The organism is Streptomyces yamdrokensis (assembly GCF_053890455.1).
This window is the reverse complement of the sequence record NZ_CM132679.1, coordinates 2,744,320-2,800,068: the sequence shown is the minus strand read 5'-3', so window position 1 is coordinate 2,800,068 and position 55,749 is coordinate 2,744,320. Positions and strand designations below refer to the sequence as shown.

General features: G+C 72.2%; 49 protein-coding genes, 2 tRNA genes and 1 pseudogene (2 of these 52 cut by a window edge). 15 read left to right on the top strand and 37 right to left on the bottom strand.

The window, feature by feature from the left end; genetic code table 11:
* The 4 genes from ehuA to ehuB form a co-directional block, all read right to left on the bottom strand.
* A protein-coding gene (gene ehuA, locus ACWZEH_RS12015; protein ID WP_456199555.1) for an ectoine/hydroxyectoine ABC transporter ATP-binding protein EhuA crosses the window boundary here: on the bottom strand, nt 1-688 show its 5' portion. Its footprint begins 41 nt before the window's first position; 688 of the gene's 729 nt are visible here — the first part of the coding sequence; its start codon is at nt 686-688; its stop codon lies off the left edge, out of view.
* Between the two features lie 94 nt (nt 689-782).
* The gene (ehuD, locus tag ACWZEH_RS12010) at nt 783-1,433 is read right to left on the bottom strand and encodes an ectoine/hydroxyectoine ABC transporter permease subunit EhuD (RefSeq protein ID WP_456198066.1); all 651 of its coding nucleotides are present in this window, start codon (nt 1,431-1,433) and stop codon (nt 783-785) included.
* The gene (gene ehuC / locus ACWZEH_RS12005; protein ID WP_456198065.1) at nt 1,433-2,143 is read right to left on the bottom strand and encodes an ectoine/hydroxyectoine ABC transporter permease subunit EhuC; all 711 of its coding nucleotides are present in this window, start codon (nt 2,141-2,143) and stop codon (nt 1,433-1,435) included. Before ehuC ends, ehuD begins: the two co-directional genes overlap by 1 nt.
* A complete protein-coding gene (ehuB, locus tag ACWZEH_RS12000; protein ID WP_456198064.1) occupies nt 2,140-3,066 on the bottom strand; it encodes an ectoine/hydroxyectoine ABC transporter substrate-binding protein EhuB in 927 nt (308 codons plus the stop codon). Before ehuB ends, ehuC begins: the two co-directional genes overlap by 4 nt.
* Nucleotides 3,067-3,163: 97 nt before the next feature.
* On the opposite strand from ehuB, the gene ACWZEH_RS11995 reads away from it, so the two are divergent.
* Complete coding sequence (locus ACWZEH_RS11995) at nt 3,164-3,658, top strand: DUF3830 family protein (protein WP_456198063.1); 495 nt, start codon at nt 3,164-3,166, stop codon at nt 3,656-3,658.
* Here the strand turns inward: ACWZEH_RS11995 and ACWZEH_RS11990 are convergent.
* On the bottom strand, nt 3,639-5,066 hold the full coding sequence (locus tag ACWZEH_RS11990) for an amidase (protein ID WP_456198062.1): 1,428 nt from the start codon (nt 5,064-5,066) through the stop codon (nt 3,639-3,641). The two genes, ACWZEH_RS11995 and ACWZEH_RS11990, sit on opposite strands and share 20 nt — an antisense overlap.
* A 44-nt stretch (nt 5,067-5,110) precedes the next feature.
* Nucleotides 5,111-6,175, bottom strand: a complete 1,065-nt coding sequence (locus ACWZEH_RS11985; RefSeq protein ID WP_456198061.1) for a D-2-hydroxyacid dehydrogenase — start codon at nt 6,173-6,175, stop codon at nt 5,111-5,113.
* Nucleotides 6,176-6,313: 138 nt separating this feature from the next.
* Here ACWZEH_RS11985 and ACWZEH_RS11980 point away from each other — a divergent pair, with 138 nt between their 5' ends.
* From ACWZEH_RS11980 to ACWZEH_RS11970, 3 genes are all read left to right on the top strand, one after another.
* Complete coding sequence (locus tag ACWZEH_RS11980) at nt 6,314-7,309, top strand: maleate cis-trans isomerase family protein (RefSeq protein ID WP_456198060.1); 996 nt, start codon at nt 6,314-6,316, stop codon at nt 7,307-7,309.
* Entirely contained in the window at nt 7,306-8,037 is a 732-nt protein-coding gene (locus tag ACWZEH_RS11975) for a maleate cis-trans isomerase family protein (protein WP_456198059.1), read from the top strand. Before ACWZEH_RS11980 ends, ACWZEH_RS11975 begins: the two co-directional genes overlap by 4 nt.
* A gap of 116 nt (nt 8,038-8,153) precedes the next feature.
* Entirely contained in the window at nt 8,154-9,308 is a 1,155-nt protein-coding gene (locus ACWZEH_RS11970) for an LLM class flavin-dependent oxidoreductase (RefSeq protein WP_456198058.1), read from the top strand.
* On the opposite strand, the gene ACWZEH_RS11965 is transcribed toward ACWZEH_RS11970, so the two are convergent.
* A complete protein-coding gene (locus tag ACWZEH_RS11965) occupies nt 9,236-11,203 on the bottom strand; it encodes a putative bifunctional diguanylate cyclase/phosphodiesterase (protein WP_456198057.1) in 1,968 nt (655 codons plus the stop codon). The genes ACWZEH_RS11970 and ACWZEH_RS11965 overlap by 73 nt on opposite strands.
* 305 nt (nt 11,204-11,508) lie before the next feature.
* Here ACWZEH_RS11965 and ACWZEH_RS11960 point away from each other — a divergent pair.
* Nucleotides 11,509-13,009, top strand: a pseudogene (locus ACWZEH_RS11960) (M6 family metalloprotease domain-containing protein).
* 37 nt (nt 13,010-13,046) lie between these two features.
* Here ACWZEH_RS11960 and ACWZEH_RS11955 read toward each other — a convergent pair.
* From ACWZEH_RS11955 to ACWZEH_RS11925, 7 genes are all read right to left on the bottom strand, one after another.
* Nucleotides 13,047-13,120: transfer RNA gene (locus tag ACWZEH_RS11955), tRNA-Lys, on the bottom strand.
* On the bottom strand, nt 13,111-13,737 hold the full coding sequence (locus ACWZEH_RS11950) for a bifunctional DNA primase/polymerase (protein WP_456198056.1): 627 nt from the start codon (nt 13,735-13,737) through the stop codon (nt 13,111-13,113). Before ACWZEH_RS11950 ends, ACWZEH_RS11955 begins: the two co-directional genes overlap by 10 nt.
* A 160-nt stretch (nt 13,738-13,897) precedes the next feature.
* Entirely contained in the window at nt 13,898-14,263 is a 366-nt protein-coding gene (locus ACWZEH_RS11945) for a hypothetical protein (protein WP_456198055.1), read from the bottom strand.
* Nucleotides 14,264-14,376: 113 nt separating this feature from the next.
* On the bottom strand, nt 14,377-15,726 hold the full coding sequence (locus tag ACWZEH_RS11940) for an AAA family ATPase (RefSeq protein WP_456198054.1): 1,350 nt from the start codon (nt 15,724-15,726) through the stop codon (nt 14,377-14,379).
* Nucleotides 15,723-17,321, bottom strand: a complete 1,599-nt coding sequence (locus ACWZEH_RS11935; RefSeq protein WP_456198053.1) for a hypothetical protein — start codon at nt 17,319-17,321, stop codon at nt 15,723-15,725. The genes ACWZEH_RS11940 and ACWZEH_RS11935 overlap by 4 nt, the downstream gene beginning before the upstream one ends.
* Nucleotides 17,312-18,472 (bottom strand): hypothetical protein, encoded by a 1,161-nt coding sequence (locus tag ACWZEH_RS11930; protein WP_456199553.1) that lies wholly within the window; start codon nt 18,470-18,472, stop codon nt 17,312-17,314. Before ACWZEH_RS11930 ends, ACWZEH_RS11935 begins: the two co-directional genes overlap by 10 nt.
* Nucleotides 18,453-19,451 carry a phosphatase PAP2 family protein gene (locus ACWZEH_RS11925; RefSeq protein ID WP_456198052.1) on the bottom strand — a complete coding sequence of 333 codons (999 nt, stop codon included), beginning with the start codon at nt 19,449-19,451 and terminating at the stop codon, nt 18,453-18,455. Before ACWZEH_RS11925 ends, ACWZEH_RS11930 begins: the two co-directional genes overlap by 20 nt.
* Before the next feature lie 185 nt (nt 19,452-19,636).
* Here ACWZEH_RS11925 and ACWZEH_RS11920 point away from each other — a divergent pair, with 185 nt between their 5' ends.
* A complete protein-coding gene (locus ACWZEH_RS11920) occupies nt 19,637-20,233 on the top strand; it encodes a histidine phosphatase family protein (protein ID WP_456198051.1) in 597 nt (198 codons plus the stop codon).
* A 30-nt stretch (nt 20,234-20,263) separates the two neighbouring features.
* Here the strand turns inward: ACWZEH_RS11920 and ACWZEH_RS11915 are convergent, their stop codons facing one another.
* Nucleotides 20,264-21,706, bottom strand: a complete 1,443-nt coding sequence (locus tag ACWZEH_RS11915; RefSeq protein ID WP_456198050.1) for an NsdA family TPR-like regulatory protein — start codon at nt 21,704-21,706, stop codon at nt 20,264-20,266.
* 304 nt (nt 21,707-22,010) lie between these two features.
* Here ACWZEH_RS11915 and ACWZEH_RS11910 point away from each other — a divergent pair, with 304 nt between their 5' ends.
* Both ACWZEH_RS11910 and ACWZEH_RS11905 read left to right on the top strand, forming a co-directional pair.
* Nucleotides 22,011-22,427 carry a hypothetical protein gene (locus ACWZEH_RS11910; RefSeq protein WP_456198049.1) on the top strand — a complete coding sequence of 139 codons (417 nt, stop codon included), beginning with the start codon at nt 22,011-22,013 and terminating at the stop codon, nt 22,425-22,427.
* A 61-nt stretch (nt 22,428-22,488) separates the two neighbouring features.
* Complete coding sequence (locus tag ACWZEH_RS11905) at nt 22,489-23,355, top strand: spermidine synthase (protein WP_456198048.1); 867 nt, start codon at nt 22,489-22,491, stop codon at nt 23,353-23,355.
* Nucleotides 23,356-23,371: 16 nt separating this feature from the next.
* On the opposite strand, the gene ACWZEH_RS11900 is transcribed toward ACWZEH_RS11905, so the two are convergent.
* Nucleotides 23,372-23,998, bottom strand: a complete 627-nt coding sequence (locus tag ACWZEH_RS11900) for a hypothetical protein (RefSeq protein WP_456198047.1) — start codon at nt 23,996-23,998, stop codon at nt 23,372-23,374.
* Between the two features lie 107 nt (nt 23,999-24,105).
* Between ACWZEH_RS11900 and ACWZEH_RS11895 the strand changes: the two genes are divergently transcribed.
* The gene (locus ACWZEH_RS11895) at nt 24,106-24,825 is read left to right on the top strand and encodes a response regulator transcription factor (RefSeq protein ID WP_456198046.1); all 720 of its coding nucleotides are present in this window, start codon (nt 24,106-24,108) and stop codon (nt 24,823-24,825) included.
* Nucleotides 24,822-26,228, top strand: coding sequence for a sensor histidine kinase (locus tag ACWZEH_RS11890; RefSeq protein WP_456198045.1), 1,407 nt, complete (start codon nt 24,822-24,824; stop codon nt 26,226-26,228). The genes ACWZEH_RS11895 and ACWZEH_RS11890 overlap by 4 nt, the downstream gene beginning before the upstream one ends.
* A gap of 230 nt (nt 26,229-26,458) precedes the next feature.
* Here the strand turns inward: ACWZEH_RS11890 and ACWZEH_RS11885 are convergent, their stop codons facing one another.
* From ACWZEH_RS11885 to ACWZEH_RS11870, 4 genes are all read right to left on the bottom strand, one after another.
* A complete protein-coding gene (locus tag ACWZEH_RS11885; RefSeq protein ID WP_456198044.1) occupies nt 26,459-27,898 on the bottom strand; it encodes a GH1 family beta-glucosidase in 1,440 nt (479 codons plus the stop codon).
* Between the two features lie 140 nt (nt 27,899-28,038).
* Nucleotides 28,039-28,950, bottom strand: coding sequence for a carbohydrate ABC transporter permease (locus ACWZEH_RS11880; protein ID WP_456198043.1), 912 nt, complete (start codon nt 28,948-28,950; stop codon nt 28,039-28,041).
* A 12-nt stretch (nt 28,951-28,962) separates the two neighbouring features.
* Nucleotides 28,963-29,976: a carbohydrate ABC transporter permease gene (locus ACWZEH_RS11875; RefSeq protein ID WP_456199551.1), complete on the bottom strand. Its 1,014-nt coding sequence runs from the start codon at nt 29,974-29,976 to the stop codon at nt 28,963-28,965.
* Between the two features lie 5 nt (nt 29,977-29,981).
* Nucleotides 29,982-31,340 carry an ABC transporter substrate-binding protein gene (locus tag ACWZEH_RS11870; RefSeq protein WP_456198042.1) on the bottom strand — a complete coding sequence of 453 codons (1,359 nt, stop codon included), beginning with the start codon at nt 31,338-31,340 and terminating at the stop codon, nt 29,982-29,984.
* 344 nt (nt 31,341-31,684) lie between these two features.
* Between ACWZEH_RS11870 and ACWZEH_RS11865 the strand changes: the two genes are divergently transcribed.
* Nucleotides 31,685-32,740: a LacI family DNA-binding transcriptional regulator gene (locus tag ACWZEH_RS11865; RefSeq protein WP_456198041.1), complete on the top strand. Its 1,056-nt coding sequence runs from the start codon at nt 31,685-31,687 to the stop codon at nt 32,738-32,740.
* Between the two features lie 125 nt (nt 32,741-32,865).
* On the opposite strand, the gene ACWZEH_RS11860 is transcribed toward ACWZEH_RS11865, so the two are convergent.
* Nucleotides 32,866-33,798, bottom strand: coding sequence for a DMT family transporter (locus tag ACWZEH_RS11860; RefSeq protein ID WP_456198040.1), 933 nt, complete (start codon nt 33,796-33,798; stop codon nt 32,866-32,868).
* 71 nt (nt 33,799-33,869) lie between these two features.
* Between ACWZEH_RS11860 and ACWZEH_RS11855 the strand changes: the two genes are divergently transcribed.
* Complete coding sequence (locus ACWZEH_RS11855) at nt 33,870-34,484, top strand: TetR/AcrR family transcriptional regulator (RefSeq protein ID WP_456198039.1); 615 nt, start codon at nt 33,870-33,872, stop codon at nt 34,482-34,484.
* Between the two features lie 84 nt (nt 34,485-34,568).
* On the opposite strand, the gene ACWZEH_RS11850 is transcribed toward ACWZEH_RS11855, so the two are convergent.
* From ACWZEH_RS11850 to ACWZEH_RS11840, 3 genes are all read right to left on the bottom strand, one after another.
* Nucleotides 34,569-34,641, bottom strand: a tRNA-His gene (locus tag ACWZEH_RS11850).
* A gap of 140 nt (nt 34,642-34,781) precedes the next feature.
* On the bottom strand, nt 34,782-35,384 hold the full coding sequence (gene orn / locus ACWZEH_RS11845; RefSeq protein WP_456198038.1) for an oligoribonuclease: 603 nt from the start codon (nt 35,382-35,384) through the stop codon (nt 34,782-34,784).
* Nucleotides 35,385-35,474: 90 nt separating this feature from the next.
* The gene (locus ACWZEH_RS11840; protein ID WP_456198037.1) at nt 35,475-36,788 is read right to left on the bottom strand and encodes a helix-turn-helix domain-containing protein; all 1,314 of its coding nucleotides are present in this window, start codon (nt 36,786-36,788) and stop codon (nt 35,475-35,477) included.
* An 843-nt stretch (nt 36,789-37,631) separates the two neighbouring features.
* On the opposite strand from ACWZEH_RS11840, the gene ACWZEH_RS11835 reads away from it, so the two are divergent.
* Complete coding sequence (locus ACWZEH_RS11835; protein ID WP_456198036.1) at nt 37,632-38,174, top strand: universal stress protein; 543 nt, start codon at nt 37,632-37,634, stop codon at nt 38,172-38,174.
* A gap of 110 nt (nt 38,175-38,284) precedes the next feature.
* Here ACWZEH_RS11835 and glmS read toward each other — a convergent pair whose 3' ends face one another.
* From glmS to ACWZEH_RS11770, 13 genes are all read right to left on the bottom strand, one after another.
* Nucleotides 38,285-40,102 (bottom strand): glutamine--fructose-6-phosphate transaminase (isomerizing), encoded by a 1,818-nt coding sequence (gene glmS, locus ACWZEH_RS11830; RefSeq protein ID WP_266076344.1) that lies wholly within the window; start codon nt 40,100-40,102, stop codon nt 38,285-38,287.
* A 13-nt stretch (nt 40,103-40,115) separates the two neighbouring features.
* On the bottom strand, nt 40,116-40,373 hold the full coding sequence (locus tag ACWZEH_RS11825) for a hypothetical protein (RefSeq protein ID WP_456198035.1): 258 nt from the start codon (nt 40,371-40,373) through the stop codon (nt 40,116-40,118).
* Nucleotides 40,374-40,507: 134 nt separating this feature from the next.
* The gene (locus tag ACWZEH_RS11820; RefSeq protein ID WP_456198034.1) at nt 40,508-41,398 is read right to left on the bottom strand and encodes a DUF4429 domain-containing protein; all 891 of its coding nucleotides are present in this window, start codon (nt 41,396-41,398) and stop codon (nt 40,508-40,510) included.
* Nucleotides 41,399-41,530: 132 nt separating this feature from the next.
* Complete coding sequence (locus ACWZEH_RS11815; RefSeq protein ID WP_456198033.1) at nt 41,531-43,333, bottom strand: IucA/IucC family protein; 1,803 nt, start codon at nt 43,331-43,333, stop codon at nt 41,531-41,533.
* Complete coding sequence (locus ACWZEH_RS11810; protein WP_456198032.1) at nt 43,330-43,896, bottom strand: GNAT family N-acetyltransferase; 567 nt, start codon at nt 43,894-43,896, stop codon at nt 43,330-43,332. Before ACWZEH_RS11810 ends, ACWZEH_RS11815 begins: the two co-directional genes overlap by 4 nt.
* Entirely contained in the window at nt 43,893-45,188 is a 1,296-nt protein-coding gene (locus ACWZEH_RS11805) for a lysine N(6)-hydroxylase/L-ornithine N(5)-oxygenase family protein (RefSeq protein ID WP_456198031.1), read from the bottom strand. Before ACWZEH_RS11805 ends, ACWZEH_RS11810 begins: the two co-directional genes overlap by 4 nt.
* Complete coding sequence (desA, locus tag ACWZEH_RS11800) at nt 45,169-46,614, bottom strand: lysine decarboxylase DesA (RefSeq protein WP_456198030.1); 1,446 nt, start codon at nt 46,612-46,614, stop codon at nt 45,169-45,171. Before desA ends, ACWZEH_RS11805 begins: the two co-directional genes overlap by 20 nt.
* A gap of 171 nt (nt 46,615-46,785) precedes the next feature.
* Nucleotides 46,786-47,688 (bottom strand): siderophore-interacting protein, encoded by a 903-nt coding sequence (locus ACWZEH_RS11795; protein ID WP_456198029.1) that lies wholly within the window; start codon nt 47,686-47,688, stop codon nt 46,786-46,788.
* A 45-nt stretch (nt 47,689-47,733) separates the two neighbouring features.
* Nucleotides 47,734-48,783 carry an ABC transporter substrate-binding protein gene (locus tag ACWZEH_RS11790; protein WP_456198028.1) on the bottom strand — a complete coding sequence of 350 codons (1,050 nt, stop codon included), beginning with the start codon at nt 48,781-48,783 and terminating at the stop codon, nt 47,734-47,736.
* 234 nt (nt 48,784-49,017) lie between these two features.
* The gene (locus tag ACWZEH_RS11785; protein ID WP_456198027.1) at nt 49,018-50,181 is read right to left on the bottom strand and encodes an acyl-CoA dehydrogenase family protein; all 1,164 of its coding nucleotides are present in this window, start codon (nt 50,179-50,181) and stop codon (nt 49,018-49,020) included.
* 6 nt (nt 50,182-50,187) lie between these two features.
* Complete coding sequence (locus tag ACWZEH_RS11780) at nt 50,188-51,135, bottom strand: hydroxymethylglutaryl-CoA lyase (RefSeq protein WP_456198026.1); 948 nt, start codon at nt 51,133-51,135, stop codon at nt 50,188-50,190.
* Nucleotides 51,132-53,075, bottom strand: coding sequence for an acetyl/propionyl/methylcrotonyl-CoA carboxylase subunit alpha (locus ACWZEH_RS11775; protein ID WP_456198025.1), 1,944 nt, complete (start codon nt 53,073-53,075; stop codon nt 51,132-51,134). Before ACWZEH_RS11775 ends, ACWZEH_RS11780 begins: the two co-directional genes overlap by 4 nt.
* Before the next feature lie 28 nt (nt 53,076-53,103).
* Nucleotides 53,104-54,720, bottom strand: coding sequence for a carboxyl transferase domain-containing protein (locus ACWZEH_RS11770; protein ID WP_456198024.1), 1,617 nt, complete (start codon nt 54,718-54,720; stop codon nt 53,104-53,106).
* 84 nt (nt 54,721-54,804) lie between these two features.
* Here ACWZEH_RS11770 and ACWZEH_RS11765 point away from each other — a divergent pair, with 84 nt between their 5' ends.
* On the top strand, nt 54,805-55,401 hold the full coding sequence (locus tag ACWZEH_RS11765; RefSeq protein ID WP_456198023.1) for an SACE_7040 family transcriptional regulator: 597 nt from the start codon (nt 54,805-54,807) through the stop codon (nt 55,399-55,401).
* Between the two features lie 187 nt (nt 55,402-55,588).
* Nucleotides 55,589-55,749 carry the beginning of an acyl-CoA dehydrogenase family protein gene (locus tag ACWZEH_RS11760; protein WP_456198022.1) on the top strand. Its footprint extends 997 nt past the window's final position, so 161 of the gene's 1,158 nt are visible here — the first part of the coding sequence; it begins with the start codon at nt 55,589-55,591; the stop codon falls past the right edge of the window.

Below are 55,749 nucleotides of genomic sequence, written 5' to 3'. Positions count from 1 at the left end.
CGGGCTCGCTGAAGAGCTTCTCCGGCGGGGCCGACTCGATGATCCGGCCCTGGTCGAACATCAGGACGCGGTCGGAGATGTCCCGGGCGAAGTTCATCTCGTGGGTGACGCAGAGCATCGTGATGTCGGTGGAGCGGGCGATGTCCCGCAGCACGTCCAGGACGCCCGCGACCAGCTCCGGGTCGAGCGCCGAGGTCACCTCGTCGAGGAGCAGCACCTGCGGCCGCATCGCCAGCGCCCGCGCGATCGCCACCCGCTGCTGCTGGCCGCCGGACAGCTGCGAGGGGTGCTTGTCGACGTGCTCGGTCAGTCCGACCATCTCGAGCAGCTCCCGGGCCCGCTCCTCGGCCTCGTCCTTGGACATGCCGAGCACGGTGACCGGTGCCTCGGTGATGTTGCGCAGCACGGTCATGTTCGGGAACAGGTTGAAGTGCTGGAAGACCATGCCGATCTTCTTGCGGATCTCACGGACCTGCTTCTCCGGCGCGGGGAACAGCTGCTCCCCGTCGACGGTGATCGTGCCCTCCTCGGGCTTCAGCAGCGTCATCAGCAGCCGCAGGATCGTCGTCTTGCCCGATCCGGACGGTCCGATCAGGGTGACGTGCTTGCCGGCGTCCACGGAGAAGTCGAGGTTGTCGAGGACCGTGTTGTGCCCGAACCGCTTGGTGACCTTCTCCAGCCGGATCAGCTCACTGCCGGCGCCCGCCGCGGCGCGCGTGGTGCCGGCGTCCGGCTCGGGGGTCCTCTCGGGCTCGACGGGGTGGGGGCCGGGCTGGGTGCTGTCAGTGGACAAGGCGTCGCTCCAGGGCTCGGAGGGCAAGGGAGGCCAGGTAGGAGATGACGATGAAGGCGAAGCCGATCACCGTCAGGGGCTCGGTGAACTGGAAGTGCTGCTGGGAGAACAGGCGGGCCTCACCGAGCATCTCCAGCACGGTGATCGCCATCAGCAGGGGCGTGTCCTTCAGCATCGAGATGACGTAGTTGCCGAGCGCGGGGACCACCCTGCGCACGGCCTGCGGCAGGATCACCGCGGTCCACGTCCGGCGCAGCGGCAGGTTCAGTGCCGTCGCCGCCTCCCACTGGCCCACCGGCACGGCCTCGATGCCCGCGCGGTAGACCTGCATCGTGTACGTCGAGTAGTGCAGACCGATGGCGACGACACCCGTGGTCAGCGCCGAGAAGGTCACCCCCCACTCGGGCAGCACGTAGAACAGGAAGAACAGCTGCACCAGCAGCGGGGTGTTGCGGATGAACTCCGTCACGCCGCCGACCGGCCAGGTCACCCAGCGGGACGGCACCCGCATCAGCAGGGCCCACACCAGGCCGAGGACGAACGAGATCAGTGAGCCGAGGACCAGGATCTGCAGGGTGACCAGCAGGCCGTCCCAGAAGTACGGCATGAATGCGGAGACGGCGCTCCAGTCCCACTTCATCAGACACCCCCCACGTTGGTCGTCTCGGCCCGCTTGAGGTCGGTCCTGGGATCGGGCACGGGCTTCTTCCCGACGCCGGCCTTCAGCTTCTTCTCCAGACCGCGCATGATCCGGGTGAGCAGGAAGGCGATCACGAAGTAGATGACCAGGATGTACGTGTAGATCTCGGCGCTCTCCTGCAGTGCCAGGCGCACCAGGTTGCCGCTGAACGCCAGATCGCCCATGCCCATGATCGACACCAGGGCGGTGCCCTTGAGCAGCTCGATCAGCAGGTTGGAGAACGGCGGGATCATCTCCGGCACCGCCTGCGGCAGCATGACCAGCCGCATCCGCTGCGCGGGCGTGAAGCTGAGCGCGATCCCGCCCTCGACCTGGGCCGGGTCGACGGCGGCCAGCGCACCGCGCACGATCTCCGCGCCGTAGGCGCCGTAGGTCAGGCCGAGCGCCAGCGTGCCCGCCCACAGCGGCACCAGCTGCCAGCCGAAGGCAGGGGGCAGCACGAAGAACACCCAGAAGATCATCACCAGTGCCGAGGTGCCGCGGAACACCTCGGTGTAGAGGCCCGCGAGGAAGCGGACGAACTTCGAGTGGTGGGTGCGCGCGATGCCGACCACGAAGGAGACCGCGGTCGCGAGCAGCGTGCTGAGCACCAGCAGCTGGATCGTGACCCAGACGCCCTTGAGTACGAGTTCCCAGAGTCCGGAGGTCATCCGCCGCACAGCTCCTTCGCGGTCAGATCCGTCATCTCGTCCTCCGTGAAGCCGAACGGCCGCAGGATCCGCAGCAGTTCGCCGCTCTCCTTGAGCTTGGCCAGCTCGGCGTTGAAGGCGTCCCGCAGGTTCGTCTCGGTGGGACGGAACGCGAAACCGCCGCCGTCGGTGTGCGGCTCACCGTCGACGATCGGCTGGAACGGCTCGGTGACCTCGGCCCTGGCGGACTTCTTCACCACCTCGCGGGTGGTGAGCGCCGTACCGGCGAAGACGTCGACCCGGCCGGCCTCCACGGCGTTCAGCCCGGCGACCTGGTCGGGGACGATGAGTATGTCGCCCTCCGGGTACCCGGCCTCCACGGCGTACGCGATCTCCGCGTACCCGGTGCCGGTGGCGAACTTCGCCTTCTTCTCGACGACGTCCTTGTAGCTGGTCAGCCCCTTCGGGTTGCCCTTGCGCACGATGAACGAATCGAGCATCTGGTAGTCGGGGTCGGAGAATATGACCTGTTCGCAGCGTGCGGGATTGATGTACATCCCGGCGGCCACGACGTCGAACTGCTGCGAGTTCAGCCCCGGGATCAGCGAGCCGAACTCGGTGGGGACGGGCTGGACCCGGTCCACGCCGAGCCGTTTGAAGATGACCTTCGCGAGTTCCGGCGCCTCGCCGGTCAGGTTGCCGTCCTTGTCGATGTAACCGAAGGGGATCTCGCCGGCGATACCCAGGCGGACCACCCCTGCCGCCTTGAGCCGTTCGAGCTGGTCACCGCCGTCCGTGCTCGCTTCGGTGGGCACGCGCGAACAGCCCGCGGCGCCGAGCGCGCCGAGCGCCGCCACCCCCGCGAGCAGCGACCGGCGGGAGGGCCCGGCGGACGCGGACGCTTCCCCGCGTCGTCTCAGTGGTTTTCCCAGTGGTGGAGCCATGGCGGCGCGGCTACCCGAAGTGATGCCGAGTATTCCCGCCGGTTTCGGCCCTCTTCGGTGGTCGGGCGGTCTTGACCGGTGCGGGACGATGGGTCTCATGATTGACCGATATGTCGAGGTCTCGCTGGTCAAACGCGCAATCACCTGTACGGCCCGACTGCTCGACGACCGGGCACCGGTCACCTGCGCGGCCGTCTGGGACTCCCTGCCTCTGTCCGGCGACGTCTACCACGCCAAATACGCCCGCAACGAGATCTACGCGCTCTTCCCCCCGTTCGCCCCCTCGGAGCCACCGCTGGAGAATCCGACGGTCACACCCGTCCCGGGAGACCTCTGCTACTTCTCCTTCGCGGGCGCGGAACTGGGAACCAAGGCCTACGGCTACGACCGCGAGGTCGGCCCCGGCGCCACGGTCGTGGACCTGGCCCTGTTCTACGAACGCAACAACCTGCTGCTGAACGGCGACGTGGGCTGGGTGCCCGGCATCGTCTGGGGTCAGGTCGTCGAGGGCCTCGCGGAGATGGCCGAGGGGTGCAACGACCTGTGGCGCACCGGAGCGGCGGGGGAGACCCTCAGCTTCCGGAGGGCGTGACCCCGAACCCGTACAGCGCGTGGGCCGCCCGCAGCACCAGCGCGTCGGCGTGACGGGCGGCCACGAGCTGGACGCCGATCGGCAGCCCGGCCGCGTCGGTGCCCACGGGGACGCTCGCCGCGGGCTGCTGCGTCAGGTTGAACGGGTAGGTGAACGGGGTCCAGCCCGTCCACCGCCGGTGAGCCGACCCCTTCGGCACCTCCGCGCCCGCCTCGAACGCGGTGCGGGGCACGGTCGGGGTGACCAGCAGGTCGTAGGTGTCGTGGAAGCGGCCCATGCGCCGGCCCAGGCCCATCCGGACGTCGACCGCCGCCAGGTAGTCCAGCGCCGACCGGCGCGCCCCGGCCGCGCAGATCTCCCGCAGCCCGGGATCCAGCAGACTCCGTTGTTCCAGGGTGAGGTGCTGCACCACCCGCGCCGCCCCGGAGAACCACAGGGTGTGGAAGGCGTCCGCCGGGTCGGAGAAGTCCGGGTCGGTCTCCTCCACGTACGCGCCGAGCGCGGCGAGGCGCTCCACCGCCCGCCGTACCGCGGCCGCCACCTCCGGGGCCACCGCCACCTGGCCGCCCAGTGACGGCGAGTACGCCACCCGCAGCCCCCGCACCCCGCCGTCCAGCCCTTCCCGGAAGGAGCCGGGGGCCGGTGCCAGCGCCGACCAGTCGCGCGAGTCCGGCCCGCTGATCACGTCCATCAGCAGCGCCGCGTCCGCCGCGTCCCGCGTCATCGGGCCGACGTGCGCCAGCGTGCCGAACGCGCTCGCCGGATACAGCGGCACCCTCCCGTACGTCGGCTTCAGCGCGAAGATCCCGCAGAACGCCGCCGGGATGCGGACGCTGCCGCCGCCGTCCGTCCCCAGCGCCAGCGGCCCCGCGCCCAGCGCCACGGCCGCCGCCGCGCCCCCGCTGGACCCGCCCGCGGTGCGCGCCGGGTCGTACGGGTTGCCGGTGACACCGCTGAGCGGGGAGTCCGTCACGCCCTTCCAGCCGAACTCGGGGGTCGTCGTCTTGCCCAGGAGGACGGCGCCGTGCTCCCGCAGCCGCGCCACCGACGGCGCGTCCTCCTCCCACGGGCCCGCCGGGTCGACGGCACGCGAGCCGCGCAGGGTCGGGGCGCCGCGCAGCAGCAGGATGTCCTTCACCGTGACCGGCACCCCGTCGAGCAGCCCGCGCGGCTCGCCGCGCCGCCACCGCTCCTCGGACGCGGCGGCCTGCTCCAGCGCCTGCCCGGACAGCAGCCGGACGAACGCGTTCACCCGCGGCTGGATCGCCTCCGCCCGCTCCAGCGCCGCGCGGGTCACCTCCACGGGACCGAACGCGCCGGTGCGGTAGCCGTCGAGGAGCTGCACGGCAGTGAGGGACGTGAGGGCAGTGGGGTCGGTGAGGTCGCTGGGGCCGGTGCCTTGGGTCATTCACGCTCCCGGGAGGTCAGGGGTGCCGGGGGTCGGCGGGTGGGTCAGTGTCCGGGTACATACCCGCGCTGCTTGTCGACCACGTTCGGCAGCGGGTCGCCCGCGGCCCACAACTCGTACAACTCCACGAACTGGGCAGCGAGTTCGTCCCGCCATCCGAGGGTGTCCCCGCTCATGTGCGGTGACACGAGCAGTCCCGGCACCTCCCACAGGGGGCTGTCCGGGGTGAGCGGCTCGGACGTGAAGACGTCCAGGGCGGCGCCCGCGATCCGGTGGCTGCGGAGCGCCTCGGCGAGCGCGTCCTCGACGACCAGCGGGCCGCGGCCGATGTTGACGAAGTGGGCGGACGGCTGCATCAGGGCGAAGCGGCGGGCGTCGAACATGCCCCGGGTCAGCTCGGTCAGGGGCGCGGCGGCGATCACCCAGTCCGCGCCGGCGATCAGCCGGTCCAGATCCTCGGGGCCGTGCACGGCAGCGGCAGGCACGCCGACGCCGTCACCGCGCGAGGCGGCGCGCGCGCTGCGGCCGACCAGCGCGGTGGTGACCCCGAGCGCCTCGAGCGTGCCGGTGATCGCCCGGCCGATCGGCCCCGACCCGACGACGCAGGCACGGGTCCCGGCGACCCTGCGCGACTCGCGGTGGCGCCAGGTCCGCTCCCGCTGGAACTCCAGCGTCCGCGGCAGGTCCTTGGCCATCGCGAGGACGAGCGCGGCGACGTACTCGGCGATCGGCCGGTCGAAGACCCCGCGCGCGTTGGTGACCACCGTGTCGGAGGCGGCGAGTTCCGGACACATCAGATGGTCCACGCCCGCGCTCGCCGTGTGCACCCAGCGAGGCCTCGGCCCCCCGCCCGGCCAGGCGGCGCGCACCGCGTGCGAGGTGAAGTCCCAGACCAGCAGCACGTCGGCGGACGGCAGCCGCCCGGCGAGCGTGGAGGCGTCCGCGTACTCGATCCGGACCCTGCCGGTCAGCCGGCCCAGCCGGGGCGGCGGACCGGCGTCCAGGACGAGCAGCGTGGGAGGAGCGCCGGGGCCGGTGCCGGGGCTGGTCACGGCGGTCGCGGGGCCGGCCGCGGGGGGCGTCGGGGGGATTTTCCGGGAGGAGGTCATGGCCGCCTTTTCCCCGGGAGGACCGGAAGTCTGAGATGTGCTGATTGACCACGCTGGCACCCCGAACCTACCGTCGTCAACACGGGCGTTTGAACGAACCGTTGCGTGCTCGTCCCTCACCGTGAGGCCGGTGCTGACATGGACGTCTCCTTTATCGGCGGACCAGGCCCGCAGCGCGGTGTCGGTGTGGTCGCTCCCTTCGACTTCGCGCTGGACCGCGAGCTGTGGCGGTGGACGCCCGACGACGTGTCCCTGCACGTCACCCGGACGCCGTACGTACCGGTCGAGGTGAGCCTGGACCTCGCCCGCGTGATCAGCGAGCACGAGACCCTCCAGAACGCCGTGAGCACCCTCACCGAGGTCACCCCCGAGGCCGTCGCGTACGCCTGCACGTCGGGCAGCTTCGTCGGCGGGGTCATGGGCGAGCGCGCCATGTGCGAGGCGATGAGCAGGGCCGGTTCGGTCCCCTCGCTCACCACCTCGGGCGCGCTGTTGGAGGCACTGGTGGAACTGGACGTACGGCGGCTGGCACTGGTGACGCCGTACACCGTGTCGGTGACCCGGGCGCTGGAGGAGTACGTGGCGCAGGCCGGGGTCGCGGTCACCGGCTGCGCCTACATGGGCCTGACCCGGCAGATCTGGAAGGTCACCTACCGCGAGGTGGTCGACATGGCCCGGCGGGCGGCGGTGCGCGGCCGGCTCGGCACGGCGGACGCGCTGTTCCTGTCCTGCACCAACCTGCCCACCTACGACGTGATCCCGCAGCTGGAGGCGGAACTGCGCATACCGGTGATCTCGGCCAACCAGGTGACCATGTGGGCAGCGTTGCGCCGACTGGGTACCCGGGCGGTGGGACCGTATCAGGCGCTGATCGACACGTCGGCGCGCACCGGGACCGGGGCCGGGAGCACACTGCCGGGCCCGGCGGCCGGTTCGGTGCTGCCGGCCGCCGGGCCGGTGGTGCCGACCGGCTCCGTACCGACGGGTTCCGTGCCGACCGGCTCCGTACTGCCGGAAGGCCAGGAGCCGTCGGACGTGCGGGGCGTGCACGGCGTGCCGGACGCGCAGGGTGTGCCGGGTGCGCAGGGCGTCCCCGGTGCACCGGACGAGAAGCAGCAGGAAGGCTGGACATGACCGCACTGGGATTCCTCTACCCCGGACACTCCGCCGAGGACGACTATCCGCGCATCGAGCAACTGCTGGGCAGCGACGTCCGGGTGGACCTGGCGCACACCGACATCGGTGAGGACGCGCACCGGGCCGACGCCCTGCTGGAGATGGGCGCGCCGGACCGGCTCGCGGCCGGGGTCCGGGAACTGCGGCTCACCGGAGCCGACGCCGTGGTGTGGGCCTGCACCAGCGGCAGCTTCGTGCGCGGCTGGGACGGGGCCCACGAGCAGGTGCGCGCCCTCGCCCGTACGGCGGGCACGCCCGCGTCCTCCACGTCCTTCGCCTTCGTGCACGCGGCGCGGGAGATCGGGGCGCGGCGGGTCGCCGTCGGCGCGACCTACCCGGACGACGTGGCCGCGCTCTTCGTGGAGTTCCTGGCGGCCGACGGGGTGGAGGTGACCGGGGTGACCAGCGCCGGGATCATCACGGCGGCGGAGGTCGGCACCTGGGGCGAGGCCGAGCTGTTCGCCCTCGCCCGCGCGGCCGACCGCCCGGACGCCCAGGCCCTCCTGCTGCCCGACACGGCCCTGCACACGGCCGCCCACATCCCGGCCCTCGAGAAGGAGCTCGGCAAGCCGGTCCTCACCGCCAACCAGGTCACCGTCTGGGAGGCCCTGCGTCTCGCGGACCGCCGGGTGAACGCCCCGAGCCTGGGCGCCCTGTTCACGCGGGAGCCGATCGTGCAGGCGTGAGCGGGGCGGGCGGGCGGACGTGAGAGGGGCGGGGGCGCGTTCCGCCCGGGAATAAGCGGGGACGGCCTCCTGTTACGGGTGCGGCGAACGTCACTCGAAACAGGAGGCACCCCACCGTGGCCGCAGACGACACCGCAGGCGCCGAGATCCGAGGCGTGACGCACGGTTCGGCGCCCGTTCCGCTGTCCGTGCTGGACCTGGTCACGGTCGGCGCCGGGCACACCGCCTTTGACGCGCTGCGCACCAGCGTGGATCTCGCCCGGCTCGCCGAGGCGCGCGGCTTCCACCGCTACTGGGTCGCCGAGCACCACTCCATGCCGGGTGTGGCGTCCTCGTCCCCGGCCGTGATCCTGGCCCACCTCGCCGCGTACACCGAGCGGATCCGGCTCGGTTCGGGCGGAGTGATGCTGCCCAACCACGCCCCGCTCGTCATCGCCGAGCAGTTCGGCACGCTGGAGGCCATGGCTCCCGGCCGGATCGACCTCGGCCTCGGCCGCGCCCCCGGCACCGACGGCGCCACCGCCGCCGCCCTGCGCCGCACCGAGCGGCTGAACGAGGGCGCCGACGACTTCCCCCAGCAACTCGCCGAACTGACCCGCTTCCTGGACGACGACTTCCCCGACGGCCACCCCTACCGCCGGATCCACGCCGTCCCCGGTCCGGTCCAGGCGACCTCGCCCGGCGGGGTGCAGTCGCCGCACCGCCCGCCCGTCTGGCTGCTCGGCTCCTCCGGGTTCAGCGCCCGGCTGGCCGGCATGCTCGGCCTGCCCTTCGCCTTCGCCCACCACTTCTCGGCGCAGAACACGATCCCCGCGCTGGACCTCTACCGCGAGTCGTTCCGCCCGGGCGACGTCCTCGACGAGCCCTACGCCCTGATCGGTGTCTCCGCGCTCGCGGCCGAGGACGAACAGGACGCCCGGCGCCAGGTCCTGGCCGCCGCGCTCAACATGGTCCGGCTGCGCACCGGCCGCCCCGGTCTGGTCCCCACCCCGCAGGAGGCCGAGGCGCACCCGTTCTCGCAGACGGAGCGGGAGTTCGTCGACTCGTGGAACGCCAACGTCGTCCACGGCACCCCGGACGAGGTCCGCGCCGGCCTGGACGACCTGCACAAGCGCACCGGCGCCGACGAGCTGATGATCACCGCCAACGCGCACAGCGGTGACGTACGCCTGCGGTCCTACGAACTCATCGCGGACGCCTACGGGTTGCCGACGACCGGGTTGCCGACGACCGGATCGCCGACGACCGGATCGCCGACGACGTCCGCCTGAACCTCCGGGGCGCCCAGCAGTTCGGAGATGCGGTCCGGCGGGACCGGACGGGAGTACAGCCAGCCCTGACCGGTGTCGCACCCGATCCGGCGCAGCCGGGTGGCCTGCGCCGAGGTCTCCACGCACTCCGCGGTGACCGTCAGCCCCAGCCGGTGGGCGAGCTGCACCATCGCCTCGACGATGGCCTCGTCCGCCGGGCTGGGCGCCGCCGCCCGGTCCTCGTACTGGAAGCCGCGGACGAAGGCGCCGTCCAGTTTCAGCACCGACACCGGGAGCCGGCTGAGGTAGGCCAGGTTCGAGTAGCCGGTGCCGAAGTCGTCGATGGCGATGCGTACACCCATGTCGCTGAGGGCCGTCAGCGCCTGGAGCGGCCGGCCCGAGGAGCCCATCACCGCGGACTCGGTCAGTTCCAGCTGGAGCAGCTGCGGCGCCAGGCCCGTCTCCTTGAGGGTCTCGGCGACGTCCGCCACCAGGTCGGAGTCCCAGACCTGACGGACCGCCACGTTCACGCTGACGAAGATCGGCGGCTCGTCGGGATGCTCGGTCTGCCAGCTGCGGGCCTGCCGGCAGGCGGTGCGCAGCACCCAGCGGCCGAGCTTGACGATCGAGCCGTCCTCCTCGGCGATGGAGATGAACCGATTCGGCGTCAGCGTGCCGAACTGCGGATGGTTCCAGCGGACCAGGGCCTCCACCCCGTGCACCCGGTCGTCCTCCATGCCGACCAGCGGCTGGTACTCCAGCGCGAACTCACCCCGGTCGACGGCGGGACGCAGCGTGGAGGCGAGGGCCTGACGGGTCATGCGGTGCGCGTTGCGCTCCGGGTCGAACAGCGTCCAGCGGGACTTGCCGTCGGCCTTCGCCCAGTACAGGGTCGTGTCGGCGGCCTGCATCAGCGCGGTGGGCGTGGTCCCGGCCGCGTGCCGTTCGACCACGCCGATGGACGCCGACACCGACAGCCGATGGCCGGCCACGTCGAACGGGTCCTGGATCGCGCCGAGCACCGACTCGGCGAGCTCGGCGAGCTGTTCGGTGCCCGTGGAGTCCTCGACCAGCAGCGCGAACTCGTCCCCGCCGAGCCGGGCCACCAGCGGGGTGCAGCCCCTGGACCGGCCCGCCTCCTCGGCGCACAGCGTCAGCCGCTCGGCGACGGCGGCCAGCAGCCGGTCGCCGACGCGGTGGCCCAGGGCGTCGTTGATGGCCTTGAAACCGTCGAGGTCCAGGGAGCACAGCCCGATCCGGCCCGTGCCGCTCTCCTCGTAGGACTCCGCCTCCAGGGCGGCCGTCAGCCGTTCGAAGAACAGGGTGCGGTTGGGCAGCCGGGTCACCGGGTCGTGCATCTGCAAGTGCCTGAGCCGGGCCTGGAGTTCGTGGCGGGCGCTGACGTCGGCGACCGACAGCAGCACGCCGGGGGCGTCGTGCGTGTCGTATGCGCCGTGCTCGCCGTGCTCGCCGTGTTCGCCGCGTTCACGGGGGGCGGCCCCCTCGTCCGGGGGGAGCGGGGCGACCGACACCTGCACCCACAGCGAGTGCCCCTCGGGGTGCTTGAGCCGGCGGGTGCAGCGCAGCCGGCCCTGCCCGCCGCTCAGCAGGTCGCGGTAGGCGTGCCAGGCGCGGGCGTCGGAGGAGAGGTCCACCAGGTCGGCGGCGACCGCACCGGTCAGGGTGCCCGGGGCGCGGCCCAGCAGGGCGGCGAGCGTGCCGTTGGCGCCGATGACCCGGCCGTCACGGCCCACCACGGCCATGGCGAGCGGAGCGGCCGCGAAGACGGAGCGGTACGACGGGGGCGGGGGGAGGTCGGCGCATCCGGTACGGGGTGGGGCGGCGATCTCACTCTCCGTGACGATCGGCCGGTTGGGATCTGCTGTGGGCGTCGGCCCGTCGGACGTTCCGCTCACCGCTCGCTCCCGCCGTGCACTCGATCGCTGTCCGTGCCGGAAAGCCTCAGGAATGTCTCAGGAAAGTGTGCCGATCATAGAGGTCTCCCTGAAGCCCTTCCAGTCACTCTCCAGTGTCCAGGACGGTCCCGCATCTCTGCCAGATCGTTTCTGCTCGGAGGTGGGTGACTTCTTCAGGCCTCCGACCAGTTGTGACGTTCCGTGAGTGGTTCGAGGTGTCGTCCGTGAACGGATTCCGGCTCTCCTCACCCGTCCGGTGCAGATAAACAGGGCATATGACTGCAAACTCCCACAGGCTGGGTGCGGTGTCCCGTGAACCGTCTCCCGGAGGTCTTTGTGCCGCGTCAGTTCCCCCTGAGAGGACTCGGTCGTGAGGCTCTGAGGGGGTTGGGCCGTCCGGGGGGCCGTCCGGGAGTGACGGAGCGGCTGAGGGCGGGGCCGCAGGGGCCGGACCGGCTGGGGTCCAGGCCGCGGTTCCGGCCGGGGCCGTGGTCCGGCGGGCCGCCGGCGGGCCCCCGGCTGCGCGGCACGGCGGCCGTGTGCACCACCATGTCGGCGCTCGCCGCGACCTCCATGATGAGCGCCCCCTCCGACGCCGAGCCGTTCTCCGCGGCGCCGTGCGCCCTGATCCGCACCGACGCGCACCACTCGGAGGGCCTCGACACCTGGAACGCCGCCTACCCCCGCCCGGCCGGCCGGATGGACGCGGTCATGGTCTTCCTGTCCTTCCCGGACTCGCATCCCCTGACCACCCCCGAGGAGCTGGCCGCCGACCACTTCCCCGCCACCGGCGACTTCTTCCACCGGGCCTCCTACGGCGGTTTCTCCCTGCGCCCGCACGCCCTGCGCGACTGGATCCGCATGCCCCGCCCGTCCACCGCGTACGCCATACAGCGCGACTGGACCACGCGGCACCGGTCCGCCTATCTGCGCGACGCGCTCGCCGCGGCCGACCCGCGGGTCGACTTCTCGCGGTACGACGTCGTCTACTTCGTCGCCGACCCGGACGCCCCCGGTGTGGACTCCGACGCCACGAAGGTCGTCAACCTGGACACCCCGCTGCGGGCGGACGGCACCGACATCCGCCGGGTCGTCACCGTGTTCGAGGAGCACCCCCCGGACCGGCTGGTCCTCGCCCACGAGACCGGCCATGTCTTCGACCTCCCCGACCTCTACCACCGGCCCGTGGACGGCAAGGGCGACTGGGACACCCACGTCGGCGACTGGGACCTGATGGGCAGCCAGTTCGCCCTCGCACCCGACCTGTTCGGCTGGCACAAGTGGAAGCTGGGCTGGCTGGAGCCCCGGCAGGTGCGGTGCGTGCAGGGCGCGGGACCGGTGCGGCTGACGCTGGAACCGCTGGCGGCGGGGCCGGGGGTGCCGGTGACGGGTGCCGCCGGGGCGCCGGCCTTCGGGCTGGGCCGGGGCACCAAGCTCGCGGTGGTGCGCACCGGTCCGGACACCGTGCTCGCCTTCGAGGTGCGGGCGCCCGTCGGCGACGACGCGGACGCCTGCCGGTCGGGGGTGCTGGTGTACCGGGTGCGTGGCACGACCCGGTCCGGTGAGGGCCCGATCCAGGTGATCGACGCCCACCCGCACACGGAGGCCTGCCGGGGGGACTCGGTCTACCCGGCCCTCGCGGACGCCCCGGTCGCCCTCGGCGAGAGCTTCACGGTGCCGGGGGACGACGTACGGGTGGAGGTGGAGGGGCGTACGGCCTCGGGGGCCTGGACGGTGCAGATCGGCCTGGACCGGGACGGGGGCGGCGACGGAGGGGCCGGCAGGGGTGGGGGTGCGGACGCGTAAAAGGCCCCTTGCTGTGGCAAGAGGCCTTTTCGTGTCGTGCGCCGCCAGGGACTCGAACCCCGGACCCGCTGATTAAGAGTCAGCTGCTCTAACCAACTGAGCTAGCGGCGCCTGCTGACGTCGTAGACATTAGCACCCTGGTCGGCGGGAGGAAAAATCGATATCCGCACGGCCGCGCGGGCCGCCCGTACGGCCGCCCAGAGCAGCACCTCCGGGCCCGGCAGCCAGGGGTGACGTGTGTCCGGGGCCACCAGCCAGCGCGAGCCGGAGCCGGCCGTCCCGGCGCCGGGAACCGGGGCCGGAACGGTCACCGCGTCACCGGTGCCGTGGCACAGCAGCGGCGGGACCTCGCCCGTACGGCCGGCCTCCCCGGGGCCCCTGCCGCGGGCGTCCCACTCCTCCCACTCCAGCAGCGCGGGGAGCCGCTGGGCGGTGCCGGGCGCCGCGAACAGCAGCATGCGGCCGCGGAACCCGGCCACCGGTCCGGAGCCCGGCCCCTCGTCCCACATCCGGTCCAGCATCCGGCGCCCGAAGGTCGAGGGCGTGCTCACCACGTCGAAGACGGAGCCGCAGGGCAGCACGACCGGCACGTCCGGCCGCCCCTCCCAGAGGGAGAGGGTGCTGCGCGGATACGTTCCTGCGGAGGCGAGCCAGGCGACGCCGTCCGGGGTGACACCCGTGGCACCCGTGACGCCGCTGAGGTCGGGGGCATTGCGTGTACTGCTCATGCCGCCTGTCTACCCGCGGTGAGGGAACGGCTCCCCAGGGTTGCGGAAACCGGGGACAGGGAGGCGGCGAGGGGGTATCCTGCCCGCCTGGCATATGCCATGTCTGTTCGACCGGGCGAATCCGGGGCCCGGTGGGGTGGTCACAGCGGGCGTGGCGCCCTCACGCGGGGTCGACGTGGTCCCGGCCCTCGCCCCCGCGCAGCAGGTCCCGGCCGAACTCGACCATCTTCTTCGCGTAGTCCTCGGTCCACTCGGCCCGCTCGGCGATGTCGGCGGTCGTCAGCCGGTCGAAGCGCCGGGGGTCGGCCAGCTGGGCCGCCGCCACCGCCTGGAACTCCATGGCCCGGTCCGCCGCCGCACGGAACGCGAGCGTCAGCTCCGTCGCCCGCTCCAGCAGCACGCGCGGATCGTCGATCGACTCCAGGTCGAAGAAGTGCTCCGGGTCGGCGGCCGCTGCCGTGGGCTCGAACAGCAGGGGCGCGGGGCGTAGCCGCGGTTCGTCCCGACGCGGCGTGGGCTCCGCCATGTCTTCTCCTTCGTTCTTGTGCGTACGTGCGTGGTGGCGCTTCTACCCGCCGGGAGGAGCGGGCCACCTTCCATTCTCGCGCGCCCCGCAAGAGGGCCTCGGGGCCGGTGAGGTCAGGGCTGCCAGGTGACCCGGTGCTGTGCGAGGTGGGCCAGGACGGCGTGGTTGGCCTCCCAGCCGTCCGGGAACTTCACGAGGGTGCCCAGCTGGACCGGTTCCGTCGACGGGTAGGCGTCCAGCAGCTCGCCGACGCCTGCCCGGCACACCATGATGCAGGCGTGCCGGTGCCGGGAGGCCAGCACGCACAGCCGGCCCGTCTCCAGGTGGAAGGCCGTGGCGTCGGGGCGGCCGGACAGCGGGTGCAGCACCACCGTGACGTCGAACTCACGCCCCTGGAGCCGGTTCGCCGTGTCGACGGTGACGTCCGCCGCCCCCAGCCCGGCCAGAGCCGCCCGTACCGCCGCCGCCTGGTCGCGGTGCGCGGTGCCGACGGCGATCCGGTCGGCGGTGAGCGGCACCGCGTCATCGGACCGCTCCGAGACCGACGCGCCCTCCCGGTCCAGCAGCCGGCGGACCACCAGCGCCACCGCCCGCACCGCCTCCGGATCCGTGCGCGGGGTGTGCCGGGCGGGCAGCTCCAGCAGCCCCCAGCCCGACTCGGCGGCCTCGTCGATCACCCGGTCGGGTCCCGAACCGTCCGACGGCACCCCGAGCGCGAGCCGCCGGTCGCCGTGGCCGGTACCGCTGCGGAAGGGCGTGTACGGGTAGAACGCGTCCGACACCAGGGGCGCCGCCGAGGCGGGCAGCCGCCACGACACCGGCAGCCGGTGCTGCGGCAGCTCGGGATTGTGCGCGAGCAGCGTGGTCACGGCGGACGCGGACGGGTCGTACGACAGCCCCGCCCACTGCTCGCTGCCCACGATCGAGAACGGGTCCAGCTGCCCCGGATCGCCCACGAACAGGGCCCGCTCGAACAGTCCGGCCACGGCGAGCAGCGCGTCCGAGCGCATCTGGTACGCCTCGTCGACGATCGCGTGCGCCCACGGCTCGACGCCCTTGACGTGCGCCCACTTGGCGGCCGTCGAGATGACCACGTCGAGCCCCGCGAGGTCGGACGCCTTCGCCGACTTGCGGACGTTGTCCAGCCCGTCCAGTGCCTTGTCGTACGGGTCGGTGTCACTGCTGTGCAGCCGGCCGACCGGCAGCCCGGGGTTCTTCTCCGCGAGCCGCAGCACCAGGTCGTCCACCTGGGCGTTGGTCTGCGCCACCACCATCAGCGGGCGGCCCGCGTCCGCCAGTTCCAGCGCCGCGCGGACCACGAGCGTGGACTTGCCGGCGCCGGGCGGGGAGTCGACGACCACGCCGCGCGCGGTGCCGTGCAGGGTGTCGCGCAGGATCGCGTCGGTGGCCCGGGTGGCCGCCGCGCCGGCGTCGAACACGGTCTCGACGGGCGAGTGCGTCACAGAACGTCCTCCTCGGTCACCGGGTCGGCGGGCTCCTGCACGCCGGCCTGTGCACCGGGCGGGCCGCCGTGCGTCCACGGCGTCTCCTCGGGGTCGGGCAGCTTCGCCCCGCCGCGGGGTTCGTGCTCGAACAGCGTGAAGAGGACGTGGTCGCCCTTCTCCGGCACCGAGCCCTCCTCCGGCTCCCTGCCGCGGCCCATCTTGTCCATGATCCGCAGAATGAGCAGGGACCCGTCCTCCTCCGCGGCGACGAACTCGGCCGTCTGCGGCTTTCCGCCCAGGGAGCGGTACACGCGGGCCCGCTCGCCCAGGTGCGGGCGGTCGTCCGTGCGGACGGTGACCAGCGGGCGGGGGCTCGGCCGCTTGCTCTCGCTGTACGCCATGACGACATCGGTGACCTCGCCCGCGAACGCCTCCCCGGACAACCGCCGGCCCGCCATCACCAGCGGATCGTCGAGGGCCTCCTGCGCTTCCAGCCGGGCCTGCTCCCGCTCGCGCGTGGCGAGCTTGTTGGCCGCGGTCACCGCGTCGTCGCGGCGCGGCTGGGGCGGCTCGCCGGCCAGCACCCGGTCCCGGTGGCCGGTGAACGACCAGCGGTCGCGCGTCCACCGCTCCTCGACCCGCGCGCCCCGGGGCAGCGCCCGCAGCAGGTCCAGGCCCCGCCACACCGCGTCCCAGGTGGGCCGCGTACGGCTCCGGACCAGCTCGCGGATCTCCCGCTCCGCCGCCGTCAGCGCGCCGAGCCGCTCGTCGGCCTCCAGGCCGTCCTGAGCGGCGGCGAACGCCGTACGGGCCCGGTCGTACCGCTCGATCGCCGGGGCGAGCAGCTTGTTGTCGAACGCCGGGTCGGTCGCCGGGCCCGCGGGCGGGCACCGCAACTGCCCGTCGGCGTCCCGCGCCAGTTCCGCCTCCTGCGCGGCCTCGGCACCCGAGCGTCCCGCGGGCGGGTCGATCCACGCGAGCAGCGCCCCCAGGTGCTGGTCCTCCAGAGTGGACTGCCCGGTCGCCCAGTGCCGGCCCAGCAGGTCGGTCATGGCCGGCAGCAGCGACGACCCGGGCACCCGGGCCCGCTCCCCGAAGTGCGTCAGCCACCGCCCGAGCAACGGCACCCGGGGCGGCGCCGGGAAGGGCGCCTCCGGGTCCTGCTCCGCCGTGCGCCGAAACCGGGTGGAACGGCCGAGGAGCCGTACGAGGTCGACACCCGCCCGGCTCGGCACGATCAACTGTGGTGCGTCCGCGCACAGTTCGACCTCGACCTTGACCCGCTTGCCGGTCTGGGGGTCGGTCTCGCTGCGCTCCGCGGCCTCGACGGCCTCGGCGCAGCTGTCGATGTAGGGCAGGACCACGTCGGCCAGTTCGGCCAGGAACGCGAACCTGAGGTCGCGGTCGCGCGGCTGCGGTACGGCCAGCAGCCGGGGCGCGTCCCGGTCGGTGCCCACCAGCGCGCCGAGCGGGGCGCCCGCCTCACCGGCGGTGGTCAGCGGCACGAACACCAGGGGCCGTTCGGACAGATGCCGGTGCCGGACGGTGGCGGCGGGCCGGGCTCGGCCGGTGCTGACGGCCTCGAGGCGGGCGAGGGTGGCGATCAGCGACAAGGGGCCACCTCCGTACGGACGGGCGGGGGGACGGGTCCCGCCGCGCCGGCGAGGGCCTCCGCGCGCAGGGCCGCCGCCCGGCGCAGGGCGGCGACCGTCGGATCGTCGGGATCCCCGAGCTCGCCGCGGGACGCCGCCAGGACGTCCTCGACCGTCGTCAGACCGCCCAGCTCGGCGCGGACCGGGCGGCCCAGGGCGGTCACCGCGTCCTGCGCGCGGGAGCGGTCCCGGCAGTGGAAGGCCAGCTCGCACGCGGACAGGCACTCCGGCGCGTAACTCGCCGGAACGGACTCCACCGACGCCGCCAGCCGGTCGCGGGGCAGCTCGGGGGCGAAGCAGATGTCCTCGGGGAGCGCGTCCGCGATGTTCTCGATCCGGGTGAGCCGGGTGAGCTGACGGGCGGTCACCGCGCGCTGCTTGCGCACGTCCACGGCGGACGCGGTCGGCAGGTTGGAGAAGTCCTTGGGGCACACCAGCAGAATCCGGTGCCGCACGCGGGGCGCGGCCGTGTCCGGGGCGGTGTCCGGGGCGGCGGCGAGGCGGGCGGCGACCTCCTCCAGCGCGAGCACGTACACCGCGGCCTGCCGGGCCGCCGCGCCGACCTTCGCCGGGTCGGCCGAACCGTCGAGGAGGGGGAAGGACTTGATCTCCACGACCGTCCAACTGCCGTCCGGGTGCACCACCACGGCGTCCGGCTCCAGGAACGCCGGGGAGCCCGCGACGTCCAGCGCGAGCAGCGGGTGGTCGAGCAGCGTCCACTCGCCCGGCGCCCGGACGGCCTCGCCCAGCGCCAGCTCCGTACGCGCCCGGCGTCCCTCGTGGCCCGCCGCGGACAGGTCCGGGACCCGCGCGGCGGCGGGCGGTTCGGCGGAGCGGTCCAGCTTCTCGTGGACCAGCCGCAGCAACTCCGTGCCGCCGTCCGCCTTGACCCTGGCCTCGAAGGCGTTGCCCCGGACGAACGCGAACTGGGACTGGCCGAAGACCGACGGGGAGCCCAGCGCGTCCGCGAGCGTGGCCTTGTCCACCCCCGCGCCGTCCAGGATCGCGCGCCGCTCGCAGCCCGGGTTGGCGGCCAGGGCGGCCAGGGCGCGCGCGTCCAGCGCCTTGGCCCGTACGCCGGGGCCGCGCAGCTCAGCGAGCCGGTGCCGCAGCTGTCCGGTCGTCCTCTTCCCGGGCTGGAGGGGAGACGTCCGGCTCGGTTCCGGAGGCGGACCGTGGCTCGAGCTGCCGCTGCCGCTGCCGTGGAAATTGCTCACCCGCGGAAGTCTGGCATCCGGCACTGACAATTGGGGAACCCGGGACGGACGAGGCCGCTTCGACCGGTGCGAACCGCGGTGCGAACCGCGGTGCGAGACGCGGCAGTACGCCGGCCCTCGCCCGGTCCGCGTTCCGCAGCACGACCGGCGTGAGCAGCAGTCCGGCGCCCATCACCGCGGCGCCCGCGACCGCGTCGAGGAAGTAGTGGTTGGCGGTGCCCATCACCACAACGAGCGTCACCAGTGGGTAGAGCACACCGGCCGTCTTCGCCAACCGCGTGCCGCCGTGCCGCCACAGGACCACGCCGCACCACAGGGCCCAGCCCACGTGCAGGCTCGGCATCGCCGCGTACTGGTTGGTCAGGCCGCCCAGGCCCCTGGGGGCGCTGGCCTCGCCGGCCCACCAGCCGTACGAGCTGTACTGGGCCATCGTGTCGACGAAGCCGTGGCTCGCGTCGAGCAGCCGGGGCGGGCAGGTGGGCAGCAGGGTGAAGCCGATCAGCCCGATGAACGTCGACGTCATCAGCCAGGTGCGGGCGGCGCGGAAGTGCGCCGCGCGGGAGCGGAACAGCCAGATCAGGAGTGCGGGCGTCACCAGGTAGTGCAGCGACGCGTACCAGAAGTCGGCCGGAACCCCGAGCCACGGTTCGCGCGTGAAGAGCCGGTTCAGCGGGTGCTCGGCGTTGAGACGCAGCGCCTGCTCGATGCGCAGGATCGCCAGACCGTGGTTCACGGCGTCGGTGACGTCGCCCCGGACGAACAACCGCCCCGCCGAGTAGCAGGCGTACACGAGAAGGATCAGCGGCAGTTCGGTCCACCAGCGCAGCCGGGTCGCCGGGGCCCCTTCGGTACCCGGTGTCTCGCTGTGCGGCATCCGAATGCCCTCCCCCTCGTCCCTGCGCGGTGCCCAAATGGTGGTCGGCCACTTTACGGCGTGCACGCGCCCCCGCCGAGGCGCCCCGGCCCTGATAGACGCTGCGACCGCCCACCGGGTTGCCCGCGACCGGGGTGCGCGATGATGGAGGGGTTCCGCCTGCGTTTTCTCCCGGAAGGTCTCCCATGGCACCGCGCATGCTGCTGGCCCGGCACGGACAGACCGCGTGGTCGCTGTCCGGCAAGCACACCGGCAGGACCGACGTGCCGCTGCTGGAGGAGGGCCGGCGGGGCGCCGAACTGCTCGGGGAGCGCCTGCGCCGCCCGCCGTACGGCGGGATACCGGACGTCGAGGTGCGCACCAGCCCGCTCTCCCGCGCGCGCGAGACCTGCGAACTCGCCGGGTTCGGCGAGCGCGCGCAGCCCTGGGACACCCTCATGGAGTGGCACTACGGTGCCTACGAGGGCCTGACCCCCGCGGAGATACAGGCGGACCGCCCCGGCTGGCTGATCTGGCGGGACGGCGTCCCCGAGGGGGAGAGCCTCGCCGAGGTGACGGCCCGCGCGGACGAGGTGGTCACCTGGGCGCGCTCCGCCGACCGGGACGTCCTGGTCTTCGCCCACGGGCACATCCTGCGCTCCGTCGGTGCCCGCTGGCTGGGGCTGCCGCTCGACTTCGCGGCCCGCATCCGCCTCAACCCGACCTCCCTGTCGGTCCTGGGCTGGGCGTACGGGGAACCGGCCGTCGAGAGCTGGAACGACCTGGGACACCTGGCGGGCTGACCCCGGGCCCCGGGGCACCGCCCCTGCCGGTCACACCGCGCGGGGGAGGGAGGCGTGGCGGTCCAGGAAGGCCGAGACGCCCGAGGCGCGACGGTGCGGGAGCAGGACGCGGGCGGTGCCCGCCAGTATCGTCCGGACCCGGCACGACTGGACCTCCGGCAGCAGGTCCAGTACCCGCATCCCGGCCGCGGCCGCCTCGTCCGGGAGGCCGCCGCGCGCCAGGTCGTCCGCCAGCTCCGCCGTGTACAGCGCGATGTTGCGGGTGAAGTGCGGGTCCTGGAGCTCCGCCGCCCGCCGCGCGTGCCGGGCAGCCCGCGGCCAGTCGCCGAGGGTGGACCAGCACTGCGCCTCCAGGCCCTCCAGCTCGGCCTCCCCGTAGAAGGTCATCCACTCGGGGTCGGCCGGCGTGGACCCGCGGTCGAAGTAGGCCTGCGCGCGGGCCAGCGCCTGTTCGCAGCCCGCCCGGTCGGCGAGCCCGGCCCAGCCGCCCGCCTCGCGCAGCGCCAGCAGCGACATCAGCCGGGGAGAGCCGAGCGGGCGCGCGGCCCGCTGCGCGGCCTGCGCCGCCCGCACCGCTTCCCGCGGCCGGCCCGCGTCGCGGGCGAGGAACGCCGTGTTGCAGAAGGCGTGCGCCTCGAGCCCGGGGTCCCCCGTCACCCGCGCGGTCGCCAGCGCCTCCGCGTAGTGCGAGCGGGCGTCGTCGAAGCGGCCCGAGTCGTGTGCGAGCCAGCCCACCGAGATGGCGAGTTCACCGGCGCCCGCGTACAGCCGCTCCGCCGTCCGCTGCCGGGTCGCGCCGGCGTCGAGCAGGGCGTAGGCGGCGCGCAGCGGTGCGGCGGCCCGCCGGTAGAGGCCGTCGGCCCCGTGCCGGTCGTCGAGCAGCCGGATGTGGCGGACGGCGTCTTCCAGGGCTCCGGCGTCGCTCGCGCCCGGGCGGCGCACGGCGCGCTGTGCCGCCGAGGCGTCCGGGGCGAGGGCGATCGGGCCCAGCGAGGCGGCGGCCACCGTGGCGCCTCCGCCGGTCATGAATGCGCGACGCAGCACGTCGCTCTCCTCGTAGTTGTGGTGCGTGTGGTACAGGTTCCGCGTCTCGTACGGTCCAGGGGTCCCGCCGGTCCCACTCGTGACGAGTGCCGGGTCCCCGACGGGCGGCGGGGGAGTGTCCCCGTCGCCCCGCCCCCGGCGTCCGCGGACCGAGGAACGGGGCGCGAAGCCCAGGTCGGTCAGCGTCCGGTCGGGGAACATGTGCAGGAACACCCGCTCATAGGCGTAGTTGGGGCAGCGGATCTCGCCTGCCTCCACCCGGTGCACGTACCGTGCGTCGCAGCTGACCCGCTCGCCGATCTCGCGAGCGGCCCGGCGGACCGCCGCGGCGAACTCGGCCGGCGAGCGCGGTCCGCGCAGTTGCCGGAAGACGGGATTCGGCCGCGGGGGCCGGTCGGGCTGGGACGAGGGCACCGTTGACGACGCCATGGCCGGGTCCTCTCTGCGAACCGTCGAACCATGCCGGACGACAGGGCGGTTCCTCGCGGTTCGTCATGGTGCGTCCATGCTTCGCGCGGGCACCGTCCTGGTACCGGCGGGCAAGAACGTACCTGCTGTGACCGGGCCGCCACACAAAGTTTGGCCGCAAAGCGGATATCTCGTCCGTGATCCGCCATGAACTGCCATTCTGTGCTATTGGGTTTCGGCGTAGCCGTTGGCCGTCCGGCGCGTTGAACCCGGCAGTGTGTGTGGTGGAGCCGGAGATGCGGAGGCCGGAGATGCGGAGGCCGGGATGGTGACCAGCCAAAGCGGTGAACCCCGAAGGCGGCGCGGCGGGCCGCCGGGCTGCTGCGACGTGGTGACGGTTCCGGCCCGCCAGGGCCTGGAGGCGGTCGACATCCTCCGGCGCCAAGCGGCGGGTGACGCGGTGGGGCCCGTCCTGCACGACGGCAAAGGGCGCACGCTCGGGTTCCTGGTGCCTTCGGGCACGGCCGCGGAGTGGGACGTGCCGGGCAGCACCTGCACACGGGCCGGGGCCGGCCGCGGGCCGGCCCCGGCCCCCGGGGAGCCCGTCCCCGAGCCGCCGGTGGAGGGCGCGGACTGGCTGCTGCCGCCCGAGGGCGCCGACCTCGCCACCGACCCCGCCGCCCTGCGAAAGGCGCTGGGCGAGGCGCAGCGGCTGATCGACGCGATGGACAGTCGCCGGTGAGGGGGCCGCGGGGGCCCGTGCGGGGTCGGGCGCAGGGTGCCGGCCGGGGGACAATGGCCCCATGGGAAGGTCCAGGAACTCCGGGCGCGGGCAGGCCGCCGACGCCGTCGTCGAGAGCGTCGACGGGGGGACCGCCCGGCTCGTCCCCGACCGGGAGCGGCCGAGGGCGTGGACGCTGCTGATCGACGACGCCCCGCAGTCGCACGTCGACATGGACGATCCCGCCCACCTCTCCTTCGCGTACCAGCGGCGGCTCGGACACGTCATCGACACCGTCGCGCCGGCCGGCCGGCCGCTGCGGGCCGTGCATCTCGGGGGCGGAGCGTTCACCCTCGCCCGGTACGTCGCCGCCACCCGGCCCCGGTCCACCCAGCAGGTCGTCGAGCGGGACGCCGAGCTGGTGCGACTGGTCCGCCGGGAACTGCCGCTGGACCCCAAAGCGCGGATCAGGGTGCGCTCGGTGGACGCCCGCGAAGGGCTCGCGAAGGTGCCGGACGGATGGGCCGGCCTCGTCGTCGCCGACGTGTTCAGCGGCGCCCGCACCCCCGCCCACCTGACCTCGGCCGAGTTCCTGGACGACGTCCGCAGGGCCCTCGCCCCCGGCGGGGTCTACGCCGCCAACATCGCCGACGGGCCGCCGCTGGCCCATCTGCGCGGCCAGATCGCCACCGCCGCCGCCCGGTTCGCCGAGCTCGCGCTGATCGCCGATCCGGCGGTCCTGCGCGGCAAGCGCTTCGGCAACGCCGTGCTGGTCGCCTCCGACGCGCCCCTCCCGCTCGCCGAACTGACCCGCCGCGCCGCCTGCGACCCGCATCCCGGCCGCGTCCAGCACGGCCGGGAACTCAGGGACTTCACCGGCGGCGCCACTGCGGTCACCGACCTGGCGGCGGTCGCCTCACCGGCGCCACCGGCGTCGGTGTTCCGCTGAGCCCGGCGCCCGCCGATCAGTAGGTGCCGATCTCCACGCGCGGAGGGCCGTCGTGCCAGGTGCAGAAGACCGACACCCGGTCCGCGCCGGCCGTGAACTCCACCCGGATCCACGACTCCGTCTTCCACACCTGCATGGACCAGCCCGCGCCGGGAGTCGCCGACACCAGTGACGCGGAGGTCTCGCCGAGGTCGAAGACCGCCCGGCCGCCGGTGGTGTCGTACGCCTCGACCTCGCCGGAGGCGGCCGGGGCGGGGTCGCCGCCGGCCGGCGCGGGATCGGCCGGTTCTGGGTCGGGCGAGGCGGGCGCCCTGCCGGGATCCCGCGCCGACTGCCGCGACGACCCGGGGGCCTGCGCGTCGGCGTCCTGCGTGCCCTCGCCGTCGCCCTCGTCCTTCGAACCGCCTTCGTCGCCCTGGCCGTCCCCGGCGTTCCTCGACGCCTCTTCGCCGGACGGGCGCCGGGTCGAGGACGACACCGGCTTCGACTCCCGCGTCGTCGTGTCCCCGGCCGTCACGGGCAGCGCGCGCGGAGGGTCGTAGGCGGTGCCCTCCATCACGGTGTGCACCCCCCACCACGACAGCGTGACCGCCGCGCCCGTGGCGAGCAGCCAGGCCAGCAGGTGTACGAGTCCTTTGCGCATCGCCGGTCATACTGCCTCACCCGCCCCGGGAGTGTCGCCTTCCTCCGGGATCCGGAGTCGTCCACAGGCCGGCACCGGCCTGCCCCGCATGGCGTACGGTGCCGCCCATGGCAAGTGTTCTCGTGGTCGAGGACGACCAGTTCGTACGCTCGGCGCTCATCAGGCAGTTGACCGACGCCGCGCACACCGTGCGCAGTGTGGGGACGGCGCTGGAGGCGTTGCGCGAGGTCGCCCATTTCCGGTTCGACGTCGTCGTCCTGGATCTCGGGCTGCCCGACCTCGACGGCTCCGAGGCGCTGAAGATGCTGCGCGGCATCACGGACGTGCCGGTGATCATCGCCACCGCGCGGGACGACGAGGCGGAGATCGTGCGGCTGTTGAACGCAGGCGCGGACGACTACCTGACCAAGCCCTTCTCGGTGGAACACCTCTCGGCCCGCATGGCGGCCGTGCTGCGCCGGGCGCGGTCCCTCGCGGGGGAGGCCGCGCCGTCCCCGGTGATCCGGGTCGGCGGACTGACCGTCGACCCGCTGCGCCGCCAGGCCGAACTCGACGGCGCACGGCTCGATCTGACCCGGCGCGAGTTCGACCTCCTGGCCTTCCTCGCCGGGCGGCCCGGAGTCGTCGTCGCCCGCAGGGAACTCCTCGCCGAGGTGTGGCAGCAGTCGTACGGCGACGACCAGACCATCGACGTCCATCTGTCCTGGCTGCGCCGGAAACTGGGGGAGACGGCCGCCCGGCCGCGCTATCTGCACACCCTGCGGGGCGTCGGCGTGAAACTGGAGCCGCCCGCCGACGGGGCCTCCCAGGCGGAGCAGCCGCGATGAGGTGGGCCCTGGTGAAGGTGTCCGTGGCGGTGACCGCGATGGTCGTGGTCGCCTTCGCGGTGCCGCTCGGCCTGGTCATCCGCGAGATGGCCCGCGACCGCGCCTTCTCCAACGCCGAACGGGAAGCCGCCGCGGTCGCCCCCGCGCTGTCCATCACCACCGACCGCGACCAGCTCGAACGCGTCGTCGCCTCCGCGGGCTCCGGCGGGGCCGACGCGGGGATGGCCGTGCACATCCCCGCCGCGGACGGCGACGAACCCCTCGGCATCGGCCGCCGGCGTGCCACCGCGGAGGACATCGAGGCGGTACGGAATCTGGGCCGTGTCTCCACCTCCCAGGTGTCCGGCGGCTCCGCACTGCTCCAGCCGGTCGCGCTCAGCAGCGGCGAGATCGCCGTGGTCGAGGTGTACGTCCCCGAGGCCGAGGTCACCAACGGGGTGGGCACGGCCTGGGCGGTCCTCGCGGCGGTCGGCGCAGCCCTGATCCTCGGCTCGGTCGCGGTCGCCGACCGGCTGGGCATACGGATGGTGCGGCCCGCGCAGCGCCTGGTCGAGGGCGCGCACGAGCTGGGAGAGGGCAAGCTGGGGGCGCGGGTGCCCGAGAAGGGGCCCACCGAACTGAGGCTGGCGGCGGTGGCGTTCAACTCCATGGCCGACCAGGTCGTGCAACTCCTGGCCAACGAGCGGGAACTGGCGGCCGATCTGTCCCACCGGCTGCGTACCCCGCTGACCGTGCTGCGGCTCAACGCCGCCTCGCTGGGCGACGGGCCGGCCGCCGACCAGACCCGCGCGGCGGTGGAACAGCTGGAGCGCGAGGTCGACACCATCATCCGCACCGCGCGGGACGCCAAACCGCAGACGGCCGCCGCCGGTCCCGGCGCCGGCTGCGACGCCGCCGAAGTGGTCCGCGAGCGGATGGTGTTCTGGTCGGCGCTCGCCGAGGACGAGGGCCGCAAGTGGCGGGTGGCCGGTGCCGACACCCCCGTACGCGTCCCCGTGGCCCGTGCCGATCTGGCCGCCGCCCTCGACGCCCTGCTCGGCAACGTGTTCCGGCACACCGCCGAGGGCACCGCCTTCGCGGTCGACGTGCACAACGGCGAGGACGCGGTGATCGTGCTCGTCTCCGACGCGGGCCCCGGCATACCCGACCCCGAGGGGGCGATGGCCCGCGGCCGGGGTTCCGGCAGCGACGGCTCCACCGGACTCGGCCTGGACATCGTGCGCCGCCTCGCGGAGGCCACCGGCGGGGACGTCCGCATCGGCTCGTCGGTGCTCGGCGGGACCGAGGTACGGATCTGGATCCAGCTGGACGGCCGGGAGGGAGCACCCCGCGGCCGGGGCCGCGGCCGTCGCGGGACCGTACGCCGCCGCCCGGGGCGACCGGTGCCGGCGTTCCGGCGCTGACCGGGGGAACACACCGGCGCGCGCCCCGGCCGGTCACCGTCCGGCCGGGGCGCGCCTGTCCGGGCATCCGTCCCGGTGCCTGTCCGGGAACCGCCCGGCAGGAAGACGGCCCCGGACACGCCCCGGGCGGGGTGCGGACACCCGTGTGGGGCGCGGCGCTCCCCCTGGGGCACCGCGCCCCGTTCCCCCGCCCCGCTCCCGGTTCCCCCGTGTCCCCGTTCCCGGGAGGGTCAGATGCCGTCCGGCTCCGGGAGGGCGCCCGACCGGGCCGCCCGGCCGTACCAGAGGGCGCTGGCCTTCGGGGTCCGGACCTGGGTCGCGTAGTCGACGTAGACCGCGCCGAACCGCTTCTCGTAGCCGTACGCCCACTCGAAGTTGTCCATCAGGGACCACAGGTAGTAGCCGCGCACGTCCGCGCCGTCGGTGATGGCCCGGCGGACCGCGGAGAGGTGGCCGTGCAGGTAGGCGATCCGCTCCGGGTCCTGCACCGTGCCGTCGGAGTCGGGCTTGTCGTCGTACGCGGCGCCGTTCTCGGTGATGTAGAGCGGCAGGCCGGGCGCCTCACGGGTGTACCGCATGATCAGGTCGTGCAGCCCGGTCGGGTCGACGGCCCACCCCATCTCGGTGCGCTCGCCCGGCGCCTGGTGGAAGGCCACGTGGTCCGCCGCGGGCCACGGCGAGTGCTCGCTCTCCCCGTGACCGTCCGCCCGCGGGCCCTTCGCGTCGGGGTCGGCCGCCGACACCAGGGAGGGCGTGTAGTAGTTGAGGCCCAGCGCGTCCAGCGGCTGGTGGATCAGCTCGAGGTCGCCCTCCTGGACGTAGGACCAGTCGGTGAGCGACGCGGTCGCCTCCAGCAGCGTCTCGGGGTAGGCGCCCTTCAGGATCGGGCCGTGGAAGATCCCGTTCGCCAGGTCGTCGATGGTGCGCACCGCCGCGAGGTCCGCCGGATCGCTCGGCGAAAGCGGCCGGACCACCGAGGAGTTGAGGCTGATCGCGACGGAGTTGCGGGCCGGCATCACCGACCGCAGCGCCTTGGTGCCCAGCCCGTGCGCCAGGTTCAGGTGGTGGGCGGCCCGCAGCGAGGCCGCCGGGTCGGTACGGCCGGGGGCGTGCACGCCGGACGCGTAGCCCAGGAAGGCGCTGCACCACGGCTCGTTGAGCGTGATCCACTGCTCCACCCGGTCGCCGAGCGCCTCGCCGACGATCTGCGCGTACTCGGCGAAGCGGTAGGCGGTGTCACGCTCCGGCCAGCCGCCCGCGTCCTCCAGCTCCTGCGGCAGGTCCCAGTGGTAGAGGGTGACGGCCGGCTTGATGTCGCGCTCGAGCAGCTCGTCGACCAGCTTGCGGTAGAAGTCCAGGCCGCGCTGCACGGCCGGGCCGCGGCCGGTCGGCTGCACCCGGGGCCAGGAGACGGAGAAGCGATAGGCGCCCAGGCCCAGGTCCGCCATCATCGCCACGTCGTCGCGGTAGCGGTGGTAGTGGTCGTTGGCGATGTCACCGGTGTCGCCGCCGGCGGTCTTTCCCGGAGTGTGGCTGAAGGTGTCCCAGATGGACGGGGTACGCCCGTCCTCCCGCACCGCGCCCTCGATCTGGTACGCGGAGGTCGCGGAGCCCCAGAGGAAGGCGGGGGGAAAGGCCGCCGGGGTCGCCGGCGTTGCGGAGTCAGACATGGAAGCGCTCCCATAGGAGGTCGTGGCGGACCTACGAGTCGGAGTGAGCAGGGGGGAAGGGGTGGTGAGAGGAATGAGGGAGAGGGGGAGGGGGAGGGAGAGGGGGAAGAAGGGGCCTACGGTGCGGGGAGGTTCGCGGGTCAGCCCTTGACCGCGCCCTGCATGATGCCACCCACGATCTGCTTGCCGAAGATCGCGAAGACCAGCAGCAGCGGCAGCGTGCCGAGCAGCGCGCCCGCCATGATCAGGGACTGGTCCGGGGTGAAGCCGCGGCCGAGACCCGCGACCGCGACCTGCACGGTCGGGTTGCCGGACTGGGTCAGGACGAGGAACGGCCACAGGAAGTCGTTCCAGGTCTGTACGAAGATCAGCATGCCCAGCACGGCCATCGCCGGCCGCGCCGCCGGGAACACCACGTGCCAGATCACGCGCCAGCTGCTCGCGCCGTCGACCCGGGCGGCCTCGATGATCTCGTCCGGCAGCGCCTGGAGCAGGTACTGCCGCATGAAGAACACACCGAACGCGCTCACCAGCGACGGGAAGATCACCGCCTGCAGCTGGTCGGTCCAGTCCAGCTTGGCGACCATCATGTACAGCGGGATCACGCTCAGCTGCGGCGGCACCATCATCGTGCCGATCACGATGAGCATCATCGCGTTGCGGCCCTTGAAGCGCAGCTTGGCGAAGGCGAACCCGGCGACCGTCGACAGGGTCACCACGGTGGCCGCCGAAATGCCCGACACGATCGTGGTGTTGAGGAACGCCTCACCGAGGTTGGCGTCGGTCCAGGCGATCTCCAGGTTCTTGAACAGGTTCGAGCCGAACCAGAACGGCGGCGGCGTCTCGGCCAGGCGCTGGTTGTCCCGGGAGGCGGCGATCGCGGTCCACACCAGCGGGAACAGCGAGACGATCGTGAACACGATCAGGATCGCGTACGCGATCGGACCGCCGTGCAGGGTGCCGCCGGCCCGCGCGGACTTCGGCAGACGGGAGCGCTTGCGCTCCTTGGCGGGCGTGGTCTCGGGGGGCGGGGGCGTCACAGTCGTCGTCACGGCCACAACTCCTTAACTACTGGCGCGCAGCCGGCGCGAGATGACGTAGTTGATGATGCCGATGACGATCAGGATCAGGAACATCATCCACGCGATCGCCGAGGCGCGGCCCAGGTGCTGGTTGATCCAGCCCTGTTCGTACAGGTACAGGCCGAGCGTCTGGAACTGGTGCTCCGCGCCGCCGGACGCGCCCTTGTTGGCGTCGAACAGCAGCGGCTCGCCGAAGACCTGGCTCGCCCCGATCGTGGACACCACGACCGTGAACAGGATGGTCGGGCGCAGCGAGGGCAGCGTCACGTTCAGGAACTGCTGCCAGCGGTTGGCGCCGTCCAGCGCCGCCGACTCGTACAGGTCCTGCGGGATCGCCTGCATCGCGGCCAGGTAGATCAGCGCGTTGTAGCCGGTCCAGCGCCAGATGATGATGGTCGAGACGGCGAACTGCGAGGGCCACTTGTCGCCCTGCCAGTCGACCGGGTCGATCCCGACGAAGTCCAGCGTCCAGTTGATCATGCCGTAGTCGCGCCCGAAGAGCAGCACGAACACCAGGGAGGCGGCGGCGATCGAGGTGGCGTACGGCGCGAGCATCGCGACCCGGTAGAAGGTCGAGGCGCGCAGCTTGTAGTTGAGGATGTGGGCGATGCCCATCGCCATCAGCAGCTGCGGGACGGTCGCGATGACGCCGATGGTCAGCGTGTTCTGCGCCGCGTTCCAGAAGAACTCGTCGTCGAAGATCCGGGTGAAGTTGCGCAGCCCCACCCATTCCATGTCGGTCGGGGCGGTCAGCTCGACCTGGTGCAGCGAGGCCCAGCCGGTGTACACCAGCGGGAACAGGCCGAAGGCGAGGAACAGCAGGAAGAACGGGGAGACGAAGGCGTACGGGCTCCAGCGCATGTCGCGCTGCCAGCGGCGGGACAGCTTTCGCCGGCGCCGCTCCTCCTGGCTCTCGGGCGCGGTGCCCCCGGGCGGGCGGCCCGGGGCCGCGCCCCCCTTGACGGGGGACGCGGCGGTGTCGTTGCGGGTGGACATCCGGGTCACTTGTCCAGGTTGTTGTCGATGGTCTTGGTGGCCGTCTCCCAGGCTTCCTCGGCGGACTTGCCCTTGGTGACGAGGATGACGCCGTTGTCCGTCAGACCCTGCTGGATGATCTGGTCCTTCGGACCGATCACCTGGACGGGGATCTGCTGGGCGGCCTCGGAGAAGATCTCACCGATCGGGGCGTCACCGGTCATGTCGTTCTTGGCGCCGGTCACCTCGGGGCTGTCGAAGGCGGTCTGGGCGCTCGGGAAGCTGCCCTGCACCTCGAACAGCTTGGCCTGCTGCTCGGGAGCGGTCAGCCAGGCGACGAGCTTCTTGGCCTCGTCGACGTTCTTGGCGCTCTTGGGCACGCTCAGGAAGGAGCCGCCCCAGTTGCCGGACTTGGGGGGCACGGCGACGTCCCACTTGCCGGCGGCGTCGGGCTGGGACTTGCCCTTGATGTAGCCGAGCATCCACGGCGGGCAGGCCATCGCGGCGAACTTGTTGTTGGAGATGGTCTGGTCCCAGGACGGCTGGAACTGCGTCTGGGCGCCGATCATGCCCTTCTCGGCGGCCTCGGCGGTCAGGTCGAAGGCGTCCTTGACGGCCGGGTTGGTCTTGTAGACGACCTCGCCGGAGGCGTCGTAGAACTTCTCCTCCTCACTGCTCAGGATCGCGTTGAGCAGACCGCCGGGGGAGTCCAGGAAGGTGGTGCCCTTGGGGGCCTTCTTCTGGTAGTCCTCACCGACCTCGACGAACTTCTCCCAGTCGCCCTCCCACAGCTTGGCGACCTCCGCGCGGTCGGACGGCAGCCCGGCCTTCTCGAACAGGTCCTTGCGGTAGCAGATCGCCATCGGGCCGATGTCGGTGCCCAGGCCGACGGTCTGGCCCTCCTTGGTGGTGGCCTGCTCCCACTTCCACTCGAGCCAGTCGCTCTTGTTCACGCCCTCGGCCTTGGAGAGGTCCTCGAGCTTGTCGCCCTGGGTGGCCACGATCTCGGCGATGTTGCCGACCTCGACGGCCTGGACGTCCTGCAGGCCGCTGTTGGTGGTGAGGTGGTTGAGCAGCGCCGGGTAGTAGTTCTCGTTGCGCTCGACGACGTTCTCGGCGATCTTGATGTCCGGGTTCAGCTTCTCGTACTCGGCGTAGAGACCGGCTTCCTTGAAGCCCATGGTGCCGAACAGGCCCAGCGTGACCGTCGTCTTGCCCTCGCCGCCCGACGAGGAGTCGGAGTCGCCGTCCCCACCGTCGTCGGCGCAGCCGGCCAGTAGCCCCGTGCCCAGCGACACCACGGCCGCGACGGCCAGTGCCTTGCGGGTGAAGAGCTTCCCCCCGTTCGTACGCTGCCGAGAGAGGGGGAGGGTACGTGCTCGCATTGCGTCCTCCTGTTGCCCTGACGTGCCGACCCCCCGGCCAACGGCGTTGTTGGACCCGTTTTTGCGTGCTGCGGCTCGGGCGGGGAACGTGCGGGTTGTGTATGTGTCAGGTACCGTGGGAGCGCTCCCACAAGTGATGTGTTGAAGGGTTGCGGGTCCGGGCGGGGGTGTCAAGGGAGTGAACGCGGTGAGATGCGTTCAGTTATCGGGCTGTTAACTGGAGGCCCGAAGCTCGCCGACGGATGGACCCGGGGCTCCGGACGGTACCCCTGACGGGGTAGCCGCCGCTCACGGGGCTGTTAGATTCCAGGCCGGCGTGACATACGACGAAAGGTGGGGCGTACATGGCAAGCCACGGAGCGCGGAGCCGCAGTGGCGGCCGCCCCACCCTCGAAGAGGTGGCGGTGCGCGCCGGTGTCGGCCGGGGCACCGTCTCCCGGGTGATCAACGGTTCGCCCCGGGTGAGCGACGCCACCCGTGCCGCCGTGGAGGCCGCCGTGGCGGAGCTCGGTTACGTCCCGAACACGGCCGCCCGCGCCCTGGCCGCCAACCGCACCGACGCGATAGCGCTGGTCGTGCCCGAGCCGGAGACCCGGTTCTTCGCCGAACCGTACTTCTCGGACATGCTGCGCGGGGTGGGGGCGGCGCTCTCCGACACCCGGATGCAGCTGCTGCTGATCTTCGCGGGCAGCGACCGGGAGCGGCAGCGCCTCGCCGACTACCTGGCCGCGCACCGGGTGGACGGCGTGCTGCTGGTCTCCGTGCACGCCCACGACCCGCTGCCCGACATGCTCGCCCAGCTGGAGATCCCGGCGGTGATCAGTGGCCCGAGGTCCGCCGCGGAGACGCTGACCTCGGTCGACTCCGACAACTACGGCGGTGCCCGGCAGGCCGTCGAGCACCTCATCGGCCGGGGCCGGCAGCGCATCGCCCACATCACCGGCCGCCTCGACGTGTACGGCGCGCAGCGGCGCACCGACGGCTATCGCGACGCCCTGAGCGACGCGGGCCATCCCGAGGACGACCTGCTGATCGAGGCGGGCGACTTCTCCGAGGAGGGCGGCCGGCGCGCGATGGCGGCGCTGCTGGAGCGCCGTCCGGACCTGGACGCGGTCTTCGCGGCCTCCGACGTCACCGCCGCCGGCGCCCGGCACGCCCTGCGGGAGGCGGGCCGCCGCATCCCCGACGACGTGGCCCTGGTCGGCTACGACGACTCCGCCATCGCCCGCCACATGGACCCGCCGCTGACCAGCGTGCGCCAGCCCATCGAGGAGATGGGCCGCAGGATGATCGACCTTCTCCTCGCCGAGGTCGCCGACCGCCGCCCGCCCGCCTCCCGGGAACTGGACCGGCGTCAGGTGGTCCTGGCCACGGAGCTGGTGGCGCGCGCGTCGTCGTAGCGCCGGGGCGGGGTGTGCGCGGCGGCGGGGAGGGTGCGCCGACGGGGACGCGCCACGCTCGTCAGCATGTCCAGGGCCCGGCATCGGCCTCGGTGACGGCCGACTCCGTTCACCGGGCGGAGGCGTCAGGTGCCGTACCCGGCCGGCCTCGCGGCCCCGCCCGTTTCCGTGTCCCGCGCGCGCACCCCGGTGGGCGAGGTGCCACCGCGATGGACGACGACGACTGCCGCGAGGCCGGCGGCCAGACCGAGAGCGGTCTGCGGGCCGAACGGTTCGCCGAACGCGAGGGCTCCCCAGACTGCCGTGACCGGGGCCATGAGGAACATGAGCGTGTTGACCCGGGTGACCCCGGAGCGCCTCAGGATGAGCCAGTACAGCCCGTACCCGCCGAAGGTCGACAAGGCCACGAGCCAGGTGATCGCGGTCCAGAACGAGAGTTCCGCGGGCGGCTTCGCGGCTCCGGCGCCCACGGCCAGTGCCGTGAAGACGACGGCGCTGGTGGCGCAGTGGACGGTCAGCGACACCGCGGGCGCGACCCGCGTACGGGATCTGCTTTCGAGGAACGTGGCCGCCACCAGGGAGAGCATGCCGAGGAAGGGGACGAGGTAGGCCCACCAGGCCGCACCGGTGCCGGCCGTGGCGTCGGCCGCGGTGACGACGGCGACGCCGCCGGCCCCCAGGCACAGGCCGAGCCACTGCCTGTGTGAGACGTACTGGCGCAACAACGGTCCGGCGAGCGCTCCGGCGACGAGGGGCTGGACGCCGTCGATCAGGGCCGTGGTGCCGGTGGAGACCCCGAGCTGGATCGCGTAGTAGACGGTCAGGAGGTAGCCGCTCTGCGACAGCACGCCGATCACGGCCTGCCGGGCCACGTCCCGCACCGTGAGGCCCCGCCACGACGCCCCGAGGACGATGGCGACGACGATCAGGACGACGGCCAGCGGCAGGAACCGCCACATCAGGATCGTGACCGCGGAGGCGCTGCCCGCGCCGAGCTTGGCTCCGATGAACCCGGAACTCCAGCAGAGCACGAAGGCGGTCGAGAGCAGGAAGTTCACGCCTCACCCCTCCAGTAGACAGATCGGTATACCCATCACGTCACTATACAGATCGGTATAGTGTTGGGGGTATGGGCACTGCCGAGGGGTCGCGACGGATCACGATGACGCCTGCCGCGCGGCGCGTCCTGGAGGCCGCCACGAGGCTGTTCTACGAGCGCGGCATCCATGCCGTCGGGGTGGACCTGATCGCCGCCGAGGCCGGGGTGACGAAGAAGACCCTCTACGACCGGTTCGGCTCCAAGGAGCAGATCGTCGTGGAGTACCTCGCGGCCCGCGACGAACGCTGGCGGGCCTTCCTCGCCCCGTACCTCGACGCCGCACGGCCGGCGACGCCGGCGCGCGTCCTGGCCGTCTTCGACGCCTCACGGGCGTGGGTGGCGGAGAACAGCCCCAAGGGATGCGGCATGGTCAACGCGCACGCCGAGATCAGCGATCCGGCCCACCCGGCCTACGCGATCATCACGGGGCAGAAGCAGTGGATGCTCGCCCTGTTCACCGACCTCGCGGGGGACATCACCCCGGACGGAGCCGGTGATCTGGGCCGGACACTCATGCTGCTTCACGAAGGAGCGCTCGTCGCCCACGGCCTCGGCATCCTCGCGGACCCCGTCGGCCATGCCCGCGAACAGGCGCGGGCCCTCCTCGCCGCCGCCGTGCGAGACGCGGACGGCGGCACGCGGTGAGGACGGCTCCGACGAGGACCGGCAGGGCGTCGGGGCACGAAGAAGGGCTGACCCGTGTTCTCGGGTCAGCCCTTCTTCGTTCAGGGTGAGTGACGGGACTTGAACCCGCGGCATCCTGGACCACAACCAGGTGCTCTACCAGCTGAGCTACACCCACCATGGCCGCCATCGGTGGAGACTGGGTCTTTCCCGACCGGCCGAGAAAAAGTGTACAGGGTCCGAAGGGGTGCTCGCGCCAGGGTTTCGCGGCGCCCCTCGGACGGCCTCCGCACGCCCCGCCGTGCGCCCGGCGCGTGCCTACCGGGCGGGCAGGACGTGCTTCGCGGCGATCTTCTTCGCGGTGTCCGAGTCGGGGCCCGGCTGGGGGACGAAGACGGCCTCGCGGTAGTAGCGCAGCTCCGCGATGGACTCGCGGATGTCGGCCAGCGCGCGGTGGTTGCCGTTCTTCTCGGGGCTGTTGAAGTACGCCCTCGGGTACCAGCGGCGCGACAGTTCCTTGATGCTGGACACGTCGACGATGCGGTAGTGCAGGTAGTCCTCGAGGGTCGGCATGTCCCGCAGCAGGAACCCGCGGTCCGTGCCCACGGAGTTGCCGCACAGGGGGGCCCTGCCGGGCTCCTTGACGTGCTCCCTCACGTACGCGAGGACGCGCTTCTCGGCGTCCTCGAGCGTCGTGCCGTCCGCCAGCTCGTCGAGCAGTCCGGACGCGGTGTGCATCTGACGCACCACCTCCGGCATCGTCTCCAGAGCCCCGTCCGGCGGGCGGATGACGATGTCGACACCGTCGCCGAGCACGTTCAGCTCGGAGTCGGTGACGAGGGCGGCCACCTCGATGAGCGCGTCGTCGGACAGCGAGAGGCCGGTCATCTCGCAGTCGATCCACACCATGCGATCGTTCATATGTCTAACCATACGGCGCGAAGGAGCGCGGGGGACCGGGCGGGCCCGCTTCGGGCCCGCCCGGTCCCCCGCGCTCGTCTCAGGCCCGCCTCACGGCGCGCTGCGCTGGCCCGGCACGCTCGCCCGGGCCTGGGCGTAGGCCTCGCGGGCCTCGCGGGCCGGGTCGCCCGAGGAGGCCGGCGCCGTCAGCGACGGACCGCCCAGGGCGTTCGCGGCCGCCGTGCGCCGCGACTGGTGCGGCACCGGGGCGTCCGGATGCAGCGCTGCGGGCGCCTGACCGGGAGGGCCCGGGTGCCCGTGCCCGTGCTGGTGCTGGTGCGCCGGCCCGGACGGGACGGCTCCCGGGATGTTCGGGAGGCCGTCGGAGCCCTGGTGCCGTTCCGCCTGGGGGCGCCGCGCGCGGTACGCGGCCCGGTAGGCGGCCGGGGACGAACCCAGCTGACGCCGGAAGTGGCCCCGCAGGGCGACCGGTGAGCGGAAGCCGCAGCGGCCCGCGACCTCGTCCACCGAGTAGTCCGACGTCTCCAGCAGGCGCTGGGCCTGCAGCACCCGCTGCGTGATCAGCCACTGCAGCGGCGCGCTGCCGGTCAGTGAGCGGAAGCGGCGGTCGAACGTACGACGGCTCATGTACGCGCGTGCCGCCAGCGTCTCCACGTCGAACTGTTCGTGGAGGTGCTCCAGCGCCCAGGCGACGACCTCGGCGAGCGGGTCGGCGCCGATCTCCTCCGGTAAAGACCTGTCCAGATAGCGTTCCTGACCACCCGTCCGGCGCGGCGGGACGACCAGACGCCGGGCGAGCGCGCCCGCCGCCTCGTTGCCGTGATCCGTGCGCACGATGTGCAGGCACAGATCGATTCCGGCCGCCGTACCGGCGGAGGTCAGCACGTCGCCGTCGTCCACGAAGAGTTCCCGCGGATCGACGTGCACCGACGGATAGCGTTTCGCCAGCGTCGGCGCGTACATCCAGTGGGTGGTCGCCGGCCGGCCGTCCAGCAGGCCGGCCGCCGCGAGCACGAAGGCGCCGGTGCACAGCCCGACGATGCGGGCGCCTTCCTCGTGGGCCCGGCGCAGCGCCTCGAGCGCCTCCTGCGGCGGCGGCGAGGTGATCGAACGCCAGGCGGGCACGACAACGGTGCCCGCCCGCGCAATCGCCTCCAGGCCGTGCGGCGCGGTGAGTTCGAGACCCCCCGTGGTCCGCAGCGGGCCGTCCTCACCGGCACTCACCAGCAGGCGGTAGCGCGGTACGCCGGCGTCCTGGCGGTCGATCCCGAACACCGACAGCGGTATGGAACTCTCGAAGATGGGGCCGCCGCTGAACAGCAGCACCGCGACGATCTCCTTGCGGCGTCGCCCGGCGAGTTTCCGGGCCGCGGTTTCCGGCGCGGCAGTGGAGTCGTGGCTCATACTGCTAAGCCCCCCTCGGTGGTCGCGGCTCCTCGGTTGTGTCGCACCTGCACGTTTCCCCTCGGTCCTGCACGAGTCCCCCGCCGTAAGACAGTCAAGATCGAATCTACTGTGTCCCGTCGTGCCCGGGTGGCCAGTTGGGCCCCCGGTAGATTGTCGACTTGGCAACTTGGCGTGAAGCATTCGATCACGAAGGGTTGCACTCGTGGGCCGCGCAGGGAAGTGCGCCTTGTCGCGGTGGCCAATCCACATAGGGTGCCCGGGGTCCCCCGGGCCCTTCCCGTGCAGGTCGAACGGGGGTTGGGGGATGGTCGCACCGGTTGATGCACAGGTTGCGGAAGTTGGCTGAAAACATGCGTCCGCGTGCGCGGAAACCGGTCAGGCGACCGGTGTCTTCCCGCCGGGTCGCGGACCGGTCCGGCGGGGCCGTCGTGAGGCCCCTCCCGGGCCGGGCGGGGAGGGGCGGCGAGAGGGTGGGGCGGCCGGTGCGGCGGGCCCGCTCCGGAGCCGGACGCGGAGGCGCTCCGTGCGGCGCGGCACACCGGGTCCGACGCGCGGGCGGCGCCTCGGTCACCGCGCCGCCGGGGCCGGCGCCCCGGCACGCCCCACTCTCGCGGCTGGGCCCGCCCTGTGCAAACCGCCTGTACAGCGCAGCAACCATTGCGTGACGGGGGCCCGCTCGGGCATGCTCCGGGATACCCGTCGGCCAGCGTGGACGGGATCTGCGCGAAGGAGGCGTGCCGCCGTACCCTTGGGGGTATGGGGTCGGGAAGATGATTCCCGGACACAGCTCCGACGCAGTCTGTCGTCCCTCCTGACAAGGATCACAACGCCGAGACAGCCATGGCCGGTCACGAATTCTTCGAACCCGCGGACCGCAAGCGACCCCTCGCCGACCCCACGGCCGCCGAGCCGGTGGGGGCCGAGCCCCTGGGGGTGGCTCAGTCGCGCCAGCCGTGCGATCCGGCGTTCCGGCACGGTGTCGTCGTCGGTTTCGACGGCTCCACCTCCAGTGAGCGCGCCCTCGCGTACGCGGTCGGCATGACCCGGCGCTTCGGCTCCGCGCTGATCATCGTCCATGTCGCCAACCGGCTCCCGACCACGGTGTGGGCGGGCTGCGAACCCCCGGTCTTCGTCGACGTCCCCGACCATCGCACCGAGGTCCTCGGTCTCGAGCTCGCCTGCGCGGACTACCTCACCGAGGTGCCCTGGATCCTGGTCGAGCGCGGCGGCGACATCTGCCACGAACTCGAGGAGGTCGGCCGGGAGTACGAGGCCGACGCGATCGTCGTCGGCTCCACCCACGGTCTCGTCGGCCGGCTCTTCGGCTCCGTCGCCGGCCGCCTCGCCAAGCGGGCCCAGCGCCCGGTCGTGGTCATTCCCTGACGCGTGGGCGGGGCGGGGCGGGGTGCCCGCCCACGCCCCGCCCCGCCCACGCGGGTGTGCCCGATGCCGTCAGGAGCCGGCCGACCGCGCGACCGCCCGACGGTGACCTCCTACTCGACGGTGACGGACTTGGCGAGGTTGCGGGGCTTGTCGATGTCCCGGCCCAGGGCCAACGCCGTGTGGTAGGCGAGGAGCTGGAGCGGGATGCCCATGAGGATGGGGTCCAGTTCGTCCTCGTTCTTCGGGACGACGACCGTGTGGTCGGCCTTCTCCTGCTCCCGGTGGGCGACGGCCATGATCCGGCCGCTGCGGGCCTTGATCTCCTCCAGGGCCGCGCGGTTCTTCTCCAGCAGATCGTCGTCGGGGACGATCGCGACGGTCGGCAGCGCGGGCTCGATCAGGGCCAGCGGGCCGTGCTTGAGCTCGGACGCCGGGTAGGCCTCCGCGTGGATGTAGGAGACCTCCTTCAGCTTCAGGGACGCCTCGCGGGCCACCGGGTAGCCCCGCACGCGGCCGATGAAGAGCATCGAGCGGGCCTCGGCGTACTGCAGGGCCAGCTTCCTGATGTCCTCCTCCTGCTCCAGGATCTCGGAGATCTGCCCCGGGAGCCTGCGCAGCCCCTCGATGATCCGCTTGCCGTCGCTCACCGACAGGTCACGGGTGCGGCCCAGGTGCAGGGCGAGGAGGGCGAAGGCGACCGTGGTGTTGGTGAAGCACTTGGTGGACACCACGCACACCTCGGGCCCGGCGTGCACGTACATGCCGCCGTCCGCCTCGCGGGCGATCGCCGAACCGACGACGTTCACCACGCCCAGCACCCGCGCGCCCTTGCGCTTCAGCTCCTGCACCGCCGCCAGCACGTCGTACGTCTCACCGGACTGGGACACCGCGACGTACAGCGTGTCGGGGTCGACGACCGCGTTGCGGTAGCGGAACTCGGAGGCCGGCTCGGCGTCGGCCGGGATGCGGGCCAGCTCCTCGATCATCTGGGCGCCGATCATGCCCGCGTGGTACGAGGTGCCGCAGCCGAGGATCTTCACCCGGCGGATCTGACGGGCCTCCCGCGCGTCCAGGTTCAGGCCGCCGAGGCGCACGGTGGAGAAGCGGTCGTCGATCCGGCCCCGCAGCACCCGGTCCACGGCCTCGGCCTGCTCGTGGATCTCCTTGTGCATGTACGTGTCGTGGCCGCCCATGTCGTACGAGGCCGCCTCCCACTCCACGGTGGTCGGCTCGGCCGTCGTGCGGGTGCCCTCGGTGGTGTACGTGCGGAAGTCGTCGGCCTTGAGGGTGGCCATCTCGCCGTCGTCGAGGGTGACGATCTGCCGGGTGTGCGCGACCAGGGCGGCTATGTCCGAGGCGACGAACATCTCCTTCTCGCCGATGCCGAGCACCACGGGAGAACCGTTGCGGGCCACCACGATGCGGTCCGGGAAGTCGGCGTGCAGCACGGCGATGCCGTAGGTGCCCTCGATGATCCGCACCGTCTCGCGGACCTTGTCCTCCAGCTTGACGGCCTGCGAGCGGGCGATCAGGTGGGTGAGGACCTCGGTGTCCGTCTCGGAGAGGAACTCGACGCCGTCCGCCTCCAGTTTGCGGCGCAGCTCACCGGCGTTGTCGATGATGCCGTTGTGGACGACGGCGACCTTGCCTTCGGCGTCCAGGTGCGGGTGCGCGTTCACGTCGGACGGGGCGCCGTGGGTGGCCCAGCGGGTGTGGGCGATGCCCGTGGTGCCCTTGAAGCGCGCCGGGACCTTCGCCTCCAGGTCGCGCACCCGGCCCTTGGCCTTGACCGTCTTCAGACCGGCCGCCTTCGGGGACGTGACGGCGATGCCCGCCGAGTCGTAGCCCCGGTACTCTAGGCGCTGCAGGCCCTCGAGCAGCAGAGGGGCGACCTCACGCCTGCCGATGTATCCGACGATTCCGCACATGTGTGGTGTTTTCCTAGCCGTAGACGATGCGCCGCAGCTGCCGGAGCGAGAGCTCGGGCGGGGCCACGGCGCGGTATCTGAGGTCCGCCTCGATCCGTTCGAAGATCGTCGCGTTCACCAGGCCCTGGGCCTGGAGCTCGCGGTGGCGGCGACGGACGAACTCCTCGGTCGTCTCGTCGAAGTAGGCGAGCACGTCCTGGACCACCCGCAGCGCCTCGCCCCGGCTGAGGGGCGAGGAGCGCGTCAGATGATCAACGAGGTCGTCGTGCACTCGATGATCCTGGGACAAAGGAGGGGTTCACGCAAGAATCCTGCCCGATTTCGGGCAGGGAGGCGAGGGCGGGCGGGGAGGCAGAGTGGGGGCCGGGTGTGACGGCCGGGCGCGCGACCCGGTGCGCCGCCGGGCTACATGCGCTTGAGGACCGCCTGTTTGGCCTGGGCGAACTCCTCGTCCGTCAGGATCCCGGCGCGGTGCAGTTCGCCCAGTTCGCGCAGCCGGCGCAGCAGCGCGTCGTGGTCGTCCTCGCGGGCGGCAAGGGCGCCCGCGGCCGGGGCCTTCGGTCCCTCCTGGTATTCGCTCCAGGCGAGGGCCAAGGCGGCGGGGTGCGGCAGGCGGGCCTGGACGGCGGCGGCGACGAGCGCCATCAGGGGGTCCTTCTTGAACCCCCACAGCTCCACCGCGTTGGGGTCGTACTTCGCCGGGGTCTTGGTGGGCGCATGGCGTACGACGAACCGCAGGTAGCCGTTCTCCAGCCCGACCGACGGCTGCCACTCCACGGCGGTGATGTCGGTCAGCGCGAGGATACGGGCGCCGGCGGCGGATTTGGCTTCCTCCGTCTTCCAGTTCCACTCCAGGCGGATCTGATCCCCGTCGAAGCTCGCCGAGCCGTCCCCGGCGGCCACCGACAGCGGCACGGACGGGCCGGGCAGCAGATAGCCGGAGACCGGGTCGGACGGCACCTGGTCGAGCAGCAGGGCACCTCGGACCTCGTCCGTGAAGTACTCGGCGACGCCGTACCGGTCGGAGTCCACGATCAGCTGGTACGGGTCGTGCGGTTCGGTGAGCCGGCCGCCGGTCGCCTGGAGCAGCGGGTCGGCGCCCTCGCGCAGCCGCAGTCTGAGCCGCCCCGCCTTTCTGCCCTGCTCGAAGGAGATGCCCGCCAACGCCTGCAGGGGGACCGTCAGTTCGCCCAGTGTCCGGCGGAGCAGCCCGACGCTCTTGTCCCGGCCGGGCGTCAGCCGCAGGGTCTCGCCGTCGTAGACCCAGGTTCCGTCCTTCTGGATGATTTCCGCCATGGGGTGATTGTTCCACCGGATCCGCGGACGGGTGGTCTGTACATGATGAGCGGGGGCCGGCCGGCCGAGGAGGAGCCGACGACGACGGGCACCCCGCAGGACCGTACTTTGGGGTGCCCGCCCGTCCGTGGGTCAGAACCCGGCGAGGGGGTTCTTCAGGGTGCCGACCAGCTGGAGCGCGCCGGACGGGTCCGTGAGGTCCACCATCTGCCTGTTGTCGCGCAGTTGGAGCCGGTTGAGGCAGGACAGCGCGAACTCGGGGGCGAACATGTCGTACTGGGCGAACCTGTCGCCGAGTTCGGGCACCGACGCCTGGTACTCGCGGGTGATCTCCGCGACCGTCCGCCAGAAGTCGTCCTCGGCGAGGACGTTCCCGGCGGCGAGGTCGGCGGCCAGGAAGCGGAAGAAGCAGTCGAAGACGTCCGTGAGGATCGACAGCAGCTTCTTGTCCTCCGGCACCTCCACGCGGATGCGGGAGACCTCCGGCGGCAGCACCGCGTCCGGGTCCATCACCGCGATCTCCTCGGCGATGTCCTTGTAGACCGCGCGCCGCACCACCCCGTCCTCGAGCACGAGGATCACGTTCTCGCCGTGCGGCATGTACACCAGGTCGTAGGCGTAGAAGCTGTGCAGCAGCGGCGTGTAGTAGGCGCGCAGGTAGTGCCGCAGCCACTGGACGGGGGTGAGCCCGGACCGCTCGATCAGCGCGCCCGCGAAGGACGTCCCCTCGTGGTCCACGTGGAGCAGGGAGGCCATCGTGACGAGGGACTCGCCCTGGCGCAGCGACGGCACCGGGCTCTCCCGCCACAGCGCGGCCAGCATCTTGCGGTACGGCGAGTAGCGGTCGGTGGCCTTCTCGTACTCCAGGTGCCGGTAGCCGACCGCCGCCCGCTCCCGGATGATCGACAGGCCCGTGGACCGCAGCACCGGGTCACCGTCGATCAGCCGGGCCAGCCAGTCGTTGATCGCCGGTGTGGCCTCCATGTACGCGGCCGAGAGGCCGCGCATGAAGCCCATGTTGAGGACGGACAGGGCCGTCTTCACATAGTGCTTGTGGGGGTCCGACCGGTTGAAGAAGGTGCGGATGGACTGCTGGGCCAGGTACTCGTCGTCGCCCTCGCCCAGGCACACCAGGTGGCGGCGGGCGACCTCGGCGGCGAAGGTGACGGTGAGCTTGTTCCACCACTGCCAGGGGTGGACGGGGATGAGGAGGTAGTCGGCCGGGTCGAGCCCCTGTTCCGTGAGCGTGCGGTGGAAGCGCTCGACGGTCTCCTCACCCAGCTCCTGCCGCAGGAACGACTCGTACTCGATGCCGGCGCCGGCGGTGAACGCCGCCCGTGAGCGGTGCGCGGCCAGCCACACCAGCCGCACCGGGTTCGCCGTCTCCGGCGCGTAGGCCCGGTACTCGTGGATGCCGAAGCCGAGCCGCCCGTTGTTGGCGACGAAGCAGGGGTGGCCCTCGGTCATGCCGGTCTCGACGGCCTGGAAACCGGCGTCCACCAGCTCGGCCGAGGTGACGGCGGGCTTGGCCAGCTTGTAGCAGGTGCCGGAGAGGGTGGAGGAGATCTCCTCCAGGTACACCGGCAGGACCTCGTCGCTCAGCCCCAGCGACTTCCGCAGCTCGACGAAGAAGTCCAGTGCGGCCAGGGGCAGTTCGGTTCCGCCGCGGTGCCGGGTGATCGAGCCGGCGGCGACCTGCCAGTGGTCCAGGGCGCGGCGGACGGCGGTGAAGCGGTACTCGGTCAGCCCGTCGTCGCTGCGGACGACGTACGCGTCCGCCCCCGCATCCGGGCCTGCGGACTCCGGGGTGAGCAGCCGCTCGTGGGAGAACTCCGCGAGCGCCTTGCGGATCAGCAGGCGGTTCGCCCGCTCCCAGCGTTCGGGGGTCAGATGGTCCACGGCGCCGGCGAGGCCGGTCGTGCCGGCGGGGCTCATACGCTCACCCCCGTGGCCGCGGTGAACTGCTGACGGGTGCAGAAACTCAGCAACGCCTTCTTCTCCGGCTTGTCGATCTCGCGTACGGGAACGAAGCCCACGGCCTCGTTCAGGGCCTGGACCGCCTTGTTGGACACGTCCGGTTCGACGACGACCCGCAGGGCCGCCGGGTCGTCGAAGATGTGCGCGAGGACGGCGGTGATCACGGACCGGGTGAAGCCGTGCAGCGGGGTGGCGGCCGGCGCGACCAGGAAGTGCATGCCGACGTCGCCGGGCTCCGGCTCGTACAGACCGGTCAGTTCGCGGTGGACGGGGTCGTACGTCTCCATCAGGAAGGCGGGGACGCCGTCGTGCAGGCCGAGCAGGGCGTGGTGGTGCTCGTCGGCCGCGATCCGCGTGTACTCGCGCTCGACGTCCTCCGGTTCGGCGTCCTGCATCATCCAGAAGGCCGCCTTGGGGTGGGTGACCCAGCCGTGCAGCAGTCCGGCGTCCTTCAGCGGGTCGAGCGGACGGACACCGAAGGTGCCCAGCGCGGTCCGCAGGCCGGTCCCGGTGGTGCTCATACCGTGAACTCCTGGAAGGCGATCGACTTCTCGACGGGGTAGTACTCGGTGCCGAGCAGCTCCCGGATGATGCAGCTGTTGCGGTAGGGGCCCATGCCCAGGTCGGGGCTGGTGACGCTGTGCGTGTGGACGCCCGCGTTCTGCAGGAAGACGCCCCGGCCGGTGACGTCGACGGCGTAGTTGCGGGCCACGTCGAACCGGCCGTGGCCGTCGAAGCGGAGGCGGCTTCGGACCGGGTCGAGGAAGGCCGGCGGCTCGTAGTGGTAGCCGGTGGCCAGCACCAGGCCCTCGGTGCGGATCTCGTAGTCCTTGTCCTGCTCGTCCTGGTGGAAGCCGAGCGTGTACCCGCCGTTCTCGTGACGCGCCCCGGTCAGTGTGGAGTTGGTGAGCAGCCGGGTGGGGACGGGACGGCCGCCGCCGCTGACGTTCTTCTGGTAGAGCAGGTCGAAGATCGCGTCGATCAGCTCCGAGTTGATGCCCTTGAACAGCCCCTTCTGCTGCTTCTCCAGCCGGTAGCGGGTCTCCTCGGGCAGCGCGCGGAAGTAGTCGATGTAGTCCGGGGACGTCATCTCCAGGGTCAGCTTGGTGTACTCCAGCGGGAAGAACCGCGGGGAGCGCGTGACCCAGTTGAGCCGGTAGCCGTGGACGTCGATCTCGGAGAGGAGTTCGTAGTAGATCTCGGCGGCGCTCTGCCCGCTGCCGACGATCGTGATCGACTCCTTTTGCTGCAGCTCCGCCTTGCGGTGCATGTACTGCGCGTTGTGGAACAGGTCGCCCTCCAGGCCCCGGCACACCTCGGGCACGAACGGCACGGTTCCCGTGCCGAGCACCAGCCGCCGGGCGCGGTAGGTGTCGCCCGCCGAAGTCCGTACGGCGTACAGGCCGTCGGCCTCGTCGTACGTCACCTCGGTGACGGTGGTGGAGAAGCGGATACTGCTCAGCTGCGAGGCGGCCCAGCGGCAGTAGTCGTCGTACTCGACGCGCAGCGGGTAGAAGTTCTCGCGGATGTAGAACGGGTACAGCCGGCCCTTGTCCTTCAGGTAGTTGAGGAAGGAGTACGGGGACGTCGGGTCGGCGAGGGTGACCAGGTCCGACATGAACGGCGTCTGGAGGTGGGCGCCGTCGAGGAACATCCCGGCGTGCCACTCGAAGTCCGGCTTGGACTCGAGGAAGACGCCGCTGAGTTCGCCGATGGGTTCGGTGAGGCAGGCGAGGCCGAGGTTGAAGGGGCCGAGACCGATTCCCACGAAGTCGTGGGCGGTGTCCGGGGCTTCAGGATGCGACGCGGTCAAGGGACTCTCCCAGGTACTGCTCGGCGTGGCCGGCGATCAGGTCGAGGACGGCGGTGATGTCGGCCGTCGTGGTCTCGGGGTTCAGCAGGGTGAACTTCAGGTAGTGGCGTCCCGCGACCTTGGTGCCCGCGACGACCGCGTCGCCGGAGGCGAACAGGGCCTTGCGGGCGTAGAGGTTGGCGCGGTCGATGCCCGCGGGGTCGGTGACGGCGGCCGGTATGTACCGGAAGACGAGCGTGGACAGCGACGGCTCGACGACCACGTCGAAGCGCGGGTCGGCGGTGAGCAGCCGCCAGCCGTCCCGGGCCAGGTCGCAGACCTCGTCGAAGAGCCGGCCGATGCCGTCGGCGCCCATCACGCGCAGTGTCATCCACAGCTTCAGCGCGTCGAAGCGGCGGGTGGTCTGCAGGGACTTGTCGACCTGGTTGGGGATGCGCTCGGTCACCATGCGGCGCGGGTTGAGGTACTCCGCGTGGTAGGTGGCGTGCCGCAGCGTGGCCGCGTCGCGGACCAGTACGGCGGACGAACTCACCGGCTGGAAGAAGGACTTGTGGTAGTCGACGGTGACCGAGTCCGCGTGCTCGATGCCGTCGATGCGGTCCCGGTGCTTCAGCGAGGCGAGCAGCCCGCAGCCGTATGCGGCGTCCACGTGCATCCACACGCCGTACTGCGCGCACAGTTCGGCGATCTCGGGCAGCGGGTCGATGGAGCCGAAGTCGGTGCTGCCGGCGGTGGCGACGACGGCCATGGGGACCTGGCCGTCCTCGGCGCAGCGCGCCAGTTCGCGGGCGAGTGCCACGGTCTGCATCCGCTTGTCGTGGTCGACGGGGACCGACACCACGGCGTCCGGTCCGAGGCCGAGCAGTTTCGCGGACTTCTGCACGCTGAAGTGGCTGACCTCGGAGGTGAAGACGCGCAGTTTCCCGAGGTCACGGGTCTTCGCCTCCTCGCGGGCCAGCAGCAGCGCCTGGAGGTTGGACTGGGTGCCGCCGGAGGTGAACACCCCGTCGGCGGCGGCGCCGAGGCCGATCCGGGCGGCGGTCCAGTCGATCAGTTTCCGCTCGATGAGGGTGCCGCCGGCCGACTGGTCCCAGGTGTCCAGGGAGGAGTTGACGGCGGAGAGCACGGCCTCGCCGAGCACGGCCGGGATGACGACCGGGCAGTTGAGGTGGGCGAGGTAGCGGGGGTGGTGGAAGTAGATCGCGTCCCGGAGGTAGACGTCCTCCAGCTCGTCCAGTGCCGCGGTGGTGTCGTGCAGCGGCCGGTCGAGGTCGATCCGCTCGATGGCGGGGGCGAGGGCATCGACCGTGACTCCGGTGAACGGACGGTCTGTGGTGGCGAGTTTGGCTGCCACCCGCTCGACTCCTTCGGTCACGGAGCGGCGATAGTGCTCCGCGGTGGTGTCGTTGAGCAGGTGCGAGCGCATGTGGGGGCCTCCGGTGGGGACGGTCCGGTGCGGGGAGGGAGCGGGCGCGCCGCGGTGCGGCCCGATTTACTTAGGTGAGCCTAACCTAACTCTCTGCGTTTCATTCCTGTTATCACCGTGACCGTCGTCACTGCGCCACGAGGTGTGGAACGGGGGCCGGCCGGACAGGCCCTAACGCTCTTCGCGCAGCTGTTCCTCCGTCAGGCCGCGGCGCCAGTACCCGACGAAGGTGGCACGGCGGCGGTCGAGACCGCACTCGCCGACGAAGTACCGCCGCAACTGCTTCACGCAGCCGGACTCGCCCGAGAGCCACACGTACGGCCGCTCGGCGGGCGGGAGTCCGGCGCCGGGGGCGCGGAGGCTGCCGTCGCGCAGGCCGTCCAGGGCCATGGGGGAGCCCTGGAGGGCCCGGGCACCGCCGCCTCCGTCCCGTACGAACCAGGTGATCCAGGCGTCGGCGTCGGTCGCCAGGTCCTGGATGTCGCCGGCGAGCGGCACCTCCAGCCAGGCCCGTACCCGCAGGCCGGCGGGGAGCGAGGCGAGGACGGCTGCGGCCGCCGGCAGCGCGGTCTCGTCGGCCCACAGCAGGACGAGATCCGTGTCCTTCGGCGGCCGGTAACGGATCGCCCGGTTGTCGGCGATCGCCGGCCCGAGCAGCAGTACCCGGTCACCGGCGGCGGCACGGGCGGCCCAGCGGGAGGCCGGACCGGCCACCGCCTCGCCGGCCCCCGGGCCGACGCCGTGCAGCACGAAGTCGATGTCGATCCCGGTGGTGCTGCCCACGGCGTCCGTACGCAGGTTCCGCAGGGTGTACGAGCGCATCACCGCGCGGACGTCGTCGGGGAGTTCGCGCCAGCCCTGCCACCACCCGTCACCGAGCTCGACCGGTACGACCGGCTCGTCCTGCCCCGGATGCGGCAGGAACAGTGTCAGGGACTGGTCCAGTCCGTCGGACCGGAACGCGTGCAGATCGATCCCGGTGAAGGTGACCCGGACCAGGGACGGACCGAGCCGCCTCGTTCCGGCGACCTGGAGGGAGAAGAAGCGGAACGGGGCGGCTACGGCTGTGGTCACGTACGGCTCCGGTGACGGGGCGGACGGGAGGACCCGGGTGACGGGTCAGCTGACCTTCTTGGCCTTCTCGATGGCCTCGGCGAGGGCCTCGATCTGCGGCACGCACTTGTCGTAGGACAGGATCGGCTCGGCGGAACGCCCGATGACCTGACCGGCCTCGACCGCGGGCAGCTTCTTCCAGGTCGCCTCGGTGATGTCGGCGGGCTGCATGGCCGAGGTGCGGTCGTCCATGATGATGAGGTCGGCCTTGTGCTTGTCGACGTTCTCCCAGCTCAGGCTCTCGAACCAGCCGCCGGTGGGCTCCTTGGCCTTCTCCGTCGGCTCGACGAAGTTCACGCCGAGGGCCTTGTAGTACTCCAGGTCGACCGAGAGGTTCGTGCCGGAGACGTAGAACAGCTCCGCACTGGCCGAACCGGCCATCACCTTGATGTCGGGGTTGGCCTTCGCCGCCTGGCGCAGCCGCTCCGAGGCCTCCTCGAAGCGCTTCTTCGCGTCGGTGGCCTTCGCGGCCTTCATGTCGCCGCCCAGCGACTCGGCCAGCTCCCACATGCGCTCCAGCGACGCGGTCAGCTGGCGGTCGTAGACGGAGACGGCGACGCTCGGCGCGAGCTTGGCGATCTTGTCCTTGGACGTCTCGGGGACGTACCAGAGGGTGCCCGCGTCGTCGAAGGTCGTGGTGAGCAGGACGTCGGGAGCGAGGGTCGCGTACTTCTCGACGTTGAACTGGTCCCAGACGTTGCCGAGGATGGTCACCTTGCTGATGTCCATGTCGCCGGCCTGGACGTCGGCCTTGCCGTCCTTGGTCTTCGTCGGGCCGAAGACACCCTTGACCTCGACGCCGTAGTCGTGGAGGGCCGCGGCGACACCGGTGAACGCGACGATGTTCGCGGGCACCTTGTCCAGCTTCACCGTCGTACCGCGGTCGTCCTTGAAGGACCAGGGGCCGGACCCCTTGTCCGCCGCCGCAGACGAGTCGGAGCCGCCGCTTTTCGTCTCCTCGCCCCCGCAGGCGACGAGTACGGCACCGAGTCCGAGGGCGCCACCGGCGGCGAGGATGCCGCGACGGGAGAAGCGGGCGGTTCTGGCGTTCGACATGGGTGGGTCTGCTTTCGTGCGTACGGAGCCGTGGGTGCAGGCTTGCGGCGCCTCGGATCCGAGGCATGGTTTAGGTTAGCCTAACCTCATGGCGTGTCCAGGGGGCCCGGTGTTCCCCTCCTCCCGGAACAGCGACGGCGCCCGCGGTGTGGGGCGAGCGGGAGGGCCGGGGCACGGGCCTCCCGCCTCCCGAGCCGTCGGTCCTCCGCCGGCCCGTTGCGTCCGCCGCGCCCGTCAGCCCGTCGGCAGCCCCAGCTCCCGCGCGATCAGCATGCGCTGGACCTCGCTCGTGCCCTCGCCGATCTCCAGGATCTTGGAGTCGCGCCACATGCGGGCCACCGGGTACTCGTTCATGAAGCCGTAGCCGCCGTGGATCTGGGTGGCGTCACGGGCGTTGTCCACCGCGACCGTGGACGAGTACAGCTTGGCCAGCGCCGCCTCCTTCTTGAAGGGCTCGCCGGCCACCAGGCGGCTCGCCGCGTCGCGCCAGGCCAGGCGGGAGGTGTGGGCCTTCATCTCCATGTCGGCGATCTTGAACTGGATGGCCTGGTTGGCGCCGATCGGCCGGCCGAACGCGTGCCGCTCCTTCGCGTACTTCACCGACTCGTCCACACAGCCCTGCGCCAGCCCCGTGCCCAGCGCCGCGATGGCGATCCGTCCCTCGTCGAGGATGCGCAGGAACTGGGCGTAGCCCCGGCCCTGTTCGCCCAGCAGGTTCGCCGCCGGGACGCGGACGTCCTGGAAGGACAGCTCCCGTGTGTCCGAGGCGTTCCAGCCGACCTTCGAGTACGGTGCCGCCACGGTGAAGCCCGGGGTGCCCGTCGGGACGATGACCGCCGAGATCAGCGGCCTGCCCTCCGGCCCCCGGCCGGTGACCGCCGTCACCGTGACCAGGCCCGTGATGTCCGTGCCCGAGTTGGTGATGAAGCACTTCGTGCCGTTGATCACCCACTCGCCCGTCGTCTCGTCCAGCCGGGCCGTGGTGCGGGTCGCGCCCGCGTCACTGCCCCCGTCCGGCTCCGTCAGACCGAACGCGCCCAGGATCTCGCCGGAGCACAGACGGGGCAGCCACTCGCGCTTCTGCTCCTCGGTGCCGAAGAGGTGCAGCGGCATCGCGCCCAGTGAGACACCGGCCTCCAGGGTGATCGCCACCGACGAGTCCACCCGGGCCAGTTCCTCCAGAGCCACTCCCAGCGCGAAGTAGTCGCCGCCCATCCCGCCGTACTCCTCCGGGAACGGCAGGCCGAACAGGCCCATGCGGCCCATCTCGCGGACGATCTCGTACGGGAACTCGTGCCGCTCGTAGAAGTCACCGATCTTCGGCGCCACGACGTCGTGCGCGAACTCCTCGACCGTACGGCGGAGTTCTTCCAGTTCGGAGGAGAGCTTGTGGTCCATGGTCGTTCACTGCTCCTGGTGGGAGAGGGCTCGGACGGTACGGGACGGGCTGGGTCGGCCCAGGTGGGCGGCCATCCAGACGCTTGTGGCGACGAGACGGCCGAGGTCGACTCCGGTGTCGATGCCGAGTCCGCGCAGCATCCACACGAGGTCTTCGGTGGCGAGGTTGCCGGTGGCGGACTTCGCGTACGGGCAGCCGCCCAGTCCGCCGGCGGAGGCGTCGACCGTGGTGACGCCCTGCTGGAGCGCGGCCAGCGTGTTGGACAGGGCCTGGCCGTAGGTGTCGTGGAAGTGCACGCCCAGCGCGCTCACGGGCACGCCCGCGTCGGTGAGCGCGGTGAGCAGGGCGGTCACATGGCCCGGGGTCGCCACCCCGATGGTGTCGCCCAGGCTCAGCTCGTCGCAGCCCATGTCGAGCAGGGCCCTGCAGACCCTCACCACCCGGGGGAGGGGTACCGCGCCCTCCCAGGGGTCGCCGAAGCACATCGACAGGTAGCCGCGGACGTGGACGCCCTCGCCCTTCGCCCGGGTCACCACCGGCTCGAACATCGCCAGCGCCTCGTCCACCGTGCGGTTGAGGTTGGCCTTGGCGAAGGACTCCGTGGCGCTGGCGAAGACCGCCACCCGCCGGGCGCCGAGCGCCAGCGCGCGCTCCAGGCCGCGTTCGTTGGGCACCAGGACCGGCAGCGACACCGGCAGGCCGGACACCGCCGGGTACAGGTCCTCGGCGTCCGCCAACCGGGGGACCCACTCGGGGTGGACGAAGCTCGTCGCCTCGATCGTGGTCAGGCCCGTGCCGGCCAGGCGGCGGATGAACTCCGCCTTGACGGCCGTCGGCACGGTCGCCTTCTCGTTCTGCAGTCCGTCGCGCGCGCCGACCTCGTGGATCCGCACCCGCGCGGGCAGGCCCTTCGCCGGTACGGTCATGGGCAGGCCCGGTTCCATGGCGTTCACGCCGTCTCCTCCTCCGCGGCCGCGGGGGCGATGACCGCCAGCACCTGGTCCATGGCGACCGTCGTCCCTGGGGCCACGTCCAGTTCGGTGACCGTGCCGGCGTGCGGGGCGGAGATGACGTGCTCCATCTTCATCGCCTCCACCACCAGCAGGCTCTGGCCCGCGCCCACCTCGTCGCCGACGGCGACCTTCACCACCGTCACCGTGCCGGGCATCGGCGCGGTCAGCGAGTCGGCGCCCGCCCGGCCGGCGCCGGTCAGGGAGGCGGCGACCGGGTCGTGGTCGCGCACGTGCCAGGCGTCGCCGTCCCGGCCGAGCCAGTCGGCGGCGCGGTGGAAGGTGTGGCGGACGCCGTCCGGCGTCACCGACACCAGGTCGTCGGTGACGGTGTGGGCGCCGCGGGCTCTGTGGGTCACGGGTTCGAGCCCCGGCACGCGCAGGTGGAACGCGACCGGCTTCGGCGTGCCCCCCAGGCGCCAGCCGCTCGGTACCGAGAACGGGTCCGTCCAGCCCTCGGCGCGCGGCCGCAGTGCGTCCAGGCGTACGGCCGCCGCGGCCTCGTACACCTCTTCGGGGACGTCGGCGGCGACCAGGCCCTGTGCCTCCCGCTCCACCAGCCCCGTGTCCAGGTCACCGCTCACCACTGCCGGGTGCGCGAGCAGCCGCCGCAGGAACCCGGCGTTGGTCTGCACGCCCAGCGTCACCGTCTCCGCGAGCGCCGCCCGGAGCCTGCGCAGCGCACTCGCGCGGTCGGGACCGTACGCGATCACCTTGGACAGCATGGGGTCGTACAGGCTGCCGACCTCCGTGCCCTCGCTCAGCCCGGAGTCGGTGCGGACGCCGTCGCCCCGGGGTTCGCGCAGCTTCAGCACCGTGCCGCCGGAGGGGAGGAAGCCCCGTGAGGGGTCTTCGGCGCAGACGCGGGCCTCGACGGCGTGGCCGGTGAGCCTGACGTCCTCCTGCGTGAAGCCGAGCCGCTCGCCCGCCGCCACCCGCAGCTGCCACTCCACCAGGTCGAGACCCGTGATCAGCTCGGTGACCGGGTGCTCCACCTGGAGGCGGGTGTTCATCTCCATGAAGCAGTACGACGACGGGTCACCGCCGGGGACGATGAACTCCACCGTGCCCGCACCCCGGTAGCCGCAGGAGCGGGCCGCCTGGACCGCCGCCTCGCCCATCGCGGCCCGGGTCTCCTCGTCGAGGAGCACACTGGGCGCCTCCTCGATGATCTTCTGGTGCCGGCGCTGGAGCGAGCACTCGCGCTCACCGAGGTGTACGACATTGCCGTGGCCGTCGGCCAGCACCTGGATCTCGATGTGCCGGGGGCGGTCGATCCACCGCTCGACGAGGAGCGTGTCGTCGCCGAAGGAGGCGCGGGCCTCGCGGCGGGCGGCGGCGATCTCGTCGGGCAGCGCCGCCGCGTCCCGCACCAGCCGCATGCCCTTGCCGCCGCCGCCCGCCGACGGCTTCAGCAGCACCGGTACGCCGATCCCGTGGGCGGCGTCGGCGAGCTGCTCGTCCGTCAGGCCGCTGCCGCTGGAGCCGGGGACGACCGGGACCCCGGCCGCCTGCACCGTCTCCTTCGCGCGGATCTTGTCGCCCATCAGGGAGATCGCGTCCGCCGGGGGCCCGACGAACACCAGCCCCGCCTCCCCGCACGCCCGCGCGAACCCCGCGTTCTCGGCGAGGAAGCCGTACCCGGGGTGCACCGCCTGGGCGCCGGTGCGGGCGGCGGCCGCCAGCAGCCGCTCCACCGACAGGTAGCTCTCCGCGGCGGGCGCCGGCCCGATCCGTACCGCCGTGTCCGCCTCGCGGACGTGCCGGGCGTCGGCGTCCGCGTCGGAGAAGACGGCCACCGAGCGCACGCCCATCGACCGCAGGGTGCGGATGATCCGGACGGCGATCTCGCCCCGGTTGGCCACCAGAACTGTTTCGAACATCGCTCGATCTGTCACAGTCGTCCGTCCCTCACATCCGGAAGACGCCGAACTGGGGGTCGCCCAGTGGCGCGTTGGCGCACGCGGTCAGGGCCAGGCCCAGGACCTGCCGGGTCTCCAGCGGGTCGATCACTCCGTCGTCCCACAGGCGGGCCGTCGCGTAGTAGGCGTTCCCCTGCCGCTCGTACTGGGCGCGGACCGGCGCCTTGAACGCGTCCTCGTCCTCGGCCGGCCACTCCTCGCCGCGCGCCCGGAGCTGGTCCCGCTTGACCGTCGCCAGCACCGAGGCGGCCTGCTCGCCGCCCATGACCGAGATCTTGGCGCCCGGCCACATCCACAGGAAGCGGGGCGAGTACGCCCTGCCGCACATCGAGTAGTTGCCCGCACCGTACGAACCGCCGACCACCACCGTCAGCTTCGGCACCCGCGTGCACGCGACCGCCGTCACCATCTTGGCGCCGTGCTTGGCGATGCCGCCGGCCTCGTAGTCCCTGCCGACCATGAAGCCGGAGATGTTCTGCAGGAAGACCAGCGGGATCCCGCGCTGGTCGCACAGCTCGATGAAGTGGGCGCCCTTCTGGGCCGACTCGGAGAACAGGATGCCGTTGTTGGCGACGATCCCCACCGGATGGCCGTGGATCCGGGCGAAGCCGGTCACCAGGGTCTGCCCGAACTCCGCCTTGAACTCGGCGAACCGCGAACCGTCCACCACGCGCGCGACGACCTCCCGCACGTCGTACGGCGTACGGGAGTCGACCGGGACCGCGCCGTACAGCGACCGGGGGTCCACCTTGGGCTCGACGGCCTGCTCGACCCGCCAGGGCAGCGGACCGCGCGAGGGGAGCGTCGCGACGATGTTCCGCACGATCCCGAGCGCGTGCGCGTCGTCCTCGGCGAGATGGTCGGTGACGCCCGACACCCGCGCGTGGACCTCGCCGCCGCCCAGCTCCTCCGCCGTGACCACCTCGCCGGTGGCCGCCTTCACCAGGGGCGGGCCGCCGAGGAAGATGGTGCCCTGGCCGCGGACGATCACCGCCTCGTCGCTCATCGCCGGGACGTAGGCCCCGCCCGCCGTGCACGAGCCCAGCACCGCCGCGATCTGCGGGATGCCGGCACCGGACATCCGGGCCTGGTTGTAGAAGATCCGCCCGAAGTGGTCCCGGTCCGGGAACACCTCGTCCTGCATCGGCAGGAAGGCGCCGCCGGAGTCCACCAGGTAGACGCAGGGCAGCCGGTTGTCCAGGGCCACCTCCTGCGCGCGCAGGTGCTTCTTCACCGTCATCGGGTAGTACGTGCCGCCCTTGACGGTCGCGTCGTTGGCGACGACCACGCACTCGCGCCCCGCCACCCGCCCGATCCCGGCGATCACCCCGGCCGCCGGGGCCTGCCCCTCGTACATCCCGTCGGCCGCCAGCGGGGCCAGCTCCAGGAACGGCGAACCGGGGTCGAGGAGGGTGTCCACCCGCTCGCGCGGCAGCAGTTTGCCCCGCGCGGTGTGCCGGGCCCGCGCCCGCTCACCGCCGCCGAGGGCGGCCGCCGCCAGCTTGGCGCGCAGCTCCTCGACGAGCGCGCGGTGCGCCTCCTCGTTGGCCCGAAAGGACTCCGACGCGGGATCGGCCGCGCTGTGAAGCTCCGGTGCCTCGTCCATCTGCCGGTCCCCTCACTGGTTAATGAGCGTTAACGGTTTCGCTCAGGTTAACGAGCGCTAACCCCGCTGTCTAGAATCGTTCTCATGGCCACCAGAACCGACGCCCCGACCCGCCGCGAGCAGATCCTCAAGGAGGCCGCGCGGCTGTTCGCCGAGCGCGGCTTCCACGGAGTCGGGGTCGATGAGATAGGTGCCGCGGTCGGCATCAGCGGACCCGGTCTGTACCGGCACTTCGCGGGCAAGGACGCGATGCTCTCGGAGCTTCTCGTGGGGATCAGCGGTCAGCTGCTCACCGGCGCGAAGCAGCGGCTGAAGGAGGTCGACGGGGCGGCTCCCGAGGGGGTCCTGGACTCGCTGATCGAGGGCCACATCGACTTCGCGCTCGACGACCGGCCCCTCATCACCCTGCACGACCGTGAGCTGGACCGCCTCCGGGACACCGACCGCAAGCTGGTGCGGCAGCTGCAGCGGCAGTACGTCGAGCTGTGGGTCGAGGTGGTGCGCGCGCTCTACCCGGACCTGACCGAGGCCGCCGCCCGCTCGGCCGTGCACTCCGTGTTCGGGCTGCTCAACTCCACCCCGCACCTCACCCGGCCCGGCTCCCTGCCCGGCCGCGCCACGACGGCGGCCCTCCTGCACCGGATGGCCCGCGGCGCCTTCGCCGCGGCGGGCACGGCCTGACGTCGGCGCACGTGACGAGCGTTACGCGGCCGGCGGTCTGGACGACTTCGGCTACCCGCCGGTACGGTTGAGAACCTGAGCAAGCGCTTAGCCGCGTGGGGTCGCAACCGCTGATCGAGGAACCCCCACGGCGAGCAACCACGTACGCGAGAGCGGCGCCGGTTTAGGCGCGAGGAAGGGTGGCGGCGTGCGCCGTACGGTGTTCAACGAGGACCACGAGGCTTTCCGGGAGACCATCCGCGACTTCATCGAGGCCGAGGTCGTCCCGGTCTACGACGAGTGGTTCGCGGCGGGCCAGGCGCCCCGCGACTTCTACTACAAGCTCGGTGAGCTGGGCATCTTCGGGAT

Excerpts from the sequence above, each read along its gene's own strand:
- desA (WP_456198030.1), bottom strand. The coding sequence starts at position 46,614 with ATGCGCTCGCACCTGCTCAACGACACCACCGCGGAGCACTATCGCCGC.
- ehuD (WP_456198066.1), bottom strand. The coding sequence starts at position 1,433 with ATGAAGTGGGACTGGAGCGCCGTCTCCGCATTCATGCCGTACTTCTGG.
- orn (WP_456198038.1), bottom strand. The coding sequence starts at position 35,384 with ATGAACGATCGCATGGTGTGGATCGACTGCGAGATGACCGGCCTCTCG.
- ACWZEH_RS11980 (WP_456198060.1), top strand. The coding sequence starts at position 6,314 with ATGGACGTCTCCTTTATCGGCGGACCAGGCCCGCAGCGCGGTGTCGGT.
- ACWZEH_RS11915 (WP_456198050.1), bottom strand. The coding sequence starts at position 21,706 with ATGGCGTCGTCAACGGTGCCCTCGTCCCAGCCCGACCGGCCCCCGCGG.
- ACWZEH_RS11995 (WP_456198063.1), top strand. The coding sequence starts at position 3,164 with ATGATTGACCGATATGTCGAGGTCTCGCTGGTCAAACGCGCAATCACC.
- ehuC (WP_456198065.1), bottom strand. The coding sequence starts at position 2,143 with ATGACCTCCGGACTCTGGGAACTCGTACTCAAGGGCGTCTGGGTCACG.
- ACWZEH_RS11870 (WP_456198042.1), bottom strand. The coding sequence starts at position 31,340 with ATGCGAGCACGTACCCTCCCCCTCTCTCGGCAGCGTACGAACGGGGGG.
- ACWZEH_RS11775 (WP_456198025.1), bottom strand. The coding sequence starts at position 53,075 with ATGTTCGAAACAGTTCTGGTGGCCAACCGGGGCGAGATCGCCGTCCGG.
- ACWZEH_RS11765 (WP_456198023.1), top strand. The coding sequence starts at position 54,805 with ATGGCCACCAGAACCGACGCCCCGACCCGCCGCGAGCAGATCCTCAAG.
- ACWZEH_RS11910 (WP_456198049.1), top strand. The coding sequence starts at position 22,011 with ATGGTGACCAGCCAAAGCGGTGAACCCCGAAGGCGGCGCGGCGGGCCG.
- ACWZEH_RS11890 (WP_456198045.1), top strand. The coding sequence starts at position 24,822 with ATGAGGTGGGCCCTGGTGAAGGTGTCCGTGGCGGTGACCGCGATGGTC.
- ACWZEH_RS11950 (WP_456198056.1), bottom strand. The coding sequence starts at position 13,737 with ATGAGCAGTACACGCAATGCCCCCGACCTCAGCGGCGTCACGGGTGCC.
- glmS (WP_266076344.1), bottom strand. The coding sequence starts at position 40,102 with ATGTGCGGAATCGTCGGATACATCGGCAGGCGTGAGGTCGCCCCTCTG.
- ACWZEH_RS11900 (WP_456198047.1), bottom strand. The coding sequence starts at position 23,998 with ATGCGCAAAGGACTCGTACACCTGCTGGCCTGGCTGCTCGCCACGGGC.
- ACWZEH_RS11835 (WP_456198036.1), top strand. The coding sequence starts at position 37,632 with ATGGCCGGTCACGAATTCTTCGAACCCGCGGACCGCAAGCGACCCCTC.
- ACWZEH_RS11875 (WP_456199551.1), bottom strand. The coding sequence starts at position 29,976 with ATGTCCACCCGCAACGACACCGCCGCGTCCCCCGTCAAGGGGGGCGCG.
- ACWZEH_RS11945 (WP_456198055.1), bottom strand. The coding sequence starts at position 14,263 with ATGGCGGAGCCCACGCCGCGTCGGGACGAACCGCGGCTACGCCCCGCG.
- ACWZEH_RS11990 (WP_456198062.1), bottom strand. The coding sequence starts at position 5,066 with ATGACCCAAGGCACCGGCCCCAGCGACCTCACCGACCCCACTGCCCTC.
- ACWZEH_RS11885 (WP_456198044.1), bottom strand. The coding sequence starts at position 27,898 with ATGTCTGACTCCGCAACGCCGGCGACCCCGGCGGCCTTTCCCCCCGCC.
- ACWZEH_RS11865 (WP_456198041.1), top strand. The coding sequence starts at position 31,685 with ATGGCAAGCCACGGAGCGCGGAGCCGCAGTGGCGGCCGCCCCACCCTC.
- ACWZEH_RS11895 (WP_456198046.1), top strand. The coding sequence starts at position 24,106 with ATGGCAAGTGTTCTCGTGGTCGAGGACGACCAGTTCGTACGCTCGGCG.
- ACWZEH_RS11820 (WP_456198034.1), bottom strand. The coding sequence starts at position 41,398 with ATGGCGGAAATCATCCAGAAGGACGGAACCTGGGTCTACGACGGCGAG.
- ACWZEH_RS11855 (WP_456198039.1), top strand. The coding sequence starts at position 33,870 with ATGGGCACTGCCGAGGGGTCGCGACGGATCACGATGACGCCTGCCGCG.
- ACWZEH_RS11920 (WP_456198051.1), top strand. The coding sequence starts at position 19,637 with ATGGCACCGCGCATGCTGCTGGCCCGGCACGGACAGACCGCGTGGTCG.
- ACWZEH_RS11985 (WP_456198061.1), bottom strand. The coding sequence starts at position 6,175 with ATGACCTCCTCCCGGAAAATCCCCCCGACGCCCCCCGCGGCCGGCCCC.
- ACWZEH_RS11905 (WP_456198048.1), top strand. The coding sequence starts at position 22,489 with ATGGGAAGGTCCAGGAACTCCGGGCGCGGGCAGGCCGCCGACGCCGTC.
- ehuB (WP_456198064.1), bottom strand. The coding sequence starts at position 3,066 with ATGGCTCCACCACTGGGAAAACCACTGAGACGACGCGGGGAAGCGTCC.
- ACWZEH_RS11840 (WP_456198037.1), bottom strand. The coding sequence starts at position 36,788 with ATGAGCCACGACTCCACTGCCGCGCCGGAAACCGCGGCCCGGAAACTC.
- ACWZEH_RS11975 (WP_456198059.1), top strand. The coding sequence starts at position 7,306 with ATGACCGCACTGGGATTCCTCTACCCCGGACACTCCGCCGAGGACGAC.
- ACWZEH_RS11925 (WP_456198052.1), bottom strand. The coding sequence starts at position 19,451 with ATGCCGCACAGCGAGACACCGGGTACCGAAGGGGCCCCGGCGACCCGG.
- ACWZEH_RS11790 (WP_456198028.1), bottom strand. The coding sequence starts at position 48,783 with ATGTCGAACGCCAGAACCGCCCGCTTCTCCCGTCGCGGCATCCTCGCC.
- ACWZEH_RS11815 (WP_456198033.1), bottom strand. The coding sequence starts at position 43,333 with ATGAGCCCCGCCGGCACGACCGGCCTCGCCGGCGCCGTGGACCATCTG.
- ACWZEH_RS11810 (WP_456198032.1), bottom strand. The coding sequence starts at position 43,896 with ATGAGCACCACCGGGACCGGCCTGCGGACCGCGCTGGGCACCTTCGGT.
- ACWZEH_RS11785 (WP_456198027.1), bottom strand. The coding sequence starts at position 50,181 with ATGGACCACAAGCTCTCCTCCGAACTGGAAGAACTCCGCCGTACGGTC.
- ACWZEH_RS11770 (WP_456198024.1), bottom strand. The coding sequence starts at position 54,720 with ATGGACGAGGCACCGGAGCTTCACAGCGCGGCCGATCCCGCGTCGGAG.